This window comes from Mycolicibacterium rhodesiae, assembly GCF_002086695.1.
Taxonomy (GTDB): domain Bacteria; phylum Actinomycetota; class Actinomycetes; order Mycobacteriales; family Mycobacteriaceae; genus Mycobacterium; species Mycobacterium rhodesiae.
Map to the genome: position 1 here is coordinate 226839 of NZ_MVIH01000004.1, position 55269 is coordinate 282107.

Annotated in this window: 61 protein-coding genes, 4 tRNA genes and 1 pseudogene (2 of these 66 running past the window's edge); 32 read left to right on the forward strand and 34 right to left on the reverse strand. The window is 67.2% G+C overall.

Annotated features, from left to right (window positions below; translation table 11 throughout):
* Together BST42_RS10865 and fabG are read right to left on the reverse strand one after the other, a co-directional pair.
* A protein-coding gene (locus tag BST42_RS10865; RefSeq protein ID WP_083118588.1) for an acetyl-CoA C-acetyltransferase crosses the window boundary here: on the reverse strand, positions 1-93 show its 5' end (the start). The gene continues 1128 nt to the left of window position 1, outside the view; only the first 93 of its 1221 coding nucleotides appear in the window; it begins with the start codon at positions 91-93; the stop codon falls past the left edge of the window.
* A complete protein-coding gene (fabG, locus tag BST42_RS10870) occupies positions 90-830 on the reverse strand; it encodes a 3-oxoacyl-ACP reductase FabG (RefSeq protein WP_083118589.1) in 741 nt (246 codons plus the stop codon). Before fabG ends, BST42_RS10865 begins: the two co-directional genes overlap by 4 nt.
* Positions 831-926: 96 nt before the next feature.
* On the opposite strand from fabG, the gene BST42_RS10875 reads away from it, so the two are divergent.
* Both BST42_RS10875 and BST42_RS10880 read left to right on the forward strand, forming a co-directional pair.
* A complete protein-coding gene (locus BST42_RS10875) occupies positions 927-2102 on the forward strand; it encodes an acyl-CoA dehydrogenase family protein (RefSeq protein ID WP_083118590.1) in 1176 nt (391 codons plus the stop codon).
* Positions 2099-2920 (forward strand): mycofactocin-coupled SDR family oxidoreductase, encoded by an 822-nt coding sequence (locus tag BST42_RS10880; RefSeq protein WP_083118591.1) that lies wholly within the window; start codon positions 2099-2101, stop codon positions 2918-2920. Before BST42_RS10875 ends, BST42_RS10880 begins: the two co-directional genes overlap by 4 nt.
* On the opposite strand, the gene BST42_RS10885 is transcribed toward BST42_RS10880, so the two are convergent.
* From BST42_RS10885 to BST42_RS10915, 7 genes and pseudogenes are all read right to left on the reverse strand, one after another.
* The gene (locus tag BST42_RS10885) at positions 2874-3815 is read right to left on the reverse strand and encodes an alpha/beta hydrolase (protein ID WP_083118592.1); all 942 of its coding nucleotides are present in this window, start codon (positions 3813-3815) and stop codon (positions 2874-2876) included. The genes BST42_RS10880 and BST42_RS10885 overlap by 47 nt on opposite strands.
* Positions 3812-5155 (reverse strand): flavin-containing monooxygenase, encoded by a 1344-nt coding sequence (locus tag BST42_RS10890; RefSeq protein WP_110918557.1) that lies wholly within the window; start codon positions 5153-5155, stop codon positions 3812-3814. The genes BST42_RS10885 and BST42_RS10890 overlap by 4 nt, the downstream gene beginning before the upstream one ends.
* Positions 5156-5164: 9 nt before the next feature.
* On the reverse strand, positions 5165-6238 hold the full coding sequence (locus tag BST42_RS10895; RefSeq protein ID WP_083118594.1) for a phosphotransferase family protein: 1074 nt from the start codon (positions 6236-6238) through the stop codon (positions 5165-5167).
* Positions 6235-6974: pseudogene (locus tag BST42_RS10900) on the reverse strand (SDR family NAD(P)-dependent oxidoreductase). Before BST42_RS10900 ends, BST42_RS10895 begins: the two are co-directional and overlap by 4 nt.
* 136 nt (positions 6975-7110) lie before the next feature.
* Positions 7111-7184: transfer RNA gene (locus BST42_RS10905), tRNA-Phe, on the reverse strand.
* 38 nt (positions 7185-7222) lie between these two features.
* Positions 7223-7299: transfer RNA gene (locus tag BST42_RS10910), tRNA-Asp, on the reverse strand.
* Between the two features lie 40 nt (positions 7300-7339).
* A tRNA-Glu gene (locus tag BST42_RS10915) sits at positions 7340-7412 on the reverse strand.
* Between the two features lie 122 nt (positions 7413-7534).
* Between BST42_RS10915 and BST42_RS10920 the strand changes: the two genes are divergently transcribed.
* The 4 genes from BST42_RS10920 (at position 7535) to BST42_RS29605 (ending at position 10221) form a co-directional block, all read left to right on the forward strand.
* Positions 7535-7607 (forward strand) — tRNA-Lys (locus BST42_RS10920).
* Positions 7608-7699: 92 nt separating this feature from the next.
* Positions 7700-8365: a GAF domain-containing protein gene (locus tag BST42_RS10925; protein WP_133057445.1), complete on the forward strand. Its 666-nt coding sequence runs from the start codon at positions 7700-7702 to the stop codon at positions 8363-8365.
* 97 nt (positions 8366-8462) lie between these two features.
* Positions 8463-9947 (forward strand): sugar transferase, encoded by a 1485-nt coding sequence (locus tag BST42_RS10930; protein ID WP_083118596.1) that lies wholly within the window; start codon positions 8463-8465, stop codon positions 9945-9947.
* A gap of 115 nt (positions 9948-10062) precedes the next feature.
* Complete coding sequence (locus BST42_RS29605) at positions 10063-10221, forward strand: hypothetical protein (protein ID WP_165760831.1); 159 nt, start codon at positions 10063-10065, stop codon at positions 10219-10221.
* A 218-nt stretch (positions 10222-10439) separates the two neighbouring features.
* On the opposite strand, the gene BST42_RS10935 is transcribed toward BST42_RS29605, so the two are convergent.
* Positions 10440-11471: an oxygenase MpaB family protein gene (locus BST42_RS10935; RefSeq protein ID WP_083118597.1), complete on the reverse strand. Its 1032-nt coding sequence runs from the start codon at positions 11469-11471 to the stop codon at positions 10440-10442.
* A 68-nt stretch (positions 11472-11539) separates the two neighbouring features.
* Here BST42_RS10935 and BST42_RS10940 point away from each other — a divergent pair, with 68 nt between their 5' ends.
* A complete protein-coding gene (locus tag BST42_RS10940) occupies positions 11540-12136 on the forward strand; it encodes a TetR/AcrR family transcriptional regulator (protein WP_110918558.1) in 597 nt (198 codons plus the stop codon).
* Here the strand turns inward: BST42_RS10940 and BST42_RS10945 are convergent.
* Positions 12118-12579 carry a hypothetical protein gene (locus BST42_RS10945; RefSeq protein WP_083118599.1) on the reverse strand — a complete coding sequence of 154 codons (462 nt, stop codon included), beginning with the start codon at positions 12577-12579 and terminating at the stop codon, positions 12118-12120. The two genes, BST42_RS10940 and BST42_RS10945, sit on opposite strands and share 19 nt — an antisense overlap.
* Positions 12580-12788: 209 nt before the next feature.
* Between BST42_RS10945 and BST42_RS10950 the strand changes: the two genes are divergently transcribed.
* From BST42_RS10950 to phoU, 4 genes are all read left to right on the forward strand, one after another.
* A complete protein-coding gene (locus tag BST42_RS10950; RefSeq protein ID WP_083118600.1) occupies positions 12789-13784 on the forward strand; it encodes an acyl-ACP desaturase in 996 nt (331 codons plus the stop codon).
* A gap of 26 nt (positions 13785-13810) precedes the next feature.
* Positions 13811-14944 (forward strand): tRNA dihydrouridine synthase DusB, encoded by a 1134-nt coding sequence (gene dusB, locus BST42_RS10955; RefSeq protein ID WP_083118872.1) that lies wholly within the window; start codon positions 13811-13813, stop codon positions 14942-14944.
* A gap of 234 nt (positions 14945-15178) precedes the next feature.
* Positions 15179-17167, forward strand: a complete 1989-nt coding sequence (locus BST42_RS10960) for an LCP family protein (protein ID WP_083118601.1) — start codon at positions 15179-15181, stop codon at positions 17165-17167.
* A 95-nt stretch (positions 17168-17262) separates the two neighbouring features.
* Complete coding sequence (gene phoU, locus BST42_RS10965) at positions 17263-17928, forward strand: phosphate signaling complex protein PhoU (RefSeq protein WP_047333790.1); 666 nt, start codon at positions 17263-17265, stop codon at positions 17926-17928.
* Between the two features lie 58 nt (positions 17929-17986).
* Here the strand turns inward: phoU and pstB are convergent, their stop codons facing one another.
* The 6 genes from pstB to BST42_RS10995 form a co-directional block, all read right to left on the reverse strand.
* On the reverse strand, positions 17987-18763 hold the full coding sequence (gene pstB, locus BST42_RS10970) for a phosphate ABC transporter ATP-binding protein PstB (RefSeq protein WP_083118602.1): 777 nt from the start codon (positions 18761-18763) through the stop codon (positions 17987-17989).
* Positions 18764-18786: 23 nt separating this feature from the next.
* Complete coding sequence (gene pstA / locus BST42_RS10975; protein ID WP_083118603.1) at positions 18787-19701, reverse strand: phosphate ABC transporter permease PstA; 915 nt, start codon at positions 19699-19701, stop codon at positions 18787-18789.
* Entirely contained in the window at positions 19698-20723 is a 1026-nt protein-coding gene (gene pstC / locus BST42_RS10980) for a phosphate ABC transporter permease subunit PstC (RefSeq protein WP_110918568.1), read from the reverse strand. The genes pstA and pstC overlap by 4 nt, the downstream gene beginning before the upstream one ends.
* Positions 20724-20798: 75 nt before the next feature.
* On the reverse strand, positions 20799-21926 hold the full coding sequence (gene pstS / locus BST42_RS10985) for a phosphate ABC transporter substrate-binding protein PstS (protein ID WP_083118605.1): 1128 nt from the start codon (positions 21924-21926) through the stop codon (positions 20799-20801).
* A gap of 151 nt (positions 21927-22077) precedes the next feature.
* Positions 22078-23010 carry a mycothiol synthase gene (gene mshD / locus BST42_RS10990; protein ID WP_083118606.1) on the reverse strand — a complete coding sequence of 311 codons (933 nt, stop codon included), beginning with the start codon at positions 23008-23010 and terminating at the stop codon, positions 22078-22080.
* Positions 23007-23804 carry a winged helix-turn-helix transcriptional regulator gene (locus BST42_RS10995; protein WP_083118607.1) on the reverse strand — a complete coding sequence of 266 codons (798 nt, stop codon included), beginning with the start codon at positions 23802-23804 and terminating at the stop codon, positions 23007-23009. The genes mshD and BST42_RS10995 overlap by 4 nt, the downstream gene beginning before the upstream one ends.
* A gap of 138 nt (positions 23805-23942) precedes the next feature.
* On the opposite strand from BST42_RS10995, the gene lmeA reads away from it, so the two are divergent.
* The 9 genes from lmeA to BST42_RS11035 all read left to right on the forward strand — a co-directional run bounded on the left by lmeA (position 23943) and on the right by BST42_RS11035 (position 28516).
* Positions 23943-24806 (forward strand): mannan chain length control protein LmeA, encoded by an 864-nt coding sequence (gene lmeA, locus BST42_RS11000; RefSeq protein ID WP_083118608.1) that lies wholly within the window; start codon positions 23943-23945, stop codon positions 24804-24806.
* Complete coding sequence (locus tag BST42_RS11005; RefSeq protein ID WP_083118609.1) at positions 24806-25225, forward strand: TlpA family protein disulfide reductase; 420 nt, start codon at positions 24806-24808, stop codon at positions 25223-25225. Before lmeA ends, BST42_RS11005 begins: the two co-directional genes overlap by 1 nt.
* 20 nt (positions 25226-25245) lie before the next feature.
* Complete coding sequence (locus tag BST42_RS30440) at positions 25246-25347, forward strand: Ms5788A family Cys-rich leader peptide (RefSeq protein ID WP_353961511.1); 102 nt, start codon at positions 25246-25248, stop codon at positions 25345-25347.
* A gap of 90 nt (positions 25348-25437) precedes the next feature.
* The gene (locus BST42_RS11010) at positions 25438-25908 is read left to right on the forward strand and encodes a DUF4395 domain-containing protein (protein ID WP_083118610.1); all 471 of its coding nucleotides are present in this window, start codon (positions 25438-25440) and stop codon (positions 25906-25908) included.
* Between the two features lie 35 nt (positions 25909-25943).
* Positions 25944-26777: a sulfurtransferase gene (locus BST42_RS11015; protein WP_083118611.1), complete on the forward strand. Its 834-nt coding sequence runs from the start codon at positions 25944-25946 to the stop codon at positions 26775-26777.
* Between the two features lie 2 nt (positions 26778-26779).
* Positions 26780-27082, forward strand: coding sequence for a DUF1416 domain-containing protein (locus BST42_RS11020; RefSeq protein ID WP_083118612.1), 303 nt, complete (start codon positions 26780-26782; stop codon positions 27080-27082).
* A 147-nt stretch (positions 27083-27229) separates the two neighbouring features.
* Positions 27230-27874, forward strand: coding sequence for a heme-binding beta-barrel domain-containing protein (locus BST42_RS11025; RefSeq protein WP_083118613.1), 645 nt, complete (start codon positions 27230-27232; stop codon positions 27872-27874).
* The gene (locus tag BST42_RS11030; protein WP_083118614.1) at positions 27874-28191 is read left to right on the forward strand and encodes a hypothetical protein; all 318 of its coding nucleotides are present in this window, start codon (positions 27874-27876) and stop codon (positions 28189-28191) included. The genes BST42_RS11025 and BST42_RS11030 overlap by 1 nt, the downstream gene beginning before the upstream one ends.
* Positions 28192-28213: 22 nt before the next feature.
* The gene (locus BST42_RS11035; RefSeq protein ID WP_083118615.1) at positions 28214-28516 is read left to right on the forward strand and encodes a hypothetical protein; all 303 of its coding nucleotides are present in this window, start codon (positions 28214-28216) and stop codon (positions 28514-28516) included.
* Between the two features lie 251 nt (positions 28517-28767).
* On the opposite strand, the gene BST42_RS11040 is transcribed toward BST42_RS11035, so the two are convergent.
* Positions 28768-29628, reverse strand: a complete 861-nt coding sequence (locus BST42_RS11040; RefSeq protein WP_083118874.1) for an aminodeoxychorismate lyase — start codon at positions 29626-29628, stop codon at positions 28768-28770.
* A 53-nt stretch (positions 29629-29681) separates the two neighbouring features.
* Between BST42_RS11040 and ygfZ the strand changes: the two genes are divergently transcribed.
* Together ygfZ and BST42_RS11050 are read left to right on the forward strand one after the other, a co-directional pair.
* Positions 29682-30773 (forward strand): CAF17-like 4Fe-4S cluster assembly/insertion protein YgfZ, encoded by a 1092-nt coding sequence (ygfZ, locus tag BST42_RS11045; protein ID WP_083118616.1) that lies wholly within the window; start codon positions 29682-29684, stop codon positions 30771-30773.
* A gap of 137 nt (positions 30774-30910) precedes the next feature.
* Positions 30911-31102: a DUF3073 domain-containing protein gene (locus BST42_RS11050; RefSeq protein WP_083118617.1), complete on the forward strand. Its 192-nt coding sequence runs from the start codon at positions 30911-30913 to the stop codon at positions 31100-31102.
* Between the two features lie 38 nt (positions 31103-31140).
* Here the strand turns inward: BST42_RS11050 and purM are convergent, their stop codons facing one another.
* Both purM and BST42_RS11060 read right to left on the reverse strand, forming a co-directional pair.
* Entirely contained in the window at positions 31141-32211 is a 1071-nt protein-coding gene (gene purM / locus BST42_RS11055; protein WP_083118618.1) for a phosphoribosylformylglycinamidine cyclo-ligase, read from the reverse strand.
* A gap of 48 nt (positions 32212-32259) precedes the next feature.
* Positions 32260-32877 (reverse strand): DUF2461 domain-containing protein, encoded by a 618-nt coding sequence (locus tag BST42_RS11060; protein ID WP_165760832.1) that lies wholly within the window; start codon positions 32875-32877, stop codon positions 32260-32262.
* Between the two features lie 29 nt (positions 32878-32906).
* On the opposite strand from BST42_RS11060, the gene BST42_RS11065 reads away from it, so the two are divergent.
* Entirely contained in the window at positions 32907-33341 is a 435-nt protein-coding gene (locus tag BST42_RS11065) for a cupin domain-containing protein (protein ID WP_083118620.1), read from the forward strand.
* A 56-nt stretch (positions 33342-33397) separates the two neighbouring features.
* A complete protein-coding gene (locus tag BST42_RS11070; protein ID WP_083118621.1) occupies positions 33398-34720 on the forward strand; it encodes a DUF2867 domain-containing protein in 1323 nt (440 codons plus the stop codon).
* Between the two features lie 3 nt (positions 34721-34723).
* Here the strand turns inward: BST42_RS11070 and purF are convergent, their stop codons facing one another.
* Together purF and BST42_RS11080 are read right to left on the reverse strand one after the other, a co-directional pair.
* A complete protein-coding gene (gene purF / locus BST42_RS11075) occupies positions 34724-36256 on the reverse strand; it encodes an amidophosphoribosyltransferase (RefSeq protein ID WP_083118875.1) in 1533 nt (510 codons plus the stop codon).
* A gap of 89 nt (positions 36257-36345) precedes the next feature.
* A complete protein-coding gene (locus tag BST42_RS11080; protein WP_083118622.1) occupies positions 36346-36738 on the reverse strand; it encodes a sterol carrier family protein in 393 nt (130 codons plus the stop codon).
* A gap of 54 nt (positions 36739-36792) precedes the next feature.
* Between BST42_RS11080 and BST42_RS11085 the strand changes: the two genes are divergently transcribed.
* On the forward strand, positions 36793-37218 hold the full coding sequence (locus BST42_RS11085) for a PPOX class F420-dependent oxidoreductase (protein WP_083118623.1): 426 nt from the start codon (positions 36793-36795) through the stop codon (positions 37216-37218).
* Here BST42_RS11085 and BST42_RS11090 read toward each other — a convergent pair.
* Genes BST42_RS11090 through BST42_RS11105 form a run of 4 tightly spaced genes read right to left on the reverse strand, consistent with a single transcriptional unit; the run spans position 37215 to position 43216 of the window.
* Positions 37215-37763, reverse strand: a complete 549-nt coding sequence (locus BST42_RS11090; RefSeq protein WP_083118624.1) for an Rv0804 family intramembrane glutamic endopeptidase — start codon at positions 37761-37763, stop codon at positions 37215-37217. The two genes, BST42_RS11085 and BST42_RS11090, sit on opposite strands and share 4 nt — an antisense overlap.
* Positions 37760-39544, reverse strand: a complete 1785-nt coding sequence (locus tag BST42_RS11095) for an alpha/beta hydrolase (RefSeq protein WP_083118625.1) — start codon at positions 39542-39544, stop codon at positions 37760-37762. The genes BST42_RS11090 and BST42_RS11095 overlap by 4 nt, the downstream gene beginning before the upstream one ends.
* On the reverse strand, positions 39541-41835 hold the full coding sequence (gene purL / locus BST42_RS11100) for a phosphoribosylformylglycinamidine synthase subunit PurL (RefSeq protein WP_083118877.1): 2295 nt from the start codon (positions 41833-41835) through the stop codon (positions 39541-39543). Before purL ends, BST42_RS11095 begins: the two co-directional genes overlap by 4 nt.
* A gap of 10 nt (positions 41836-41845) precedes the next feature.
* Positions 41846-43216: a cation:proton antiporter gene (locus BST42_RS11105; protein ID WP_276010204.1), complete on the reverse strand. Its 1371-nt coding sequence runs from the start codon at positions 43214-43216 to the stop codon at positions 41846-41848.
* On the opposite strand from BST42_RS11105, the gene BST42_RS11110 reads away from it, so the two are divergent.
* Positions 43215-43607, forward strand: a complete 393-nt coding sequence (locus BST42_RS11110) for a nuclear transport factor 2 family protein (protein ID WP_083118626.1) — start codon at positions 43215-43217, stop codon at positions 43605-43607. The two genes, BST42_RS11105 and BST42_RS11110, sit on opposite strands and share 2 nt — an antisense overlap.
* Before the next feature lie 6 nt (positions 43608-43613).
* Here the strand turns inward: BST42_RS11110 and BST42_RS11115 are convergent, their stop codons facing one another.
* On the reverse strand, positions 43614-44885 hold the full coding sequence (locus BST42_RS11115; RefSeq protein WP_083118880.1) for a M18 family aminopeptidase: 1272 nt from the start codon (positions 44883-44885) through the stop codon (positions 43614-43616).
* A 42-nt stretch (positions 44886-44927) separates the two neighbouring features.
* Between BST42_RS11115 and BST42_RS11120 the strand changes: the two genes are divergently transcribed.
* The gene (locus BST42_RS11120; RefSeq protein ID WP_083118627.1) at positions 44928-45950 is read left to right on the forward strand and encodes a Dyp-type peroxidase; all 1023 of its coding nucleotides are present in this window, start codon (positions 44928-44930) and stop codon (positions 45948-45950) included.
* Complete coding sequence (locus BST42_RS11125; RefSeq protein ID WP_083118628.1) at positions 45950-46747, forward strand: family 1 encapsulin nanocompartment shell protein; 798 nt, start codon at positions 45950-45952, stop codon at positions 46745-46747. The genes BST42_RS11120 and BST42_RS11125 overlap by 1 nt, the downstream gene beginning before the upstream one ends.
* A 151-nt stretch (positions 46748-46898) precedes the next feature.
* Here the strand turns inward: BST42_RS11125 and purQ are convergent, their stop codons facing one another.
* The 3 genes from purQ to BST42_RS11140 are packed head-to-tail and all read right to left on the reverse strand — an operon-like array spanning position 46899 to position 48544.
* A complete protein-coding gene (purQ, locus tag BST42_RS11130; protein WP_083118629.1) occupies positions 46899-47576 on the reverse strand; it encodes a phosphoribosylformylglycinamidine synthase subunit PurQ in 678 nt (225 codons plus the stop codon).
* Positions 47573-47812: a phosphoribosylformylglycinamidine synthase subunit PurS gene (gene purS / locus BST42_RS11135; RefSeq protein ID WP_083118630.1), complete on the reverse strand. Its 240-nt coding sequence runs from the start codon at positions 47810-47812 to the stop codon at positions 47573-47575. Before purS ends, purQ begins: the two co-directional genes overlap by 4 nt.
* A 54-nt stretch (positions 47813-47866) precedes the next feature.
* Positions 47867-48544 (reverse strand): ATPase, encoded by a 678-nt coding sequence (locus BST42_RS11140; RefSeq protein ID WP_237159360.1) that lies wholly within the window; start codon positions 48542-48544, stop codon positions 47867-47869.
* A gap of 10 nt (positions 48545-48554) precedes the next feature.
* Here BST42_RS11140 and BST42_RS11145 point away from each other — a divergent pair, with 10 nt between their 5' ends.
* From BST42_RS11145 to BST42_RS11155, 3 genes are read left to right on the forward strand one after another with little or no spacing between them, the layout of a single operon-like run.
* Positions 48555-49193, forward strand: a complete 639-nt coding sequence (locus BST42_RS11145) for an MBL fold metallo-hydrolase (protein WP_083118631.1) — start codon at positions 48555-48557, stop codon at positions 49191-49193.
* Positions 49194-49226: 33 nt separating this feature from the next.
* Positions 49227-49568 carry a hypothetical protein gene (locus tag BST42_RS11150; RefSeq protein ID WP_083118632.1) on the forward strand — a complete coding sequence of 114 codons (342 nt, stop codon included), beginning with the start codon at positions 49227-49229 and terminating at the stop codon, positions 49566-49568.
* An 18-nt stretch (positions 49569-49586) separates the two neighbouring features.
* The gene (locus tag BST42_RS11155; protein WP_083118633.1) at positions 49587-50393 is read left to right on the forward strand and encodes an SDR family oxidoreductase; all 807 of its coding nucleotides are present in this window, start codon (positions 49587-49589) and stop codon (positions 50391-50393) included.
* Here the strand turns inward: BST42_RS11155 and BST42_RS11160 are convergent.
* The 4 genes from BST42_RS11160 to BST42_RS11175 form a co-directional block, all read right to left on the reverse strand.
* Entirely contained in the window at positions 50382-51086 is a 705-nt protein-coding gene (locus tag BST42_RS11160; protein ID WP_083118634.1) for a DUF2334 domain-containing protein, read from the reverse strand. The two genes, BST42_RS11155 and BST42_RS11160, sit on opposite strands and share 12 nt — an antisense overlap.
* A gap of 68 nt (positions 51087-51154) precedes the next feature.
* On the reverse strand, positions 51155-51643 hold the full coding sequence (locus tag BST42_RS11165; protein WP_083118635.1) for a glutathione peroxidase: 489 nt from the start codon (positions 51641-51643) through the stop codon (positions 51155-51157).
* A complete protein-coding gene (locus BST42_RS11170; RefSeq protein WP_083118636.1) occupies positions 51640-53751 on the reverse strand; it encodes a S9 family peptidase in 2112 nt (703 codons plus the stop codon). The genes BST42_RS11165 and BST42_RS11170 overlap by 4 nt, the downstream gene beginning before the upstream one ends.
* Entirely contained in the window at positions 53748-54644 is an 897-nt protein-coding gene (locus BST42_RS11175) for a phosphoribosylaminoimidazolesuccinocarboxamide synthase (protein ID WP_083118637.1), read from the reverse strand. Before BST42_RS11175 ends, BST42_RS11170 begins: the two co-directional genes overlap by 4 nt.
* A 51-nt stretch (positions 54645-54695) precedes the next feature.
* Here BST42_RS11175 and BST42_RS11180 point away from each other — a divergent pair, with 51 nt between their 5' ends.
* Positions 54696-55269: the 5' portion of a hypothetical protein gene (locus BST42_RS11180; RefSeq protein WP_083118638.1), read on the forward strand. The gene runs 65 nt beyond the window's last position; only the first 574 of its 639 coding nucleotides appear in the window; the start codon lies at positions 54696-54698; its stop codon lies beyond the right edge, outside the window.

Genomic DNA, 55269 nt, shown 5'->3' on the forward strand with positions numbered 1-55269 from the left:
CCCGAGATCCACGGCCGTCAGCGACGCGAACATGCCGCCGTAGCGGCCGATCGGCGTGCGGACCGGCTCGCAGATGACGGCCGTGCGTGTCACAGGTGCCGTCCGCCGGTGACCTCGAGGACCGTTCCGGTCATGTACGACGACAGGTCAGATGCCAGGAACAGCGCCACCTTCGCAACCTCGGACGGCTCACCCGCGCGGCCCATCGGCACCTCGGCCACCTTGGAATCCCAAATGCGTTGCGGCATGGCCTCCGTCATCGCCGAACGGATCAATCCCGGCTGGATGGCGTTGACCCGCACCCCGAGATGGGCCAGTTCCTTCGAGGCCGCTTTGGTCATGCCGACGATGCCGGCCTTGGCGGCCGAGTAATTGGTCTGCCCGATCATGCCGACCTTGCCGGAGATCGATGACATGTTCACGATCGCGCCGCTCTTCTGCTCACGCATCACCGCGGACGCCTTCTTCAGTCCGTTCCAGGTGCCCTTCAGATGCACCGCGATGACCTGGTCGAACTCGTCCTCGGTCATCTTGCGCAGCGTCGCGTCGCGGGTGATGCCGGCATTGTTCACCATGATGTCGAAGCGGCCGAACTGTTCGATGGCGGAATCTACGAGTGCGTCGACGTGGGCATAGGAGGTGACGTTGCACTGCACCGCTCTGGCGACGTCGGCACCACCGAGTTTGGTGACCGCCTCCTCGGTGGCGTCGAGATTGAGGTCACCGAGTATGACGCGGGCGCCCTCGGCGATGAACTGCTCCGCAATCGCAAAGCCGAGGCCCTGCGCTCCACCGGTGATGACCGCGGTCTGGCCGGCCAGCAGCGACATGTGAACTCCTATGTTCCTCGAACGGACCCCCGATTGGGCAACATCATATTTCATATATGATCGCGCCTGGCAGCGCCCCCGGACCCAAGGAGCCTGATGACCGGCCCGACGACCGACGTCAGCGACGACGACTTCCGCGAGATCCTGGCTCAGACCCGTCAGTTCGTGCGTACCGCCGTGGTCCCGCGCGAGGCCGAGATCCTCGCCGAGGACAAGGTGCCCGACGATCTGCGCGACCAGGCCAAAGCGATGGGTCTCTTCGGCTACGCCATCCCTCAGGAATGGGGTGGCCTCGGCCTGAACATCGCCCAGGACGTCGAGCTGGCCATGGAACTGGGCTACACCAGCCTGGCGTTGCGGTCGATGTTCGGCACCAACAACGGCATCGCCGGGCAGGTCCTCGTCGGGTTCGGTACCGACGAACAGAAGTCACGCTGGCTGGAGCCGATCGCCTCCGGCGACGTGGTTGCGTCGTTCGCACTGACCGAGCCGGGCGCCGGATCGAATCCGTCCGGCTTGAAGACGAAGGCCGTTCGCGACGGCGACAGCTGGGTGATCAACGGAAGCAAGCAGTACATCACCAACGCCCCGGTGGCGAACCTGTTCATCGTGTTCGCCCGCACCAGGCCCGCCGATGAGAACGGCGCCGGGATCGCGGTCTTCCTGGTGCCCGCCGATACGCCGGGCGTCGAGATCGGGGTCAAGGACGCCAAGATGGGCCAGGAGGGCGCCTGGACCTCGGATGTGAACTTCACCGACGTGCGGGTGGGTGACGACACCCTGATCGGCGGCAGTGAGGACATCGGTTACCGCGCCGCGATGACCTCATTGGCCCGCGGCCGCATCCACATCGCCGCGCTGGCAGTCGGTTCCGCCCAGCGCGCGCTCGACGAGTCCGTCAGCTACGCGGCCACGGCAACCCAGGGCGGCACGCCGATCGGCAGTTTTCAGCTGGTGCAGGCGATGCTGGCCGATCAGCAGACCGGGGTGATGGCCGGACGCGCACTCGTGCGTGACGCAGCACGCAAGTGGTTGGACGACGAAGACCGCCGGATCGCACCGTCGGTGGCCAAGTTGTTCTGCACCGAGATGGCAGGCACCGTAGCCGATCTCGCGGTCCAGGTGCACGGCGGCGCCGGGTACATGCGTGGTGTGCCCGTCGAGCGGATCTACCGGGAGGTCCGGCTGTTACGGTTGTACGAGGGCACCAGCGAGATCCAGCGCCTGATCGTGGGTGGCGGACTGGTCAAGGAAGCGCAGCGCAAAGCATGACGGGAAAGCTCAGCGGCAAGGTCGCATTCATCACCGGAGCCGCCCGCGGGCAGGGCCGCGCACACGCGGTGAAGATGGCCGGCGAGGGTGCCGACATCATCGCCGTCGACATCGCGGGCAAGCTGCCGGACTGCGTCCCGTACAACCCGGCCACCCCGGATGATCTGACCGAGACCGTGCGCCTGGTCGAGGCCACCGGTCGGCGGATCGTGTCGACCGTCGTGGATACCCGCGATCTCGATGGACTCAAAGACGCGGTGCGAGACGGCGTGGCAACGCTGGGCCGCCTCGACATCATCGTCGCCAATGCGGGCATCACCTCGCCTGCCGCCTGGGACCAGATCACCCCGGAAGCCTTCCGGGATGTCATGGACGTCAACGTGACCGGCACGTGGAACACCGTGATGGCTGGTGCGCCCTCGATCGTGGAAGGTGGTGCCGGAGGTTCCATCATTCTGATCAGCTCGGCGGCCGGGATCAAGATGCAGCCGTTCATGGTGCATTACACCGCCAGCAAGCACGCCGTCACCGGGATGGCCAGGGCGTTCGCCGCCGAGCTCGGCAAGCACAACATCAGGGTCAACAGTGTTCACCCGGGACCGGTCAACACCGACATGGGGACCGGCGACATGGTGGCGGAATTGGGCAAGGCGATGGAGACCAACCCGGCGTTGCAGAACATGATGCTGCCGTTCCTGCCGATCTACATCGCCGAGCCGGAGGACATCGCCGATACGGTCTGCTTCCTGGCCAGCGATGACGCGAAACTGATTACTGCTGAGGCAATTTCAGTCGATCAGGGCTCGACGAAGTACTGAGAGTGCGAGTCAGGAAGGCGACCTGGTCCCCGACTGCCTTCTCGAACCAGTCGTGCCCGGGCCACACATCGAAATGATCGCAGGGATAGTGATGCACCTGTCCCCGGCCCAGCACCGCGGTCTTGACCACCGATTCGGCTGGCACATAGCGGTCGAAGTCGGCGATCTGCACCAGCAGCGGGCAGCGTAATCGCTTGGCGGCGTCGGCCGTTCGAATCGATGCGATCTGCAGACCCACCGCGGAGTCGACCTCGTTGCGCCAGGTCGGTCCGGCCATCGCGGTGTAGCTCTCGTAGGCTCCGTCCAGGGCCAGCGCTCCCGGCTCGCCGGGCCGGCCTACCAGGGGCATCAGCGTCGGGCGACGGCCGCGCGATACGTCGATGCGGCTCTTGAGGCCTACCGCCGTCCATTTCAGCGCCTGGCCGACATCGCCGTGTTCGACGGCCGCACGGCTGACGGCCACGCCGCTGGTCAAGGGTGTCATCGCGAGGACACCCGCGACATCGGTGTGGCCGGCCGCCACCCGGATGACATGACCGCCGGACATCGAGGATCCCCACAGCACAACGCGATCCGGGTCGACGCCGGGTAGCCGCTTGGCCGCGGAGATCGCGGCCTCGAAGTCGGCTATCTGCCCGGAAACCGAAACCGTCTGCCGTGGTTCGCCTTCCGACGCCCCGAAGCCCCGGTAGTCGAAGGCTAGTACGTCCACGCCTGCGGCGCTGATCCGCTCGGCGAACGGCTCCAGTCCGGAGTCCTTGGTGCCGCCGAAGCCATGGCCCATCACCACCACCGGGCGCCCGGCCGGGCCCGCCAACGAGTCCCCTTGTCCGGGGAAATGCCATGCACTGCACCGCACGCCGGACGACTCGAAGGTGATGTCGGTGCGGCTCATACGGCGACTCTCCGGCGACGCAGTTCGGCCCGCTTCATACCGGCCGGCAACTCTCGGGTGCGAATGTCGTGGTCGTAGTGGAAGTAGTCGACCTGCTGGGTGTGCCGCGGGCGATCGGTGCAATGCCCCACGTAGAGCTTCTGGTCGGCGTCGATCACCCGTTCCATCTCGGCGGTCGGTGGCAGCGCGTACCGGCCGACAGCGTAGGCCGCCAGCAATTTGGCTTGGCATTCGATGAACGGGAACAGCGTCGGCACCGCCTGGGCGAAGCCGATGAAGACCAGATTGTCCATGCCCGGCTTGAACATTCGCTTGTACAACCGGATGGCGTTGTCCGGCGCATTGATGAACTCCGGATCGAAGAACGGGAACGTGATGTTGTAACCCGTGGCGTAGACGATCACCTCGAACACCCCGCTGGTGCCGTCGTCGAAGTGGACGGTGTCCCCGTCGAGTCGGCTCACGTTGGGCTTGGGGATGACGTCGCCGGATCCCAGCCGCAGCGGAAGTTCCACCGACTGCGTGGGATGCGCCTCGAAGAGCTTGTGGTTCGGCGCGGGCAGGCCGTACAGCTGCGGATTGAGGCCCATGGCGGGCGCCAACAGCTGAACGGCCTTGCGCTGCCAGGACAACGGGATATGCGGCGACGTCTGCCATACGCTGTCACCGGGGCGGCCGGCGATGTATTTGGGCACGATCCAGGCGCTCGAGCGTGTCGAGAGCGTCACCGTGTTCTGCAGGGTACGAGACGACAACTCGACGGTGATATCAGCGGCGCTGTTGCCGATGCCGACCACCAAGATTCGTTTGCCGGTCAGATTCAGCGGAGTTTGCGGGTCGATGTAATGGTGGGAATGGATTGTCTCGCCGGTGAATTCACCTGGGAAGTCCGGATAGCGGGCATCCCAGTGGTGGCCGTTGCCGACGACCAGCAGATCGAACTCCCGCGTCTGACCCTCCTGGTCGATGATGTCCCAGCGGCCGTCACCGTTGAGCGCCGCGTGCGCGACACCATTGTTGAACTCGATGTTCTCCAGCAGACCGAAGGTCTCGGCGTAGGAGTCCAGGTAGGTCTTGATATCGCTGTGGTGCGGGAATGACGGAAAGTGTTCGGGAATCGGAAAGTCCCGGAACGACAAGCGTTGTTTGGACGTGTCGATGTGCAGCGACCGGTAGGCGCTGCTCAATCCGTTGGGGTTGGCGAACGCCCAGTTGCCGCCGATGCGGTCGGACAGTTCGAAGGTGGTGTAGGGCACGCCATAGTCCTTGAGCATTTTGCCCGAGGTCAGCCCGCTGACGCCCGCGCCGATGATGGCGGTGCGCGGCATGGAATCGCCCAACGCGTACTCCTAGCTTGTGATGAGCTCTAGTGTGCCGAGGTCGCGGATGGCCGCGCATCCCCGGCGCAGCATCGTGGCCATCATGTCGTCGCCACGTTCGGTTTCCACCGCGAACGCGCAACCCAGAGCCGAGATCAACGGAACCTGGATCATCCCCAGAAGGTAGTCATGCCAGCAGGTGGCCGCGTCGTAATCGGCAACCCCGGTATCGAGCAGGGCCCGGTGGTACTCCGCGACGAGGTCCCTCTCGGCCTCGGCCCGCAGCGCGGGTTCCAGGCTGGTTCCGGTGAAGTACGCGAGGTCGCGGCCCGCAAGCCCGACACCGAGGGTCTGCCAGTCGACGACGCTGACCCGGTCGCCGTCGAAGAGCAGGTTGTCCAGCCGGTAGTCACCGTGCAGCAGTGCGAACCGGTCTGGCGCGTTCAGCAGCCATGGCGTCACCAGATCCATTGCTGCTACCAGCGTTTCGGCATCCTCAGTGCCGAGCCGAGTCCCGAGCTTCTCGATCGTGATGCCCGCGGCCATCGTCGAGATGTCACCGAGACCGCGGATGGCGTCCTCGCCGACGACCGACATCGCCAGCCCGGGGAAGGTCTGCCACCGCTCGTCGCACCAGGTCGGTCCGTGCAGACCGGCCAGGGCCCGCACCGCCAGGCGGGCCTCGGGCAAGCCACATCCGGCGATCTGATCGCCCTGAACTGCCGGCGCCTGATCGGCCAGCAGCAGCGCGTAACTGGCTCCGTCATCGGCGATCTCGACGTGGTAGCACTCCGGGATCGGGATTGTCACCAGCTCGGCGACGGACTGGTAGAACGCACACTCGCTGCGGTAACCCAGCGTCACCCGGTCTCGCACGGCGTCGTCATTGGCGGGCAGTTTCAGGATGAAGCTGCCCGGCAGACCATCCGGGTTGTCGACATAGGTGGCCGTGACGCGGAACGTCGCGCCCGTCTGGCCGGTGCCCACCGGCGTCACCTCGACGGCGTCGACGTCGGCCGTCGAACCGGACCTGCGCAGGACGCCTGCGAGCCAGTCGCTGGTGACATCGGTCGGGTAGCGAGGGATCGCGGTCGCGGCGCTCATGGTGTGGGCTGCCTTCCGTCGGAGCGTTGTCGGTCGACGAAGCGCACAGCCATCCGGTTGAGCAAGCCGGGTGCCAGACGCGCGAAAAACCATGCCGCGCGGGCCTGACGGGGTGCGACCAGAAGGGCCTTGTTGCGTTCGATTGCCCGCAGCGTATCGGCGGCCAACCGGTCCGGGCTATAGAAAGTCCCAGTGCGCTGGCCCATCCGGTAGAACCCGTGGCCGAGGGCTTCGGTGCGCAGTGCCAGCGACAGGCCGACGACGGCATGCTTTGTCATCACGTAGCTGGTGATCCGGCCGGCTGCCGCGAGACCCGCCATCGATGCGGTGTTGATGATGTGGCCGCTGCGCTAGCGGACCATCTGCGGGTAGGCGGCGTGCACCCGTGCACGACACCGCGGATGTTCACGTCGATGATGTTGTTCCACTGATCCAACGTGAGCAGCTCGGTGTCGCCGCCCCAGGTGATTCCGGCGTTGTTGAACAGCAGGTCGATTCGCCCCGCGCGTTCGACGACACCATCGACCGCCTGCTGGACGGCGGTGGCGTCGGTGACGTCGAGTTGCAGCGCGGTCCCCCGCGTGCTCAACGAGGCGGCGGTGTGTTCGGCGGCGACGCCGTCGATGTCGGTGCACAGCACGTCCGCCCCGGCATCGGCCAGCGCCCGACACAGCGCCGCGCCGATCCCCGAGCCGGCGCCGGTGACGATCGCCCGCTTGCCGACGAACCGCGTCACGCCGACATCCCGCCTCCTGTGGACACTCGCGCGGGTTCGCTCAAGTCGGGTCTACTGTAAGTGATACGGCAAGAGTCGCGGTAGAGCGGCTTCCTGATGCGGTGGAAAAGCCCAGAACGGGCTGAAGAACTTTGAGTGGCCAGGGCCGGGATCGAACCGGCGACCTTCCGCTTTTCAGGCGGACGCTCGTACCAACTGAGCTACCTGGCCGGAAGGCACTGCGTCAATCCAATGCCTCACCACATACATGGCGACCCTGACGGGACTCGAACCCGCGACCTCCGCCGTGACAGGGCGGCGCGCTAACCAACTGCGCCACAGGGCCTTACTTGTACTGCTCGCTCCGGCGTTGCCGCCGTCACGCGTACCCCCAACGGGATTCGAACCCGTGCTACCGCCGTGAAAGGGCGGCGTCCTAGGCCACTAGACGATGGGGGCCAGAACCGAATCACTCCGGGGTACTCACAACGAGTGCACGTTAGAGCGTCGTTAGCTTAGGGCACCACAGGCTCAATCCCAAAACCGAGGGCCAACATCGGAGGCAGTATTGTGTGCGACGCGCCCCTATAGCTCAGTCGGTAGAGCTACGGACTTTTAATCCGCAGGTCCCAGGTTCGAGCCCTGGTGGGGGCACAACAGGGGGATGAACGGGTTCTTCGCAGGACAGGATAGGGACCTTTCTGAGATTGCCCCTGCGCCGTCGGGGGTGACCTATCGTGAACGACATGAGTGAGGGGGCCTCACAGCCCGGGGGTGGCGCTGGGCACGGTGCGCGCCACAGCGTCGACCGTCAGACCGGCCGCCATGTGATCGCGCGTCTGGCCGGCCCTGAACACGACCAGACCGTCCAAGCCGTCGTCGACCAGCTTTCCGGTGAGCAGGGTGCCGTCGACGCGATCGTCGACGACGCCGTGTCGGACCCCGAACGCCTGGAGATGCTGGAGCGGTTGGGCAACCACGACGACTTCCGCAGCACGACGCTGGATCGCGTGGCGGCCCTGACCGCCGAGGCGCTGGGCACTCCGATGGCAGCAGTGTCCATCGTGTACCCCGACCGGCAGGTGCTGGCCGGGAGCACCGCGAGCGACGAAGCGCTTCCGCGAGTGCGGCCGATCGAGATGTCCATCTGCAAGTTCACCGTCGCCAGTCGCGAGCCGCTGGTGGTCGACGACACCCGCGCACATCCCCTGCTTGCCGACCATCCAGCGGTCAAGGAAGGAGTTCTGGCCTACGCCGGAATTCCGTTGATCGACAGCAACGGTCATGTGGCGGGGACGCTCTGCACGTGGGACACTCGCCCGCGGCACTGGTCCAGCGGCCAAGTTCAGATACTCAACGACCTCGCCGCCGTCGCACGCCAACGCCTACTCGCCGAGCCACGCGACGCGTAATCTTTGCCAAAATGCGCCACACGGGGGATATGTGACTCGACGGGTCCTGACATCGGGTAGCGTCCCGCGTGTGGTTCGGTGGGTGAAGTGAGCGGTCATGGCGACACGAACTCTTCACGTCGAGAATCCGCCGGCCGCGCCGGCTCGTAACGGTACGTCGGGGCCGCGGAAGAAAACCTTTGCCGAGCGGGTCCGAACCGATCCGTTGAGCACGATCATCACCGTCGCGATCGACGTTCTGTCGGTATCGACCGCGACCGCCCTCGGCGCGTGGTGGGCGATATCCACCAACGACTATCCCCCGGACCTGTGGCTGGCCATCCTGTTCGTGCCGGTGGTGATCGCCACGCTCGGCGCACGCGGGGTCTACCGGCGTCGCCTGAACCGAGAGTTCCTCGACGAGATCGGGCCCATCGAGGCCACCGTCGCCATTTCGACGATGTTCCTGCTGGCCGGCATGCTCCTGACCCACGAGTCCGGTCGACCGGGGTCGACCGTACTGAAGATCTGGCTTTGCGCCGCGGTACTCATGCCGTTCGGCCGTCTGATCCGGGTGATCATCCAGCGCAGCCTGCGGCGACACCATCACCTCGTGGCGCCGACCCTCATCGTCGGCAACGGCCGCGTAGCCGGTCACATCATCAACCGCCTCGAAGAGTTCCCGGAATACGGTCTCGGGCCGGTCGGGATCATCGACGCCGAACCGTGGTTCGGACAGGCGGGCGACCCGCGGCCCGATATCCCCTACCTGGGTCCACCGGAGGACATCGACAAGGCGATTCAGGAGACCGGTGCCCAGAACGTCGTCATCGCGTTCTCCCGGACTCAGGACCAAGTGCTCACCCATGTGGTCCGCGCCGCCCATCAAAATGGCTTGCGCGTCTGGGTGGTGCCGCGCATGTTCGACACGATCGGCGAGCGGGCCCGGATCGAGCACATCGGCGGCACTCCGCTGCTGGCACTGCCGCATACCAACCCGCGCGGCTGGCAGTTCACCGTCAAACACATCTTCGACCGGGTGGTGTCTTTCCTTCTGCTGCTGTTTATCTCGCCGGTTTTCCTGACCCTGGTGCTACTCGTGAAGTTGAGCTCGCCGGGGCCGATCTTCTTCCGCCAGCCGCGGGTAGGCCGCGACGGACGCGTCTTCGACTGCCTGAAGTTCCGCACCATGCGGGCACCCGACGCCGCCGATGCGGCGTTCCAGCTCAAGACCGGCGCCGCCCCCGGTGGCGTGGAAGGTGCCGACCGCCGCACAAAGATCGGCAAAATTCTGCGCGCCACGTCGCTCGACGAGCTGCCGCAATTCCTCAATGTGCTCAAGGGCGAGATGAGCCTGGTGGGCCCGCGGCCCGAGCGGCCCGAGTTCGTCGAGCTGTTCGAAGCACAGATCCAGCGATACGGCGAGCGTCACCGCGTTCGAGCCGGCGTCACCGGGTGGGCTCAGGTACACGGACTACGTGGGCAGACGTCGATCGCCGATCGCGCCGAGTGGGACAACTACTACATCGAGAACTTCTCGATCGCTCTCGACCTCAAGATCTTGGCGCTGACGATTCCGGCGGTCCTGCGTCGCGCGGAGTAAAGCTTCGATAACGGAGCGGTTAGCTGGTGTGTGAAAGATACCCGGACCGGGTAAGTCCCAGTTAACGCATCGGGGAGCGGGGCAGTCCTGTTTCACGCGCGCCTCAGGAGTTAACATGAGTCACCCTCTGCTCACGTCGACCGATGTAATTCGCCACGCGATCGCCGACCAAGTCCGGCGCCTGGGCGGCAATGACGAGAACATCGACGACATTGCCTTCGCCGCGTCCTATGCCGTGATGTGCTGGGGTTTGGCTGCGGCCGAAAGCAATTGACGGTCGCGTCGTCCCGGGGCACCGCCTGCCGCGAAGGGGCCGTCGTCCCGGCCGCCGATCGACCTGGCGCGGCCGGTGGGTTCTCCGCAGATGCATTTCAGGCTCTGCGCGACGGACCGCGATGTTCGACCCGCAAATTTTGCGCCGGCAACCATCACCGGATGCCCGATCGACGTAGCTGACCGGTAGCTCTCAGTGCCGCTTTCGTCGGCGAACCGTCAGGACGCCACGGTTTTCGTCGGGCATGCGTTGCCCAGGTAATGAATTCCCTTGTCGCGCTCGCCTACCGGCGGCAGATTGCGGGCCGGGGTGTGGATCAGCGGGGCGTCGTGGGGAATCCGGCCGGTGGCGCGATCCCAGCCCGCACGCGCACGCGGGTGCATCCGACGACGCTCGGGCAAGATCTTGAACGCCATATTGACCATGCGGCCGAACAACCTGTGCAGCCGCTCGTCTCGCTTCGACCACCGGTAGCCCATCAGGTCGCGGACCGGCTGATCGTAGAGACCGACGGTGATCCACACCGCGAATGGACCGAGCACCTTGAGGTAGGCCGCCCACAGGAAGTCCGGAACCCATTGCAGTGAAGGATGTTTGGGCATCGTCGACAGATCGAGAACCTCGCGGGTAGCCCAGTTGTTCTCGAGGACGTTGCGGCACATGTGATCCCAGTAGACCTGGAACTCTTCCCAACTTGCCGGCACCGGCCGCATGCTCATGCCGTACATCCGGTACCACGTGACGTGCTCGTCGAAAAGTTGGCGCTTCTGGTCCTCGGTCAGACCGTCACCGAAGTGCTCGGCAGTCAGGACCGTGCCCATGAAAAACGTTGCGTGGGCCCAATAGAAGACGTCGGGGTTGAGTGCGCTGTAGCGGCGCCCCTGGGCGTCCACCCCCTTGATCGGAATGTGGTAGTCACGCACTTCCGCTCCCGTCGCCGGCGACCGATCGCCGTCGAACACCACACCCCCGATGGGATACAGCGATCGCAACAGTCGGGGCAGCCGCTCCATGAAGAAGATCGAATGCTGCTCGACGGCGGCGCCGAGCTGAGGATGCATGTTCTGCATCGAGCCGGCCCATGGCCCCTGGAGCAATCCGCGCCAGTCACCGAAGTATTTCCACGTCAGCGACTCGGGACCAAGAACCGCCGGCGGGCTGTCATATCCTCCGTCGGTCACCGGGCAGCCGGACGCAACGTGCGCGCCCTCGCTGGTGACGGGGCACGATTCGGAAGTATCTTGACTCAACTGGTGACCTTCCCGAGGAAGTCTGTCATTTTGACTACATGCGTTGTCACCAAGAGCTTAGGAGTGATGTGACGCCGGGTCAACGACGGGGCCGCTGGTCCGGCGTCCCGCTGCCGGACCGGCAGGCGCTGCGCCGCGACGAACTGATCGGCGCCGGCGTCACACTGCTCGGCAGCCCCGGGGGGCCGGCGCTGACGGTGCGTGCGGTCTGCCGCGACGCCGGCCTGACCGAGCGGTACTTCTACGAAAGCTTCTCCGACCGGGACGACTTCGTCCGAGCCGTCTACGACGACGTCTGCACTCGCGCCATGAGCGCGCTGATGTCGGCCACCACGCCGCGGGCGGCGGTCGAACAGTTCGTGAGTCTGATGGTGGACGATCCCGTTCGCGGCCGCGTGCTGCTGCTGGCACCGCAGGTCGAGGCCGTGCTGATCCACTCCGGCGCGGAGTGGATGCCCAGCTTCATCGAACTGCTGCAGAGCAAGCTGACCACGATCAGCGATCCGGTACTGCAGAAGATGATGGCCACCGGGCTGATCGGGGCGCTGACTGCGTTGTTCACCGCCTACCTCGACGGCCAGCTACCGGCGTCGCGCGAGCAGTTCATCGACTATTGCGTGGACCTGCTGCTCGCTCCCACGGCGAGTTACCCGCCGGCGACCTGACCCGCCTCACCCGGAACATTGCCGGTTTGATCCAACTCGCTCGACTCGCTCTGCGCCGCTTCAGCCTGGGCCTTGGCGAGCTGCTCCTCGTAGTCGGCGCGAGCCGCACGTCCTTCCGGGCTGCCGATCGAGTTACCCGGCACGCCGGCCGTCGCAAAGGTGTTGTTGCAGTTCAGGTAGAGCAGTACGCGGTTACCGGGGTTGGTGCCGCTGGAGTCGAGGAAGTCGGCGCTGCGCGATCCAGTGACCATGCATTGATCGGTCGGCAGGAAGCTGCCGACCCGGGTGGCGATGGTCGCCGACTGACCGGCGTCGCTGATCGCCTGCGCCGCATCAGCATAAGTCTGACCAGCGTATTCGTTGGTTGCCGACGCGGTGCCGCAGCCGAACATCGCCACCGCTGCACCGAGCGCACCAACGCCGAGGACCAAGTAGTTCTTCATCGCGACCTCCGGGATGTGCGTTGCCTGTGCATTTGCGTACCAAACGCTGGATATTTCTGGTGCGCAAATAATACGCCGAGGGGCCGGAGTCTGCAGTACGGAAATGAGGTGACGAACCGTTACCAACATGCCGCAGGGGGAACTTGAATGTCACCGAGATACACAGATATATTGAGTGCAACCACTAGGAACAGATAACTGGAGGGTTCATGTCGAAAGACCTGACCGACCTCGATCTCCTGCACGAGCTGGAACCGGTGGCGGAGAAACTCATCAACCGCCACATGACGATGATGAAGGACTGGAACCCCCACGACTACATCCCCTGGTCGGACGGCAAGAACTATTACGCCCTCGGCGGCCAGGACTGGGATCCCGAACAGTCCAAGCTCTCCGAAGTCGCCCGCACGGCGATGGTGCAGAACCTCTTGACCGAGGACAACCTGCCCGCATACCACCGCGAGATCGCGATGAACTTCTCGATGGACGGCCCCTGGGGCTACTGGGTCAACCGGTGGACCGCGGAGGAGAACCGGCACGGCATCTCGATCCGCGATTACCTGGTGGTCACCCGCAACTGCGATCCCATCGAGCTCGAAGAGCTGCGGATGGAGCAGATGACCCGCGGCTTCTCCCCGGGCCAGAACCAGCAGGGCGATCTGTTCGCCGAGAGCCTGTTCGACTCGGTCATGTACGTCAGCTTCCAGGAGCTGGCCACCCGGGTGTCGCACCGCAACACCGGCAAGGCCTGCAACGACCCCGTCGCCGAGCAACTGCTGGCCAGGATCTCCAACGACGAGAACCTGCACATGATCTTCTACCGCGACGTCAGTGAGGCCGGTTTCGACGTGGCCCCCAACCAGGCGATGAAGTCGCTGCACCGGGTGCTGCGCAACTTCAAGATGCCCGGGTACACGGTGCCGGACTTCCGGCGCAAGGCCGTCATCATCGCGATGGGTGGCGTCTACGACCTGCGCATCCACCTCGACGACGTCGTGATGCCGGTGCTGAAGAAGTGGCGCATCTTCGAGCGCGACGACTTCACCGGCGAGGCGGCGGCAATGCGCGACGACCTGGCGAACCTGATCACCGAGATCGAAGAGGCCTGCGACAAGTTCGAAGAGTCCAAGGCCCGCAAACTCGAGCGCGACGCGCGTCTCGCCGAGAAGCGCAGCGCCAAGGCATTGGCAGGGGCGGCAACATAGTCGACATCGCACCAGCGGCCACCGGGCTGCGGATTGGGCCCTTCGCCCTCCGCAGCCCGGTTGTCTTGGCGCCCATGGCCGGCGTCACCAACGTCGCATTCCGCACCTTGTGCCGCGAGCTGGAGGAGGCACGGGCCGGAACCGTGTCGGGCCTTTACGTCTGCGAGATGGTGACCGCCCGAGCGCTCGTCGAACGCCACCCGGTCACCATGCACATGACGACGTTCGCTCCGCAGGAGTCACCGCGTTCGTTGCAGCTCTACACGGTTGATCCAGCGACGACCTACGAGGCCGCCCGGATGATCGTCACCGAAGGTCTCGCGGACCACATCGACATGAACTTCGGCTGCCCGGTGCCCAAGGTCACCCGTCGCGGCGGCGGTGCCGCACTGCCCTACAAGCGACGCCTCTTCGGCCAGATCGTGGCCGCCGCCGTCCGCGCCACCGAAGGCACCTCGGTGCCGGTGACCGTGAAATTCCGGATCGGCATCGACGACGATCACCGCACCCACCTCGACGCAGGCCGGATCGCCGAGCAGGAGGGCGCCGCGGCGGTCGCGCTGCATGCGCGCACGGCCGCCCAGCGCTACTCCGGGACCGCCGACTGGGACGAGATCGCCCGACTCAAAGACGCCGTCACGACGATCCCCGTGCTCGGCAACGGCGACATCTTCGAGGCCAACGACGCCCTGGCGATGATGGCCTCGACCGGGTGTGACGGAGTCGTCATCGGCCGCGGTTGCCTGGGGCGGCCCTGGCTGTTCGCCGAACTCTCGGCGGCCTTCACCGGCTCGCCGACGCCGACCCCGCCCACGCTCGGCGAAGTCACCGACATCATCCGCCGCCACGGCGAGTTGCTGGCCGACCACTTCGGCGAGGACAAGGGCATGCGCGACATCCGCAAGCATGTCGCCTGGTATCTGCACGGCTTTCCCGCGGGTGCCGACATCCGGCGAGCGTTGGCGCTGGTCAAGACCCTGGCCGAGTTGGACAGCCTGCTCGACCGGCTCGACCGCGACATCCCGTTCCCGGACGCCGCGACGGGACCGCGGGGACGTCAGGGGTCGGCCTCGTCGGTCACCCTGCCGGAGGGCTGGCTCGACGACCCCGACGACTGCACGGTGCCCGCAGGGGCCGACGTGATGAACTCCGGAGGCTGAACCGAGACGGTCCCGACACCTGTGCGAGCTAGCGGTTCGACAGCTTGTCTCAGTACGATGGTGATCTTGTCTTGTCGCGGGCCGCTGGAGTGGCGGACAGCCACCGACTGCTGCTACAAGACATAGGACAGTTCAGACGGCCGCGCATCGATGCCGGCCGAGGTCTCGGTACAACCAGACCATCATGTGCACGCGCGTCGATGCGCACGACCTAGAGTCGGAGGCGACTGGAACATGAGTGACGGCGGCAACGCCACTCCTGGCCAGCACCGCGCCCCCGACGAGGGCCAGCGAGTGACCAGGACGCCCAGAGCAGCGGCCGGCGCCGCGCCCTGGGAGCGGATGAGCGTGCCCGCTCCCCCGGGCGGCAACCACACCACGGGCGTAACCGTCGCCGACCTGATCGCGAAGGTGTCGGGTTCCCGGGCTGCGATCGAGCCCACCCGGCACCGGGCCGACGACGAGCACGACCCCGTCTCCCCTGATGCCACAGACGTCCCCGACCTGACCGATCTCACCGAACCCATCCCGGTCGTCACCGCCGCCTACGCCGACGAAGTGCCCGACCTGGAGGCGATCGGACGCGCGCGCGGTCCGCTGGCCGCTGACCCCGATCCGGCGCCGTCGAGCACCAAGAAGCCCAAGTCGCGCCGCAAGCCCGTGCTGCTGGCCGGGCGATCCGCGGCGGCGCTGTTCGCGGTGTCGGCCTTGGTGCTGACCGGCGGCGCCTGGCAGTGGCAGTCCACCAAGAACGATCTGCTGCGCAATGTGGCGGCCCTGGACACCAATTCGCGCGACATCATCGACCCCAACGCACAGTTCGGTGACGAGAACTTCCTGATCGTCGGCGTCGACAGCCGCACCGGCGCCAACGGCGAGATCGGGGCAGGTACCACCGAAGACGCAGGCGGCGCCCGGTCGGACACCGTGATGCTGGTCAACGTCCCCGCCGACCGCAAGCGCGTCGTCGTGGTGTCGTTCCCCCGCGACCTGGCCATCACTCCCGCCTACTGCCAAGCCTGGGACCCCGACACCGGCAAGTACGGACCGGTCGCCGATAAGACCACCGGCGAGATGAGCGACGACTACCGCTACACCGAGACGAAGCTGAACTCCGCATACGCCTACGGCGGCCCGAAATGTCTGGTCAAGGTCATCCAGAAGATGTCGGGGCTGTCGATCAACAGGTTCATGGCCGTCGACTTCGCAGGCTTCTCCAAGATGGTCGACGCGGTCGGCGGCGTCGAGGTGTGCAGCACCACCCCGCTGAAGGACTACGAGCTTGGCACCGTGCTGGAGAACGCGGGCCGCCAGGTACTCGACGGGCACACCGCGCTGAACTACGTCCGCGCTCGCCAGGTCACCACCGAGCTCAACGGCGACTACGGCCGGATCAAGCGCCAGCAGCTGTTCCTGTCCTCACTGCTGCGATCGATCATCTCCAAGGACACGTTGTTCAGCCTCACCAAGCTCAACAACGTGGTCAACGAATTCATCGACGACACCTACGTCGACAACGTCCGCACAAAAGACCTGGTCGACCTCGGCCAGTCGCTGCAGGGCGTCAACGCGGGCCGGATCACGTTTGTCACGGTGCCCACCACCGGAATCACCGACGCCGACGGGAACGAACCGCCGCGCACCCAGGACATCCGCGCGTTGTTCGACGCGATCATCAACGACGATCCGCTGCCCGGCGAGAACGACACCAATGCGACGACGAGCCCGATGACGGCCTCGCAGAACGCCATTGCGGCGACCAAGCCCAGCCAGGTCGAGCAGCCGGGACAAACGACGCAGACCGAATTGGTCAACGCCGTGACCACCGACCCGCAGGACATCACGGTGCAGGTGTCGAACTCCACCGGCCAGGACGGGCTGGGCTCCACCGCCGCCACCGCGCTAAAGCAACACGGCTTCCACGTGCTGGCCCCGGACGACTACACCGGCACCGTCACCGCGACCACGGTGATGTTCTCGGCAGGCAACGAGCAAGCCGCCGCCACCGTCGCAGCGGCGTTCCCGGCCGCGCAGATGGAGCGCATGGACGGCCTCGGCGACACCGTCCAGGTGGTGCTCGGGCCCGACTTCAGCAGTGTGGCCGCCCCGCCGCCGAGCGGATCGGCAGTCAGCGTGCAGGTCAGCCACAACTCCAAGAGCACCCCCACCGAGTTGCCCGAGGACCTCACGGTCACCAACGCCGCGGATGTCACCTGCGAATAAGCAGGCTCGAGCAGGACGGGCGTTTGCGTTCATTCACCGTTCGTTCACTCCACCTCGGCATACTGGGTGCACTGGCAGAAAGTAGGGTGGACGCTATGCGGACCGCATACCACGAGCAACTTGATGCGCTGACCAACCAGCTGGCCGAGATGTGCCGGATGGCGGGACTCGCGATGGAACGAGCCACCCAGTCGCTGCTTCAGGCCGACCTGGTGCTGGCCGAACAGGTCATCACCGACCACGAGCAGATCTCGGCGGCCAGTGCGCGCGCCGAGGAAGCTGCCTTTGTGCTGCTGGCATTGCAGGCGCCGGTCGCCGGCGACCTGCGGGCGATCGTCAGCTCCATCCAGATCGTCGCCGACGTCGACCGGATGGGAGCGCTGGCACTGCATGTCGCCAAGATCGCCCGTCGCCGGCATCCGCAGCACACGCTGCCCGAGGAAGTCAACGGGTACTTCGCCGAGATGGGCCGTGTTGCAGTCGATTTGGGCAACAGTGCGCGGGAGGTGCTGCTGTCCCGGGATCCGGAGAAGGCACGTCGCATCCGCGAGGAAGACGACGCGATGGACGACCTGCACCGGCATCTGTTCACCGTGCTGATGGACCGCGAGTGGAAGCACGGCGTGGCTGCCGCCGTCGACGTGACGCTGCTGGGCCGCTTCTACGAGCGGTTCGCCGACCATGCCGTCGAGATCTCCCGACGCGTGATCTTCCAGGTGACCGGACGGCTGCCCGAAGAAGAGGAAATCGCCGCGACCTAGACGCATACGAAAAGGCCGGTATAGCATCCGCGATACCGGCCTTTTCTGTTGTGCAGGCTCAGCCGAATCGGCCGGAGATGTAGTCCTCGGTGGCCTTCTCACGTGGGTTGGAGAAGATCTTCTCGGTGTCGTCGATCTCGACCAGGCGTCCCGGCTTACCGGTTGCCTCCAGGTTGAAGAACGCGGTCTGGTCGCTGACCCGCGCGGCCTGCTGCATGTTGTGCGTGACGATCACGATCGTGAACTCCTGCTTGAGTTCACCGATGAGATCCTCGATGGCCAGCGTCGAGATGGGGTCCAACGCCGAGCACGGCTCGTCCATCAGCAGCACGTCGGGCTGCACAGCGATGGCGCGCGCGATGCACAGCCGCTGCTGCTGACCGCCGGACAGGCCGCCGCCGGGCTTTTCCAGCCGGTCCTTGACCTCGTTCCACAGGTTGGCGCCCTTGAGGGAACGCTCACACGTCTCGTCGAGCACCTTCTTGTTGCGGACACCCTGCAACTTCAGGCCGGCCACCACGTTGTCGCGAATCGACATGGTGGGGAACGGGTTTGGCCGCTGGAAGACCATGCCGATGGTCTTGCGCACACCGACCGGGTCGACACCGGATCCGTAGATGTTCTCACCGTCAAGCAGCACCGAACCCTCGACACGGGCACCGGGGATGACCTCGTGCATGCGGTTGAGCGTGCGGAGCACCGTGGACTTGCCGCAACCCGACGGACCGATGAAGGCGGTCACGTTGCGCGGCGGCACCGCCAGCGACACGTCGGCGACAGCGTGGAATGCGCCGTAATAGATGTTGACGTCTTTGAGATCAAGCCGCTTGGCCATGGTCAGTAGTCTCCTAAACCTGCTCAGACCTTTTTAGGGGCAAAGAATTTGGCGATGAAGCGGGCGCCGACGTTGAGGATCGCGATCAGCACGATCAGCGTCAGTGCGGCGCCCCACAGTCGGTCGGTGGGAACGGGGTTGGCACCCGCACCGGCCGATGTCTGGTCGTACATCATGCCGGGCAGCGAACCCATGAACCCATTGAACATGTCGAAGTTCATCGCCTGCGAGTAGCCGACCAGGATCAGCAGCGGCGCGGTCTCGCCCATGACGCGGGCCAGCGCCAGCATCACACCGGTGACGATGCCCGAGAGTGCGGTCGGAATGACAATGCGCGCAATGGTTTTCCACTTCGGCACACCGAGCGCATAACTGGCCTCGCGCAGGTCCATCGGAACGATCCGCAGCATCTCCTCGGTGGAGCGCACGATCACCGGGATCATCAGCAACACCAGCGCCAGCGACACCGCGAAGCCGGAACGCTGAAAGCCCAGCGTCGCCACCCACAGTGCGTAGATGAACAGCGCGGCGACGATCGACGGCACGCCGGTGAGAATGTCCACCATGAACGTGGTGAGCTTGCCCAGCCGGGTCCCGCCGCCGTACTCCACCAGATAGATGCCGACGAACACACCGACCGGAATCGAGATCACCGCGCAGAACAAGCCTTGCAGCAGCGTTCCCACCAACGCGTGGTAGACGCCACCGCCGGCCATGAACGCGGTCATACCGGACTGTGAATGCGTCCACCAGCCACTGTCGAGAACAATCTTCAGGCCCTTGGTGATCACTGAGTACAGCACCCAGATCAGCGGCACCACAGCTATGACAACCGACAGCGTCACCAGCACGGTGGCGGTGTTGTTGGTCAGCTTGCGCCGCAGGCTGACCGCCTGGAAGGTCGGCGCCTTGACCGGCTTGTCGAGGGTCGAGGTCATCGGGCACCCCTTCCGGCCACCGCGGCGCGGGCCGCCGAGTTGACCACGAACGTCAGGATGAACAGCACCAGACCGGCGGCGATGTAGGCCCCCGCTTTGTACTGGTCATTGAATTCCGAAGCGGCCGAGGCGATCTTGCTGGCGAAGGTGTACCCGGCGTCGAACAACGACCAACCGAACGCCTTCTGCGTGCCGCGCAGGATAATCAGCAGCGCGATCGTCTCACCCAGGGCACGACCCAGGCCGAGCATCGCGCCGCTGATGTACCCGGACAGACCGAACGGCAACACGGTGGTTTTGACCACTTCCCAGCGGGTCGCGCCGAGCGCCAGCGCGGCCTCGATCTGTCCGCGTGGGGTCTGCACAAACACCTCACGGCTGACGGCGGTGATGATCGGCAGGATCATCACGGCCAGCACGATCCCGGCGGTGAAGATGGTGCCACCGCCTGCCACCGAGGCATTGCCGGTGTCGAACAAGAACAGCCAGCTGAGGTTGCCGTTGAGCCACATGGCGAGCGGCTTGAGCACCGGAGCCAGCACGTAGAGGCCCCAGACGCCGTAGATGATCGACGGCACGGCGGCCAGCAGATCCACCATGTAGCCCAGCGGCCCGGACACCCTGCGCGGGGCGTACTGCGTCAGGAAGATCGCGATACCGAGCGCGACGGGCATCGCCAGGACCAGGGCGAACAGTGAGACGAACACCGTCACCTGCAGCAGGTCCAGGATGCCGAACTTCATGTGGGCGGTGTCGGTGGTGAGCCAGGTGCCGCCGTAGGTGAAGAAGTTGGCGTCGTTTCGGCCCAGCGCCGGTACCGCACGCCAGACGAGGAACAGGCCGATCGCGGCGATCAGCGCGATGACGAGAATGCCGGAACCTTCGGACAACCCGCGGAAGATCCGATCGCCGAGGCGCACCTTGGCTGTTCCGGACGGGTTCGTCGGGATCGAGGGCTTCTCGGGAAAGGGCTCAGCCACGACCTCACCGGCTCCAGCCTCCGCTGGATTAGGCCCGGGCATGTCTTGGGTCACATCCACCCCATCGCTCACTGATCTCTCCATCGTCACCGCTATCGACCTGCCTCGCCAGCGCTCTTACTGAATTGCTTTGACGGCGGTCAGCAACCGCTGCTTGAACGCGTCCGGCAGCGGGACGTACCCGGCCGCCGGGAGCCCTGCCTGGCCGTCATTGGCCGACACGGTCAGGAAGGACTTCACCGCCGCGGAGGTTTCCGCGTCGTAACCCTTCGAGCACACGATCTCGTAGGTCGCCAGCATCAGCGGGTAGGCGCCCGGAGCTTTGGTGGAGTACAGCGACTTCAGGTCCAGCTTCAGATCGTTGCCCTCACCGGCGAACTTCGCGGAGTCGATGGCGGCCTTGGCGGAATCGTCGCTCAGCGCCACCGGGCCGCTGCCGGTGTCGATCTGAGCCATGCTCAGCTTGGCCTGGTCGGCGAAGCCCTTCTCGATGTAGCCGATCGCACCCGGGGTGGCCTGCACGGCCTGCACGACGCCGGCAGTCTTCTGCGCGCCTTCACCCGCACCGCCCTGGAACTCCTTGCCCGCACCCTTGGTCCACGTCTCCGGAGCTGCAGCGCCCAGGTACGTCTGGAAGTTGTCGGTGGTGCCCGAGGAATCCGAACGGTAGATCGGGGTGATCTTCTGGTCGGGCAGCGACACACCGCTGTTCAGCGCGGCGATCGCCGGATCGTTCCAGTTGGTGATGGCACCGGTGAAGATCTTGGCCAGCACGTCGGCATTGACGACGAGCTTGTCGACACCCGGGAGGTTGTAGCCCATGGCGACCGGACCGAAGACCATCGGCAGGTTCCAGGCCGGGTTCCCGCCGCAACGCTTGGCGGCGGCGTCCGGCTGATCCTTGGACAGCGCGGAATCCGATCCGGCGAAGTCCACCTGGCCGGCGATGAACTGGGTGACGCCGGCGCCGGAACCGGTTGGGTTGTACGACAGGTTCTTCCCCGGGCACTTCTGGCCCCACACCTGGTTGAACACCGCGATGGCGTTCTGCTGCGCGGTCGAGCCCTCGGCGGTCAGCGCGTTCTTGCCACCGCAGTCGGCCGAAGCGCTGGACGAACCGGACGCGTTGGTCGAGGACGACGTTCCGGCGTTGTTGTCGCTTCCGCAGGCGGTGAGCGTCAGGCCGGTGATGGCCGTTGCTGACGCGGTCACGAAGAACGCCTTGCCAAACCTGTTCAGATTCACCTATCCCACTTTCTCCAGTGTTGCCCTGTTCGCCCCGGTAGGAGCACATGCACCACCCGGGAAGTTAGGCGTTGGTAGTGGACGGAACCCACCCGGAATATGAACGGAAGGTGAACAGGTTGATGAACGACGCATTGCGGGCAGCCGCTAACTAGCTGTGACTACCGCCACGGTCAATATTTGCTGTTCCAGCGGCTTGGTACGCGGTGTCGACGTTGGAGACAGCAAATCCGAGCCGCTCGTAGGTCTTGACCGCGGCGGTGTTGTCCGCTTCGACGTAGAGCATGACTTTCGGCTCCTGGTGTGGCCCCAGCACCCGCGCCAGATGCTCGATACCCACCAGGGTGAGCAGACGGCCCAGCCCGCGGCCCTGCGCGGCGGGGTCCACCCCGACCACGTAGACCTCGCCCAGCCCGGGATGGTCGTCGTGCACTTTGGTCCAGTGGAAACCGAGTAGCCGGCCGGTGTCGTCGTCGACGGCGAGGAACAGACCCGCGGGATCGAACCACGATTCACGACGCCGTTCGTCGAGGTCGGATGGACCCCAGCCGCCTTGCTCGGGGTGCCAGGAGAAGGCGGCGTTGTTCACCCGCAGCAGCTCGGCGTCATCAGCCGGGCCGGCGTAGGTTCGAATCCGAATACCTTCGGGCACAACGACTTCGGGGATGTCGCGCAGCGTGCGGCGCATCTGCATGAGTTCCCGGACCACGGTCATGTCGAGCGCGTCGGCCACCGCTCTGGCCGCGGGCAGGGTGCCGTGGGCCCAGAACCGGACCGCACCGCCTGCGGCGTCGCCGGCGGCCTGCAGCAGCGCCGAGCCGATTCCGCGCCGTCGGGCCTGCGGTGCGACGACGAGCTCGCCCATCGCCTCGGCGTCGTCGCGTCCGGCCGTCAGATTGAGGTAGCCGACCACGTCATCGCCGTCGGTGGCGATCAGGTGCCGGGTGCGGGTCTGCGGCAGCTCGCGCAGAACCTGCTCACCCACCGGCGCAACCCCGTCGGTTCGGGTGGCGGCCTCGATCACGGCGCGCACCTGCTCCTGTTCGGCCTGGGTCAGGGCGGTGCGCCAGAGCGGGGCGCTCACTGACTGCGCAGCGGCTGCGAGACCGGGCCTGACCGCACACTCATCGAGTCCGAGATGTCCTCGCCGTCGTCAAACGCGTCCTCGTCGTCGTCGGTGAAGTCCGACTCGACGGGCGCCGGACGGCCCCGGGCCGGTCGGACCGCTTTGTAGCCCACGTTGCGGACCGTTCCGATCAGCGATTCGTATTCCGGGCCGAGCTTGGCGCGCAGACGCCGCACGTGGACGTCCACGGTGCGGGTGCCGCCGAAGAAGTCGTAGCCCCACACCTCCTGGAGCAGCTGCGCGCGAGTGAACACCCGGCCGGCGTGCTGAGCCAGGTATTTCAGGAGTTCGAATTCCTTGTAGGTCAGATCCAGCGGGCGGCCGCGCAACCGGGCCGTGTAGGTGCCTTCGTCGATGACGAGCTCCCCGAGGCTGACCTTGCCCGCGCTCTCCTGGGTGGCCACGCCGCCGCGCCGGCCGACCAGCAGGCGCAACCGGGCGTCGATCTCGGCGGGGCCGGTGCTGGGCAGCAGGATCTCGTCCAGACCCCAGTCCATGTTGACCGCGACCAGGCCGCCCTCGTTGACGACGGCGACCACCGGAACCGACGTGCCGGTGGTACCGAGCAGGCGACACAGGCCACGGGCGGCAGCGAGGTCGGTGCGGGCGTCCACGATCGCGATGTCCGCCGAGCCCGCCTCCAGCAGCGACGAGACTTCGGTGGGCGCCGACCGCACATTGTGCGCGAGCAATGCCAGCGACGGCAGCACCGATTCTGGGTGCGGGTCGACGGTGAGAAGTAGCAGGTCCAACAAACTCTCCAATGCCCCGGATACTCATCGTCGACAGCGCCGTCGCGGTGACCCACCAGACTCATGGGCGACATATGGCCGTTACCCGGCCATGGGTCATCTAACTTTAACCCGCTACCTGCTATTTAGCTGATTTGAATGAGTCCACCTGCCGTCGAGGGGGTGCGCGACGGTGGTTGCGCGCCGGTTGTAGGCCAGAATGTGCAGGTGCGAAAGCTGCTGATCACCCTCGGTGCCACGCTGCTCGCCGTGGTCGTCGGGGCGGTCGGAGTCGATTTCGGGACGACGATCTACGCCGAGTACCGGCTGGCACGCACCGTGCGCAGCGCCGCCGGCCTGTCGTTCGACCCGTCGGTGGCGATCCTGGGCTTTCCGTTCATTCGCCAGGCGATGCGGCACCACTTCAACGAGATCGAGATCAAGGCCAACGGGGTGGGACATCCCGTGGTCGGCAAAGCCTCCCTGGAGGCCACGTTGCACAACATCGACCTCACCCAGGCATCGTGGCTGATCAGACCCGATGCGACCCTGCCCGTCGGCAAGCTCGAGAGCCGCATCATCATCGACTCGCTGCACCTCGGCCGGTTCGTCGGGATCACCGACCTGATGGTGGAGGCCCCGTCGAAGGAGACGAACGACGCCACCGGCGGCACCACCGAGTCGGGCATCTCGGGTAGCAAGGGGCTGGTCTTCACCGGGACGCCGAAGAAAGCCGACTTCGACAAGCCGGTCAGCGTCGCCGTCGACCTGTCGGTGGCAGGCCCGGAGCAGACCACGCTGGTTTTCACCGCGACGGATGTGCAGACCGGTCCCGGCACCGCTGACCAGCCGGTACCCGACGACAGAAAGGCGGCGGTGCTGGCGGCGTTCAGCGGCAGCCTGCCCGGCCAGAAGCTGCCGTTCGGGGTGCGCCCGACCACCGAGGGTGCTCGCGGCTCGGACATCATCATCGAAGGCATCGCCGAGGGAGTAACCATCCGGCTCGACGGGTTCACACAGTGATGAGCCCCGCCTTGATCACCGCGTTCGTCGCCATCGCCGCCGCGCTGAGCGTTGCGATCGTCGCAGGCGTGCTGCACAACCGCCGATCCGGAGTGGTGCGGCAGGCCGAACCGCAGGACGTCGACGTCAGCGACCTGGGTTTGTCCCGGACCGGTCCGACTGTCGTGCATTTCAGCGCGGTCTGGTGCGGACCCTGTGCAGGGGTCCGGCGCGTGGTCGACCAGGTCTGTGCTGACCTTCGTGATGTCGCCCACGTCGAGATCGACATGGATGCCGATCCGGCTGCCGCGCGCAAGCTTTCGGTGCTGTCGCTGCCAACGACGTTCATCTTCGACGCCGACGGCCGGCAGCGGTACCGCACGGCGGGGGTCCCCAAGGCCGCTGACCTGCGCGCAGCCCTCGAGCCTCTGTTGGCCTGAGACCCCGGTCATTGGGTAGCATGACTCGCGTGTTGACCCGCCTCGAGCTCGCGCTCACCAAGCGCCGCGCAGTCGATCTGTGCCGCGTTGCGGGTTGTTGCTGTTGTTGCTGTAGCTGCTGAGTCGCCGCGCCCTTCTTTCGCGCCGCCACTCTGGAGCGGCCGTTTGCGGCGCGTCTCCGTCCAGCCCGATCAGCAACAGGAGAAAAGATTATGTCGACAAGCATCGCCAACACCCCCGCCGTCGCCCAAGTGGATGTCCGCGGCCCCCGATTTGCGGCCTGGGTCACCACCGCCGTCCTGGTCGCGGTTCTCGTCGTCTCGGGATTCAGCACCATTGCGGCGGCCGTGCTCCTGGGGATGCAGGCCGTCGTGTTCGCGATCGGAGCGCTGCGCGGGCCGCGTCAGCACCCCTACGGATTGATCTTCGCCAACGTCGTCGCGCCGCGGCTGAGCCCCGTCTCCGAGCGTGAGCCGGTGCCGCCGTTGAAGTTCGCCCAGTTGGTGGGTTTTGTGTTCGCCGTCGCCGGCACCGCCGGATTCGCTTTGGGCGCACCGCTGCTCGGCACCGTCGCCACCGCATTCGCACTGTTCGCCGCTTTCCTCAACGCGGCCTTCGGCATCTGCCTGGGCTGCCAGATCTACCCCCTGGTGGCCAGGCTGCGCACGCCGGCCACCACCTGAGCTTCTCCAGACACGCAACCGAAAGGAACTACTTCATGGCACGCTCCGACGTCCTGGTCTCCACCGACTGGGCCGAGAGCAATCTCGACGCGCCGAACGTCGTCTTCGTCGAGGTCGATGAGGACACCTCGGCTTACGAAGACGGCCACATCGCCGGCGCCGTCCGGCTGGACTGGAAGACCGAACTGCAGGACCCGGTCAAGCGTGACTTCGTCGATCAGCAACAGTTCTCGAAGTTGTTGTCCGACAAGGGAATCAGCAACGACGACACCGTGATCCTGTACGGCGGCAACAACAACTGGTTCGCCGCGTACGCGTACTGGTACTTCAAGCTGTACGGCCACGAGAACGTCAAGCTGCTCGACGGCGGCCGCAAGAAGTGGGAACTCGACGGACGCCCCCTGGTGACCGAGGTGCCCGACCGGCCCGCGACGTCATACGCGGCGAAGGCCCCCGACAACACCATCCGCGCGTTCCGCGACGAGGTGATCGCCGCGATCAACGCCAAGAACCTGGTGGACGTGCGGTCCCCCGACGAGTTCTCCGGCAAGATCCTCGCGCCGGCTCACCTGCCGCAGGAGCAGAGCCAGCGCCCCGGGCATATCCCCGGCGCCATCAACGTTCCGTGGAGCAGAGCTGCGAACGAGGACGGCACCTTCAAGTCCGACGAGGAACTGGCCAAGCTCTACGCCGCGGCCGGCCTGGACGGCGAGAAGGAGACGATCGCGTACTGCCGAATCGGCGAGCGGTCGTCGCACACCTGGTTCGTGCTGCAGGAACTGTTGGGGCACAAGAACGTCAAGAACTACGACGGTAGTTGGACCGAATATGGCTCCCTGGTGGGGGCCCCGATCGAGTTGGGAAGTTGATCATGTGCTCTGCACCTAAACAAGGACAGACTCTGCCCGCCGGTGTCGACCTCGAGAAGGAGACCGTGATCACGGGCCGCGTGGTGGACGACTCGGGTCAAACGGTGGGCGGTGCTTTCGTGCGGCTGCTGGACTCGAGCGACGAGTTCACCGCCGAGGTGGTGGCCTCGGCGACCGGTGACTTCCGGTTCTTCGCGGCACCGGGCACCTGGACGGTGCGCGCGCTGTCCAAGGTCGGCAACGGCGACGCCACCGTCGCGCCGACCGGCGCCGGGATCCACGAAGTCGACATCAAGGTCGCTTGATCGAGGGCGGCTCGGGCGGCACCTCCGCCCGAGCCCCAGATAGACTGTCACCGTGGTTCTTCTCTACGAGATCCTGCTGGTTGCGACGGTCGTGTTGATCACCTGGTTCGCGTTGTACGCGCTCTATCGACTGATCACCGACGAGTCGTGAGTTCCCCAGACATCTCCGGTAGCGGCGATCGCGCCGTAGCGGCTGCGGCCGAGCGGGCGAAGGAGACAGCCGGCCGCAACATTCCGGTTTTCGACGACCTGCCGGTGCCCGCCGACACCGCCAATCTGCGCCTGGGCGCCAACCTCAACGACGCACTGCTGGCCTTGCTGCCGCTGGTCGGGGTGTGGCGCGGCGAAGGCGAAGGTCGCGGCGCCCACGGCGACTACCACTTCGGACAGCAGATCATCGTCTCGCACGACGGCGGTGAGTATCTGAACTGGGAGTCCCGATCCTGGCGTCTCGACGAGGCCGGCGAGTACGCCTCCCCCGGGCTGCGCGAGTCCGGCTTCTGGCGGTTCGTCACCGACCCTGCGGACCCGGGTGAATCGCAGGCGATCGAGTTGATGCTGGCGCATTCCGCCGGCTACGTCGAACTGTTCTACGGGCGCCCCCGCAATCAGTCGTCGTGGGAGCTGGTGACCGATGCGTTGGCGCGCAGCAAGTCCGGTGTGCTGGTCGGCGGCGCGAAACGGCTGTACGGAATCGTCGAGGGCGACCTGGCTTACGTCGAGGAGCGGGTCGACGCCGACGGCGGACTGGTTCCGCACCTGTCCGCGCGGCTGACGCGCTACGTCGGCTGATGCGCCGCGTTGCCCTCGGGGTCGCCACGGCGGCCACCGCGCTCCTCGCCGGGTGTGTCCCGGCCCCGTCTCCGTCACAGCCGACGGCGATCAGCCCGGCGCCGAGCACCACCAGTCCCGTGCCTGACACCGCGCCTCCCGCCACCACGACTCCTGGTTCCGCCGAGCATGGCTCGCTGGCTCGCTGCCTGCACGAGCACGGCGTCCCCGACTCGGCAGGCACCGCGGTCCTCGGTCCGCCGTCGGGAGTCGACCCCGGCGTCTGGGATCGGGCCATGAAAGCGTGCTCGCCGCTGGAGCCGGGACCCGCCGGCTAGTTTCCGCTCGTACCCTCGAGTCATGACGGCGTTGTGGGCGATCGGCCTCATCGCATCCGCGACCGCAACCCTTGTCACCGCCGTTCCGGCGGTGGCCGACCCGATCTGGCCGGTGGCCGGTGCGGAGTCCGCCGCCGACACGATCCGGGATCTTCAGAGTCAGGGTTACCGCGTCGGCATCAACTGGGTGTTCGGATACACCCATACGTCACTGGATAGGTGTGCAGTGACCGCGATCCACAACCCGGGCGGACCTCCCGTTGAGTCCGGCCCACCCGCAACGGTTTTCATCGATGTGTCGTGCCCCGATCACGACGACTGGTGATTCGTACCCGGAAAAGGGGGCGGCCCCCGAGCCGTTGTTCCCTGGTCGGACTAACCAAGAGCTCGGGGGCCGGGTAGCTGCCTGGAATTCGCCAGCGCGCTCAGAGCGCAGGTGAAATCCCGGCACCTGGTGCTGCTAGCGGGCAGCCACCTCACATGTCCTAGAAGCTATCAATTTTCCGGACCACCTCCCTTCTTGTGTACCGACGAAAGTACCCGCGTCAGAAAGGTTGTGCCAACAGATTTTCGCGATCAGCGATCACAGACGATCGCGGCATCGACCAGCGCGGCCACCTCGGCGGCCAACCGAGTGGGCGGCAACGCCTGACCGTCGAGCGTGTGCACCCGCGCTGCGAGCGTCATGCTGGACACCAGCCAAACCCCCTGTGCGGCATACAAGTCGGACGGTCGCAGCGCACGGAAGTCGCAGTCGTAGCCTTTCTCCCGGGCTACCTCGAACAGCGCCTGCTGCGTGGTGCCACGCAGGATCGGGTACCACGGCGGCGGGGTGAGCAACATCGTGCCCGAGCCCTCGTCGGTGGCGATCACCACCGTCGAGCGCGGACCCTCGAGCAGGTACCCGTCGGAGCTGACGAAGATCACGTCTCCGGCGCCCCTGTCGGCGGCATGCCGCAGCGCGGCCATGTTCACCGCGTACGACAGCGTCTTGGCGCCGGCCACCAGCCACGGCATGGCATCCACTCCGCTGGACGGCAACCCGCGATCGAGCAGCACTGCGGCGATACCGTCGCGGCGGGTGGCCACCACCCGGTCCGGCACGGGATTGACCGTGAGGTAGGCGGTCGGATCCGAGCCGCTCTCCCGACCGCGGCTGTACACCAGCCGCAGCGCGCCCTCGGACGCCGTTGACGACGTCCACTGCCCGACCGCAATGCCGATGGCCCGCCGCCAGGCCGACAGGTCCGGTTCCGGAAGGTCCATCGTCTTGGCCGACTGGGTGAGCCGGCGCAGATGCGCGTCCACCAAGCACGCGCGGCCGTCGCGGACCAACAGGGTTTCGAACACGCCGTCACCCCGCACAGCAGCGAGGTCGTCGGCGAACAGCAGCGGCTGCGCCGGGTCGCGCACCGCGCCGTCGAGAGTGACGAGCACCGACGGTCCGGACATGAGGTCACAGCGTAGTGGCAGCCCCGTAGAGTTGATGTGTGTCAGCAGTCCCCGCACCTGACAACTCCCCCGATGCCGGCGCGATCTGGCACTACGGCGACCCGTTCGGTGAGCAACGCAGCGCCGAGCACGACGCCGTCGTCATCGATCGCTCGCACCGCGCGGTCGTCACACTCACCGGATCCGACCGGCGCAGCTGGTTGCACTCGATCTCCTCGCAGCACGTCAGCGAGTTGCCCGACGGCGCCTCCACCGAGAACCTGAGCCTCGACGGGCAGGGCCGTGTCGAAGACCACTGGGTGCAGACCGAGTTGGGCGGCGTCACCTATCTCGACACAGAGCGCGGCCGCGGCGAACCGCTGCTCGCCTTCCTGCGCAAGATGGTGTTCTGGGCCGACGTCGCCCCCGAGGCCGCCGACCTGGCCGTGCTCTCGCTGCTCGGCCCTCGCCTCGCCGACGCCACGGTCCTGGGCGCGCTGGGTGTCGACGCGTTGCCTGCGGAGTCGACGGCCGTTCCCGTCTCCGGCGGCGGTTTCCTGCGCCGGGTGCCCGCCGAGGCCGGTCAGATCGAACTCGACCTGGTGGTCCCCCGCGCCGAGGTGACGACCTGGTTGGGCAGGCTGGACGCGGCCGGGGTGCGCCGCGCCGGGGTGTGGGCGTACGAGGCGCACCGGGTCGCGGCACAGCGCCCACGTCTGGGCGTGGACACCGACGAGCGGACGATCCCGCACGAGGCAGGGTGGATCGGCGGCCCCGGACAAGGAGCCGTGCACCTCGACAAGGGTTGCTATCGCGGCCAGGAGACTGTCGCGCGGGTGCACAACCTGGGAAAGCCGCCCCGGATGCTGGTGCTGGTGCACCTCGACGGATCCGGTGAGCGCCCGGTCACCGGCGATCCGCTGCTGGCCGGTGGGCGTGTCGTGGGCCGGCTCGGCACCGTCGTCGACCATGTCGATCTAGGACCGATCGCCTTGGCTCTGGTGAAGCGGGGTATTCCGGCCGATACGGCTCTGACCACGGGCGGAGAGCACGAGGTGGCCGCCGAGATCGACCCGGAATCGCTGCCGCCGACCGACGCCGTGGGGGCTGGGCGGCTCGCGGTCGAGCGTTTGCGTCGCGGCGCGAACTGACGTTCTCCCACGGCCGAACGGGCCTGCCAGCACATCGCAGCGGGGCACGGTAAGGTATGGACAGGACAATAACGAACACACAGATCGGAGCCGCCTGCATCCCGGGCCGCTCCGTTATTGCGCGAGGGGGTTCCCCCATGGGCCGCGGCCGGGCAAAGGCAAAGCAGACCAAGGTTGCTCGGGAGCTGAAATATAGCTCCCCACAGACTGATTTCAGTCGGCTCCAACAGGAGCTGTCCGGGTCGGAGTCTGAGTCGGATGAGCCTGACACCGTAGACAACGGGTTCGGCGATGACCCGTGGGCCGACGAGGGTAGCTGGCGGCGCTGAGCCGCCGCCCCCTCCTCACAAGCGCTGGGCCTGCTCCGCTAGAAGCGGGGATGTAGTCCTACCAGCTTCGCTCTCGGGCCGTCCTTGCCCTTGGTGACAGTGCCCAGCGTCCAGCAGTTCAGGTGGCGTGCAGTCAGAATCGCCAGCGCGCGGTCGGTGTCCTCCGGCGCGACGACGGCGACCATCCCGACGCCCATGTTGAACGTCTTCTCCATCTCCGGACGATCGATGCGGCCGCGCTGCGCGATCATCGCGAACACCGGCGCGGGAGTCCACGTTCCGCGATCCAGTTCGGCGACCAGACCGTGCGGGATGACGCGTTCCAGATTGGCGGCAAGGCCGCCGCCGGTGACGTGGCAGAACGTGCGCACCTGCGTCTCGGCGGCCAGCGCCAGGCAGTCCTTCGCGTAGATCCGGGTGGGCTCGAGCAGTTCCTCGCCGAGCGTGCGGCCGAACTCCTCGACGTGGCCGGCGAGGTTCATCCGGTCGATCTCGAGCAGGACCTTGCGGGCCAGCGAGTAGCCGTTGGAGTGCAGGCCGGACGATCCCATCGCGATGATCACGTCACCGGGGCGCACGCGGTCGGGCCCCAGCACGTCATCGGCCTCGACGACGCCAACACCGGTGGCGGAGATGTCGTAATGGTCGGGTTCCATCAGCCCGGGATGTTCAGCTGTCTCCCCACCCAGCAACGCACAGCCGGCGATCACACAGCCCTCGGCAATACCCGAGACGATCGCGGCGACGCGTTCCGGAACGGTACGACCGACGGCGATGTAGTCCTGCAGGAACAGCGGTTCGGCGCCGCAGACCACGAGGTCGTCGACCACCATCGCGACCAGGTCCAGGCCGACGGTGTCGTGCTTGTCCATCGCCTGCGCCACGGCGAGCTTCGTGCCGACCCCGTCGGTCGACGCGGCCAGCAGCGGTTCCCGGTAGTCCCCACGCAGTGCGAACAGCCCGGCGAAGCCGCCCAGTCCGCCCCGCACCTCGGGCCTGGTGGCCCGCTTCGCAAGCGGCTTGAACAGCTCGACCGCGCGGTCACCGGCCTCGATGTCCACCCCGGCCGATGCGTAGGAGATCAGGTTGTCTTCCTCGCGATCCGTCATCGGGCATAAGGCTACCGGTCGGCGTCCGCCGCCGAAACGGGCCAGCCGTCAGCCGACGTGCCGGGCCAGCCAGTCGCGCAGCGGCGCCCCGGCGCGCAGGGTGGTCACCACCCGGTCCTTGGCCTTCGCCGTGCCCAGCCAGGCGCCCACCGGCCAGGTCTTCATCATCGCGATGCCCTTGTGGCGCAGCAGGTCGATACGCGGATGATCCTTCGGATAGCCCCGCGGCGCGGTCTTGAGCACATCGTGGGCCATCGTCTCGTAGCCGCCCGTGCGCAACGTATCGACGATCCCGGCCAGCTCGGCGCCGGACTTCTCGGCGTCGACCGCCGCCCGGTACCGAGCCAGGGCCGCGGCATCGGGCATGTACAGACCGCTGCCCACCGACAGCCCGTCGGCCGAGAACGACACGTAGCCGGAGCCGAGTCTGGCCGCGCAGTTGGTTTTGTACGGGGATTTGTCGGCGCTGAAGCGCACGTCGCGGTGCGGCCGGAACAGCGTGCCCTCGCCGAACTCACCGGCCAACTCGGCGAGCAGCTCCTCCATCGGGGCCTTCACCTGACGGTCGTAGACGGCGCGATGCCGGGTCCAGTAGACCTTGGAGTTGTCGGCCTCAAGGCCCTCGTAAAACTCCACGGCCTCGATCGGCCAGCCCCGAAACGCCATTCCCACATTGTGTGACACCCTGGTGCCCGATGAAACCAGTGCGGTGTTTCCCTGCGGCGTTGACCATCGCGATAGCCGGTACGGTGTTGTTCCCCGCGTCGGCTGCGTCGACGCCCAGCTCGGGCATCGAGGCGGACACCCTGGTTCAGTCCACCCTCGACGGCAGGGACTTCGTCACTCGGGAGCTCACCATCGCCCCCGGCGGAACCACCGGCTGGCACTACCACCCGGGCCAGGTGTTCGGCGTGATCAAGCAGGGCACCTTGACCCATTACAAGGGCGACTGTTCGGTCGACGGCGTGTACAACGCGGGCGACTCGATCAGCGAGGGCAGCGGCACCGGCTACATCCACGAGGGCCGCAATGAGGGGCCCGTCCCGGTGGTCATGTGGGTGCTCTACATCAAGCCCGCGGGCAGCGCGCTGGCAGTTGATGCGCCGAATCCGGGTTGTCCGTTCGAATAAGTGGCAATCCAACCGGTCCTCGGCTCCGAATTACGGAGGCGACGAACGGAGGATCCATGTCGGCGAAGCAGATCCGATGCTTGGTGACCGGTGCCACCGGTTACATCGGCGGCCGTCTGGTGCCGCGACTGCTGGAGGACGGCTTCACGGTGCGCGCGCTGGCGCGAAATCCGGACAAGCTCGCGAACGTGCCGTGGCGCGACCAGATCGAGATCGCCCGCGGTGACCTCACCGACGCCGACTCGCTCGCCGAGGCGTTCACCGACGTCGACGTCGTCTACTACCTGGTGCACTCCATGGGCACGTCGGCCGATTTCGCCGCCGACGAGCGGCGTGCGGCCCAGAACGTCGTCACCGCCGCCCGCAGCGCAGGCGTGAAGCGGATCGTCTACCTCAGCGGCCTGCACCCCGAGGGTGCCGAGCTGTCCACGCATCTCGCGTCGCGCACCACGGTCGGCGAGATCCTCATCGCCTCAGGCATCGAGACGGTGGTGCTGCAGGCCGGGGTCGTGGTGGGCTCGGGATCGGCGTCGTTCGAGATGATCCGTCACCTCACCGACCGGTTGCCGGTGATGACGACGCCGAAATGGGTGCACAACAAGATCCAGCCGATCGCGATCCGCGACGTGCTGCACTACCTGGCGGCCGCGGCCACCGCCGACGTGCCGAAGTCGCGGGCCTGGGACATCGGCGGGCCGGACGTCCTCGAGTACGGCGACATGATGCAGATCTACGCCGAGGTGGCGGGACTGAGTCGACGACACATGGTGGTGCTGCCGGTGCTGACCCCGCGGATCGCCGCACTGTGGGTGGGGTTCGTGACACCCATCCCGTCCGGTCTGGCCCGTCCGCTGGTCGAATCCCTGCACTGCGATGCGGTGATGGCCAACCACGACATCGACACCGTCATCGACCGGCCGGCGGCCGGCCTCACCCCCTACCGGCGGGCGGTCTCACTCGCCCTGGCCCGGATCGCCCGCGGCGAGGTGGAGACGACGTGGGACACCGGCACCGCCGCGCCGCTGCCGAGCGACCCGGACTGGGCCGGCGCCATCGTCTACACCGACACCCGGTCGTGGCGCACGACGGCCAGCCCGGAGCGGCTGTGGGACGCGGTCGAGCACAATGTTCCGCAGCGCTGGCATGTGGAGAGCCGCGACGAGGGCGCGCTGCTGCGGCTGCGGTCGGACGACCGGAGCCCGGGCGTCCGGTGGCTGGAGATGCGGGTCGCACCCGAGCAGGGCGGCAGCCGCTACGAGCAGCGGGCGATCTTCTATCCGCGCGGGCTGCTCGGCCGGTTGTACTGGCTGGCCGGACGTCCGCTGCATTCGGCGACGCTGGGCGCGCAGATGCGCAAGGTCAGCGAGGCTGCCGGCTGAGCGTCAGGGCCTGCTGAGCGCCGAAACGTTGTCGTTGTCGACGGACACCGGCTGGATCGGCAGGCCGGTTCGGGCCGCCGTGGCCAGCATGTGCTCGACGACGTTCTTGCCGAGCGCGGTCTCACCGGGCAGTTCGATCGGGTAGCTGCCGTCAAAGCAGGCGCAGCACAGCCGCGTGGCGGGCTGTTCGGTCGCCGCGATCATGCCCTGCTTGGAGATGTAACCCAGCGTGTCGGCACCGATCGCGTGGCGAACGGCTTCGAGCATCTCGCCCTCTTTGTCCACCGCGTTCGCGATCAACTCGGCCGGGGTGGCGAAGTCGATGCCGTAGAAGCACGGCCACTTCACCGGGGGCGAAGCGATCCGCACGTGCACCTCGACGGCGCCGGCTTCACGCAGCATGCGCACCAGCGCGCGCTGGGTGTTGCCGCGCACGATCGAGTCGTCGACGACGATGAGCCGCTTGCCGCGGATCACTTCCTTGAGCGGGTTGAGCTTGAGCCGGATACCGAGCTGACGGATGGTCTGCGATGGCTGGATGAACGTACGCCCGACGTAGGCGTTCTTCATCAGCCCCTGGCCGAACGGGATGCCGGACCCCTGGGCGTATCCGACCGCGGCCGGCGTCCCGGATTCCGGAACGCCGATGACCAGGTCGGCGTCGACGGGCTGCTCAGCGGCGAGCCGGCGGCCGATGTCGACGCGGGTGGCGTGCACCGACCGGCCGCCGATGACACTGTCGGGCCGCGCGAGGTAGACGTACTCGAACACGCAACCCTTGGGGGTCGGGTTGGCGAACCGGGTGGACCGCACGCCGTCGGCGTCGATGGCCAGCAGCTCACCGGGCTCGATGTCCCGCACGAACGAGGCGCCGACGATGTCGAGGGCGGCGGTTTCGGAGGCGACCACCCAGCCGCGGTCGAGCCGACCCAGCGACAGCGGGCGCACACCGTGCGGGTCCCGCGCGGCGTAGAGCGTGTTCTCGTCCATGAAGGTCAGGCAGAACGCCCCGCGCACACTGGGCAGCAGTGCCAGGGCGGCCTGCTCGATGCTGGAGTCCGCCGCGCCGTGGGCCAGCAGGGCGCCGAGGATGTCGGAGTCGGTGGTGGCCGCGCCCGGCATGTTCGGGTTGATCAGGCCGGCGTCGCGGGCGCGGGCGGCCAGATCGGTGGTGTTGACCAGGTTTCCGTTGTGGCCCAACGCGATTCCGGTGCCCGCTGCGGTGTTACGGAACACCGGCTGGGCGTTTTCCCAGGTCGTGGACCCGGTGGTGGAGTACCGGCAGTGGCCGATGGCGACGTGTCCCGGCATGGCGGCCAGCGTCTGCTCGTCGAACACCTGGCTGACCAGACCCAGATCCTTGAACACCAGAACCTGCGATCCGTCGGCGACGGCGATGCCCGCGGCTTCCTGGCCCCTGTGCTGCAGGGCATAGAGACCGTAATAAGTGAGCTTGGCTACATCCTCGCCTGGAGCCCATACGCCGAAGACGCCGCACTCTTCCCGAGGGTCGTTCTCCACTTGTTCGGTCACGATATGGGCTGCTCCCTGGCGCAGGTTGGTGACGTAAGCCAGTTTACGGGCAACAGCGGCAAACACGGAACTGAACGCCGGGTGTCGGGGCCTCAGTCGGTGAGTGTCACGACCGGAAGCCAGGACGCCACCTCGCCGGCCCGGGATCCCGACAGCCGCAGCGCGCCGAGTCGGGACGCCTCGTCGACGCCGAGCAGACCCGTCGCCAGCCGCAACCAGGTCCGCGGGTCGGCCTCCACCACGTTGGGGGGTGTACCGCGGGTGTGGCGGGGCCCGGAAATGCATTGCACCGCAACAAAAGGTGGCACCCGCACCTCGACACTCGCGCCCGGTGCGAGCGCGGCCAGAGTGCGGGCGGTCAGCCGGACCGCCGCGGCGATCGCCGGGCGGTCTGGGGCGGGCGCGGTGTCGTCACGCAGCCAGCCGGATACGGCGCGCACCGCGGCGACGGTGGCTTCGGGGTCGGCGCTGCTGCGGGCGGGCACCAGTCGAGTATGCGGTATTGACGTCAACCGAAGTTGAGGTCCTACGTTGGGGTGATGGCGTTCAAACCACACGAAATCGAGTACCTGAGGTCGACGGATCTCGGCAGGCTGGCCACCATCGCACCGGACGGCACGTTGCAGAACAGTCCGGTCGGCTTCTCCTACAACGACGCGCTCGGCACCCTTGACATCGTGGGCTACAACATGGCCAGGAGCCGCAAGTACCGCAACCTGGCCACCAACAACACCGTCGCGTTCGTCGTCGACGACATCGCGTCGCGCAGTCCCTGGCGGGTGCGGTGTCTGGAGATCCGCGGCACCGCGGAACAGGCCGAGACCGACTCCCCCGGCGACGGCATCGACACTGCGATCATCCGGATCACACCCAAACGGATCATCAGCTTCGGCATCGACGACACCGAGACCGAACCGCACGACTTGGTTCCGGACAGCCGGGACGTGCCGACGACCGGCGACTAGCGCCGCTGCAGCACGATCGCGGCCACCGCGGCGGACTCGTTGAACGCCGTGTGCGCGAGCACCGGCGCCAGCACGCTCCCCGACCGTCTGGCAAGCCAGCCGAACACCCATCCGGCCACGCCGGTCACCACCACGGTGCCCAGCACCGGGTCGCCGACGCGGCGCGCGTCGGGGATGTGCCAGAGCCCGAAGGCAACCGCTTGCGCCAGCGGGCCGAACGTCGGCCCCAGCACCCGCATGGCGACGGTCTGAAGCAGGCCCCGAAACAGCATCTCTTCGGTCCAGGCCGTGGCGACCGGAATGTCCAGCGACAACCAGCGGACCGGATTCGGCGGCACCGTTCGGTCGACCATCCCCTGGTGCACCCGGGGCACTCTCGTCAGCGCCCCGACGGTCAGGATCACCAGCCCGGCCGTGACCCCGCCGGTCCGCAGCCCCGACCACACCTGGGGCGGGCGCAACCCCAACGGCGCACCGACGGCCGCCGCCAACCCGGTGCTGACGATCGCGCGCACAGCCGGTGCGCCGGAATCCTTGGTGATCATTGGAATTCGGGCCCGCCTGCCGCAATGAGCTTGTCGAGGGAACGCCGCACACGGTCGGTGTCGGCATGTGTCCAGCCGTCGGGTGCGGCGACCGCGACCCAGCCGTCGAGCGGGCTGTCACCGTAATTGTGGCCGTGCCCGTTCGGTGCCGCCTGCGAGCTGGTGACATTGCCGGCCATGTCGGCGCTCACCTGCCAGAACGTGACGATCGGGTACCACTGCATGGCGGGGCTGCGGTCGAAGCCCGGCGGCTCCCGCAGCCAGTCCGGCCGGGTGAACAGCAGCCGCGGTGACCACCACACCACCGGGTCGGACGGGTGCTGCAGGTACAGCACCCGGGTGCCCTTCCACGGTGGGGACGCCGCGACCCCGGCGATCTGCTCTGGTCCTGCCGCTTGCGCGAACCGCACGGTGCGCCCGCCGTCATAGCGCGGTTGGTACTCCGGGCTGCCCGGGTCGCGCCGCGCGGTCAGCGCTTTCCACAAGACGCTGGCGTTGGGCGGCCCCACCCACAGCACCGACGAGAAGCCTTTGTCGACGACGTCGGGCAGGTATCCGAACGCGCCCTGACCGGCCAGCGAACCCAGGCTCTCGCCGTAGAGCATCAGCTTGGGCCTGGCGGCCTCCGGCCACTTCAGCCATCGGCGTTGGATTCCGTTGATCATCGCCCGGCCGGCCTCGACCGACTTGTCGCGGTCGGCCAGGAACGAGATCCAGCTCGGCAGGTACGAGTACTGCATGGCCACCAGCGCGGTGTCGCCGTTGTACATCGACTCGATGGCGCGGGCTGCCACCGGGTCGACCCAGCCGGTGCCGGTGGTGGGGATGATGACCAGGATCTTGCGCTCAAAAGCTTTGGTGCGCTGCAACTCCGAGAGCAGCACCGCCACCCGGCCCTCGGTGGTGTCCGCCGTTTCCAGGCCTGCGTAGATCCGGATCGGCTCCTTGGCGGGCCGCCCGTTGAGATCGGTGAGCTCGGCGGCATTCGGCCCGGTGCCGACGAAGTTGCGGCCCTGGAATCCCAGGGTGTCCCACGAGGCGAATGATGCTGAGCTGCCTGATCTTTCGGGTTGTACGGGTTGTTCGACGCCCGCGCGGGTGGTGTCGTTCTGTGGTTGGAACACCGCGCTGGCACCGGCGATGAAGCCGCGGTAGAGCACACCGTTGACGAGGGTGATGATCAGCACCACGACGATCGCGGTGCCGATGAACATCGCGACCTCGTCATTGATGTGCCAGCGCCGGATCATCAACCGCGCCAGAAACTTGATGGCGTCCTTGATCACTCGCGCGACACTGACGAACAGTGCCCCGGCGACCAATGCGACGGCCAATGTGCGCAGGTAGATCAGCGTGGACGGACCTTCGATGCCCATCACGGCCGCGATCTGGCGCTGCCAGGCGGCGGCAGGCACGAGCATCAGCACGCTGGCACCGATCGACAGCACCACGGTCACGGCCTTGAGGCGCGCCGAGACCCGCGCACTCGGCGGCCACCACGGCTGGTGACCGAGGAAGAGCCGGCGAACCACCTTACCGGCGAGCACCCCGATGCCGTAGCCGATGGCGGCGTTGATCCCGCCGATAACGCCGGCCAGCACCCAGTCGCGCGGCACCAGCGACGGAGTCAGGGACAGACAGAAGAACAGCGCGCCGACGGCCACCCCGACGAAGTCCAGCCGGATCAGGCTCCACGCCCATTCGATCAGCGACTCGCGGCGGGGCTGCGTCCCGGTCGGGGACTGCGCCTCACCGGTGACGTCGCCGACCGCACTGGTCATCCGAACAGCCCGGGCAGCACTTTCTCGGAGGTGGCCCGCAGCTCGGCCAGCGTCACGGTGAACAAGCCTTGCACGTCAACGGAATCCGACCCGGGGTCCGACACCCCGATCCGGGTGACCGGAAGTCCGCGGGCCTCGCACATCGACACGAAGCGGCTCTCCTCGGTGCGCGGCACAGCGACCAGGGCACGGCCCGCGGACTCGGAGAACAACGCGACGAAGGGGTCAGCGTGTTCGGGAAGCACGATGCGGCAACCGGTTTCACCGGCCAGCGCCGCTTCGACGACCGCCTGGATGAGCCCGCCTTCACTCAGGTCGTGGGCTGCCGAGGCCAGGCCGTCGCGGGACGCGGCCGCCAGCACCTCGGCGAGCAGCTTCTCCCGATCCAGGTCCACCTGGGGCGGTACGCCACCGAGATGGTCACCGGTGACCTGTGCCCAGATCGAGCCGTCGAACTCGTCGCGGGTGTCGCCGAGCAGGAGCAGAGTTTCCCCCGGCTCGTTGCCGAGTCCGGTGGGCAGCCGGCGCGTGACGTCGTCGAGGACGCCCAGCACACCCACCACCGGGGTCGGCAGGATGGGCGTCGCCCCGGTCTGGTTGTAGAAGCTGACGTTGCCGCCGGTGACCGGAATACCAAGGGCTGCACAGCCATCCGCCAAGCCGCGGACGGCTTGCGAGAACTGCCACATCACCCCGGGGTCTTCGGGTGATCCGAAGTTGAGGCAGTTGGTCACCGCGACCGGCGTCGCCCCGGTGACCGCGACGTTGCGGTAGGCCTCGGCCAGCGCCAGCTGTGCGCCGGTGTACGGGTCGAGCTGGGTGTAGCGCCCCGACGCGTCGGTGGACAGCGCGATGCCGCGGCCGGTGGCTTCGTCGATGCGCAGCACGCCGCCGTCGGCGTGCTCGGCCAGCACGGTGTTGCCGCGCACGTAGCGGTCGTACTGCTCGGTGATGAACGCTCGGCTGCACAGATGCGGACTGCCAACCAGCGCAAGCACAGTCGCGCGAAGCTCCTCGCCGGTCTGCGGCCGGGTGAGCTTGGCCGACGTGTCGGCGATCAGCGCATCCTGGGTGTCGGGCCGTACGACCGGGCGCTCGTAGACCGGGCCCTCGTGGGCCACGGTCCGCGGCGGCACGTCGACGACGGTCTCGCCCTGCCAGGTGATCTGCAGACGGTCGCCGTCGGTGACCTCACCGATGACGGTGGCCAGCACATCCCATTTGCGGCACACCGCCAGGAACGCGTCGACGTTCTCCGGGGTGACCACCGCGCACATCCGTTCCTGCGACTCGCTGGAGAGCACCTCGGCCGGGGTCATGTCCTTGGCCCGCAGCGGCACCCGGTCCAGCTCGATGCGCATTCCGCCATCACCGGCGGAGGCCAGTTCGGATGTCGCACAGGACAATCCGGCTCCGCCGAGGTCCTGGATCCCGACCACCAGGCCGGCGGCGTACAGCTCCAGGCAGCATTCGATGAGCACCTTCTCGGTGAAGGGGTCGCCGACCTGGACGCTCGGCAGCTTCTTGCGGCCCGCGCCGGACTCGTCGCCGGAGAAGGTGTCCGACGCCAGCACCGACACGCCGCCGATGCCGTCGAGGCCGGTGCGCGCGCCGAACAGGATGATTTTGTTGCCCGTTCCGGACGCGAACGCCAGGTGCAGATCCTCCTTGCGCAGCACACCCACGCAGAGCGCGTTGACCAGAGGGTTGCCGGCATAGGAGGCGTCGAACACCGTCTCGCCGCCGATGTTCGGCAAGCCGAGGGAGTTGCCGTAGCCGCCGATGCCGCGAACCACGCCGTCGAGCACCCGGCGGGTGTCGGGGGCGTCGGCCGCACCGAACCGCAGCTGGTCCATGACCGCCACCGGGCGCGCACCCATGGCCATGATGTCGCGCACGATGCCGCCGACACCGGTGGCCGCACCCTGATAGGGCTCGACGTAGGACGGGTGGTTGTGTGACTCGACCTTGAACGTCACCGCCCAGCCGTCGCCGATGTCCACCACGCCGGCGTTCTCGCCGATACCGGCCAGCATCGAGGACCGCATGGCCTCCGTCGTGGTCTCACCGAAGTAGCGAAGGTGGACTTTGGAGGACTTGTACGAGCAGTGTTCGCTCCACATCACCGAGTACATGGCGAGCTCGGCGTCGGTGGGCCTGCGGCCGAGGATGTCCCGGATCCGCTGATATTCGTCGTCTTTGAGGCCGAGTTCGCGATACGGCTGCGGGTGCTCGGGGGTGGTTGACGCGTGGTCGACGGTGTCGACTGCTCCAGAGAGCCCAGATGTCACGCCAGACAGTCTAGTGGCGCAGCTGCGCAGCGCCGTGCCGTCGCGCTTGGCTCCGAGCGAACGCATGCGCGACGCCCCCGGCGGACAGGCCGTGGACGACCACGCTGCTCAGCACCACCAGCACCATGATCAACAGCACTTGCTTCTCGATGCCGCCTTCGAGCACGTTGAACGCCAGCAGACCGAACACGATCGAGGTCGTCCCCCGGGGTCCCAGCCAGCCGACCAGCAGCCGTTCGCGCCAGTCCATCCTCGATCCGAGCAGCGCGAACATCACCGGGATGAGCCGCACGACGGTCACCGCGACGACCGTGTAGCCGACGATGCCCCACGTGACACCGCCCGACATCAGCGCGATCACGCCGATGCCGGCCACCACGAACCACATGAACGCGGTGAGCAGCACGGCCACGTCGTCGATGAGCTCGAGTTCCCGGCGTTTGTCTTGGGCCTTACGCACATAGTTCAGCGCCATCCCGCACAGGAACGCCGACACGAACCCGTTGCCGCCCAGGCCCACGCTCAGCGAGTAGGACAGCAGCGGCGCGGCCACGTAGATGATCCGCTTGGACTGGTCGGTCATCAGGTTGCGGCGGTCGGCGGCGTTGGCCAGCCTGCCGAGTAGCCACCCGACCGCCGGGCCGACGACCAGTGCGATGCCGATCTCGGGAAGCGCCTCGGCGAGCGCCTCCATCGGCGGCTCTTCGTCGTTGGGACCCGATGCCAGTGCCAGCGCGAAGACCAGCACCGGCGCGATGATTCCGTCTTTGTAGCCCGCCTCGACGTTGAGCAGGTCGCGCACCCGCTCGGGAATCCGGGCGTCGCGCAGGATCCGGGACGCGGGCGCGAAATCGGTCGGCACCACGATGCAGGCCAGCACGAGCAGCACCGGCCAGGTGACACCGGGCAGCAGCAACCAGCCAAGGGCGAAGGCCAGCCCGATGCTCAGCGGCAGTGCGACACCCAGCAACCGCAACGCCGAGCGCGGGTCGCGGCCCAACAGCCCGCCGCGCACGTCGGTGGAGTCGACGAACACCAGCACCGCCAGGATCAGCTCCGCCAGATGCTGGGCGACCTGGGAGTTCAGCGTGTCGGCAACCGCGTGGTAGGTGCCGTATTCGATACCCGCCCCGACGACGACCAGCAGGATCGGCGCGGTGATCCGGCCCCGCTGCATCGGCCGGGCCAGCAGCGCCCAGACCGCCAACACCACCGAGAGCGCGATCAGCGACTGCACCACAGCAACGCATCTTTCCGCAGACACCCGGCCTGCGCGCGCTGACCCGCCATGACCTCGCGGGTAATTGAGCGGCCGCGCCGACGGCGACAAGCTGGCGATGACGCGCTCGACACCGAGCGCCCGATGCAGGAGGCCGACCATGACCGATATCCGAACCACGCACAAGTTCAACGCGCAGATGTGGGCCGCCTTTTGGGCCGCGCCCGAATTGTCGCAGGGCCAGGACATCCTCGCCGACGACATCGTCGGCTACTGGCCCGGACAGCAAGAACCGGTTCGGGGTCTCGACGGCTACACGCAGAAGATCGCCGATCTGCTGACGGCCTACCCCGACCTGCAGCTCGAATTGATCGACAGCGCAACGGTTCCCGGGGAATCGGCGAATGAGGAGCTGGTGTTCCTGCATTACGTCGGGACGGGAACAGGTCCACGCGGGCCGTTCCACATCCGCGGGATCGACCGCGTTCGCACCCGCGACGGCATCGTGGTGGAGAACGTCATCCGCTACGACCCGGCGGAGTTCCCCGGCTGAGCGCAGCTACTGCGGCGCCAGAAATGCTTGCAGCGCAGCGGCATACGCGATGATGTCGGCCGCACCCATCAGTTCGCGGGCCGAGTGCATGGCCAGCTGGGCCGCTCCGACGTCCACGGTGGGAATGCCGGTACGCGCCGACGTCATGGGCCCGATCGTCGAGCCGCACGGCAGGTCGGCACGGTGCTCATAGCGCTGCAGCGGGACGCCGGCCTGCCGGCAGGCCAGTTCGAAGGCGGCCGCGGTCCGGCCGTCGGTGGCATAGCGCAGGTTCGGTTGCACCTTGAGCACCGGGCCACCATCGACGGCGATCAGGTGCCCGGGTTCGTGGCGGTCCGGGTAGTTGGGATGCGTCGCATGCGCCATGTCGCCGGAGGCCACCATCGACGCGGTGAGCCGTCGCAGGAAGTCCTCGCGGTCGCCGCCGGCCGCCAGCACGATGCGTTCCAGCGTGGTCAGCAGCAAATCCGATTGGGCGCCGTGATCCGACGTCGAGCCGACCTCCTCGTGGTCGAACAGTGCCAGCACCGGCAGGTAGCCGCCCGGCTCGGCGGCCAGGAACGCTTCCAGCCCGGCGTAGCAGGTGCCCTGGTTGTCCAGCCTGGGCGCGCTGACGAACTCGCCGGCCACACCGGTCAGCGCCGACGGGGTCAGGTCGTGGGTCATGAGATCGGCCGACAGCAGGTCGGCCGGGCTCACGCCGGCATGCTCGGCGACGTAGGACAGGAACGAGCGGGGCGTGTCCCCCAGCCCCCACACCGCGTTCACATGGCGTTGCGGATCGAGCTTCACCGCCGCGCGGTCTTCGGCGAGATGGATGGCCAGCTGCGGCACCCGCAGGATCGGGGCGTCGATGCGGACCAGCCGGTGCGACACCCCGCCGTCGGTGCCGCGGTCCCGCACCGAGAGCCGACCGCTGATCCCGAGGTCGCGATCGAGCCAGGAGTTCAGCCACGCCCCGCCGTACGGCTCGAGGGCCACCACCTGCCAGCCGGCCACCACCCGGTCCGGATGTTGTTTGACGCGCAGGTTGGGGCTGTCGGTGTGGCCGCCGACGATGCGGAACGGCCTGCCGGGGTCGGTACTGTCCCACGCCACCAGCGAGCCGGCCCGGACCGTGAAGTACCGGCCGCCCCGGTCTGGCCACCGGTCGGTCTCGGCCAGTTCGGTGTAGCCGGCGTCGCGTAGCCGCTGCGCCGCCGTCTGGCAGACGTGGAACGGCGACGGCGACGCGTCGATGAACTCGCACAATCCCCGCGCGCTGGCAGCTGTGGACATGATCACCATCATCGCCGACGTCGTTTTCGTTAGGGTCAGACGGTGCCCACCCCGCTACCGCAACCGGTACTGGCTCCCCTGACACCCGCCGCCATCTTCTTGGTGGCCACGATCAACGACGGCGGCGAGGCCGCGGTGCATGATGCGCTGCCCGACCTGGCCGGGCTGGTCCGCGCGATCGGCTTCCGTGACCCGTCCAAGCACCTGTCGATGGTGACGTCGATCGGATCGGACGCGTGGGATCGCCTGTTCTCCGGGCCGCGCCCGAAGGATCTGCATCCGTTCGTCGAGTTGCACGGCGCCCGCCACCACGCCCCGTCCACTCCGGGTGACTTGTTGTTCCACATTCGGGCCGAGGTGCTCGACGTCTGCTTCGAGCTGGCCGGCCGGGTCGCCAAGGCGATGGCGGGTGCGATCACGATCGTCGACGAGGTGCACGGTTTCAAGTTCTTCGACAACCGCGATCTGCTCGGCTTCGTCGACGGCACCGAGAACCCGGACGGCCCACTTGCGGTGAGCGCCAGCCAAATCGGGGACGAGGATCCGGATTTCGCCGGCGGCTGCTACGTACATGTGCAGAAGTACCTGCATGACATGGCGTCGTGGGAGTCGCTGTCGGTGACCGAACAGGAACGCGTAATCGGCCGTACGAAACTCGAGGACATCGAGATGGCCGACGACGTGAAGCCGTCCAATTCCCACATCGCGCTCAACGTCATCGAGGACGCCGACGGCAACGAACTCAAGATCCTGCGGCACAACATGCCGTTCGGGGAGATCGGCAAGGACGAATTCGGCACGTATTACATCGGCTACTCGCGCTCACCGGCCGTCACCGAGAAGATGCTGGAGAACATGTTCATCGGCGACCCGCCGGGGAACACCGACCGGATCCTGGATTTCTCCACCGCCGTCACCGGCACCCTGTTCTTCACTCCCATCACCGATTTCCTCAACGATCCGCCGCCGAGGCCGGGCTTCGGCGGCGTCGACGCAGCTCCCCCGGCACCCGCCCCCACCTCCGACGGCTCATTGGCGATCGGCAGCCTGAAAGGACAGTCCTGATGAACAACCTCTACCGCGAGCTCGCTCCGATCACCGAATCGGCTTGGAGTGAAATCGAATTGGAGGCTTCGCGCACATTCAAGCGGCATATCGCCGGCCGTCGCGTCGTCGACGTCAGCGAGCCGGGCGGTCCGGTGACGGCCGGGGTCAGCACCGGTCATCTGCGCGATGTGGCGGCGCCGGCCGACGGCGTGGTGGCGCACCTTCGGGAGTCCAAGCCACTGGTCCGGCTGCGGGTGCCGTTCACGGTGTCGCGCACCGCGATCGACGACGTGGAGCGCGGCGCGCAGGACTCGGACTGGGATCCGGTCAAGGCCGCGGCCAAGAAGCTGGCGTTCATCGAGGATCGCGCGATCTTCGAGGGCTACGCCGACGCGTCGATCGACGGCATCCGGATGTGCAGCTCCAACCCGGCGCTGGCGCTGCCGGAGGACGCCCGCGAATACCCGGACGTCTTCGCCCAGGCACTCTCCGAGCTGCGGCTGGCCGGTGTGGACGGTCCCTACTCGGTGCTGCTGTCCGCCGACGCCTACACCAAGGTCAGTGAGACCACCGAGCACGGCTATCCGATCCGCGAGCACCTCAACCGGCTGGTGGACGGCGAGATCATCTGGGCGCCCGCGATCGACGGCGCGTTCCTGCTGAGCACCCGCGGCGGCGACTTCGACCTGCAGCTGGGCACCGACGTCGCGATCGGCTACCTGAGCCATGACGCGGAGACGGTACAGCTGTACCTGGAGGAGACGCTGACGTTCCTGTGCTACACCGCTGAGGCCTCGGTCGCGCTGACCGCCTGAGTTCTCCTTCGCGCCTTCGGCGAGATCGACGCCAGCGAGGAAAAGTACGAGATGGGTCCGCGCCCGCGTCAATCTCGGCGCGGGTCCTCTCGCGCGCAGGTGCTTACCCCTGCCTGAAGTTCACACTCAGTGATGGTGCGCCCGAACTCGCCTAGGTGGCGGCGAGCACCGCGTCCAGCGCGGAGTAGAAGATGCCGAGCCCGTCGTCGGACGGGCCGGTCAGCGCTTCGGTGGCGTGTTCGGGGTGCGGCATCAGCCCGACCACCCGCCCGTTGGCGGAACTGATCCCGGCGATGTCGCGCATCGAGCCGTTGAGGTTCTCGGCGTAGCGGAACACCACCCGGCCTTCGCCTTCGAGTTCGTCGAGCACGGCCTCGCCGGCCACGTAGCGGCCCTCGCCGGACTTCAGCGGCACCAGCAGTTCGGCACCGGATTCGTACCGCGACGTCCATGCGCTGGTGATCGAATCCACCCGCAACCAGACGTCGCGGCAGATGAAGTGCAGCCCGGCGTTGCGGGTCAGCGCACCGGGCAGCAGTCCGGCCTCGCAGAGCACCTGGAAGCCGTTGCAGATGCCGAGCACCGGCATCCCGCCCTTGGCGGCGGTGATCACCTCACCCATCACCGGCGCGAACTTCGCGATCGCACCACAGCGCAGGTAGTCGCCGTAGGAGAAACCGCCCGGGACCACCACGGCGTCGACGCCCTTGAGGTCGGCGTCGCCGTGCCAGAGATTGACCGCCTCGGCGCCGGCGAGCCGTACCGCGCGGGCGGCGTCGACGTCATCGAGCGTGCCGGGGAAGGTGATGACCCCGATCCGGGCGCTCACTGCTGCTCCCGGACGACCGACCAGTCCTCGATCACGGTGTTCGCCAGAAGCGATTCGGCGATCTCCGCGAGCGCCGAGTCGCTGATCGAATCGTCGACCTCGAGCTCGAATCGCTTGCCCTGCCGGACATCCGAGATGCCGGTGTGTCCCAGACGGCCCAGTGCACCGACGATCGCCTGACCTTGCGGGTCGAGGATCTCGGCTTTGGGCATCACGTTGACCACTACTCGGGCCACAGGCACTCCTGCTGACGTCGGGGAATGTTGCGGTGTAACTCTACCGGCGGCTCATCAGCAGGACCCGATGTAGGCGGTGCACAGCGGCGCGCCGAGGGCGTCGAGCAGGTTGTCGTCGCTGGCCATCGGCCATGGCGTCTGCGGCGGTGCGGTTGACCACATCGCCAGCTCCGTCACCGTGCTGTTGGCCGTGTTGACCACCACGTACTGGCGCAGGATCACCGGACCGCTGATCACCGCGGCCATCCGGTCGGGCTCGTTGACGGTCAGCGACGGCGAGGCTGTCGGATTGGTGCGCTGGCAGGACCGCAACGCGGCGACCGCGGTGTGGAAGACGTCCTGCGCCAGCTGACCGCCGCGCCACGTCTCTCCTCGCCAGTGCATCACCTGCGCGTGCAGCTGCCACTGGCCGTCGGGGTTGGCGACGGTCGCGCGTTCGGCGACGGCGTAGGCGCGCGGATCCTGCGCCACCGGCGGGGTGCCGCACAGCTCCTCGAACCGGAACCGGGGCGCGACGGCGGTAACCGCCACCCCGGCCAGCCGGGGCCAGGCGTAGCGGGCGTTCAGCGGTATCGCCCACGGGGCCACCCACGCCGCGTCGGGAATGCGGTCGCAGTTGGGCGGGCAGGTGTCCGGGTCGGCGGCAGCGTGCGGCGGTAGGGCGAGCCCGCAGGCCACCAGCATCACCGCGATGACCAACCGCATGTATTCGACGCCTTCCAGTGCGCGCACAATCGTAAGCATGGAGCTGACGCATTTCGGGCATTCATGTCTTCTCGCCGAGTTTGACGGCGCCACCTTGCTGTTCGACCCGGGTAATTTCTCGCACGGCTTCGAGGGCGTGACCGGCCTCTCGGCGATCCTGATCACCCACCAGCACCCCGACCACGCCGACCGCGAACGGCTGCCGGCGCTGGTGGAGGCCAACCCGAACGCGGTGCTCTACGCCGATCCGGCCACCGCGGCCGAGCTGGGCGAACCCTGGCGTGCCGTCCAGGTCGGCGACGAACTGAGCGTGGCGGGTCTGACCATCCGCGGGGTGGGCGGGCGCCACGCCGTCATCCATCCGGAGATTCCGGTCATCGACAACATCTCGTATCTGGTCGGCGACGCCGAACACCCGGCCCGGCTCATGCACCCCGGTGACGCGCTGTTCGTGCCCGGCGAGCCGGTGGATGTGCTGGCGACTCCCGCGGCCGCCCCGTGGATGAAGATCTCCGAGGCGGTGGACTATCTGCGGGCGGTCGCGCCGGAGCACGCGGTCCCGATCCATCAGGGGGTGGTGGCCCCGGAGGCGCGCGGCATCTATTACGGTCGGCTCACCGAGATGACCGACACGGACTTCCGGGTGCTGCCGGAAGAGAGTTCGTTCCGGTTTTGAGTCCACAAGGCGGACAGGCGAATTGACCAACTGATGTTCGACAACTGGCGGGTGCGTCGACGCGGACAACACTGTCAGGCGACCGTCGTGCACGCGCAGCAGGCCGCCAAGATCGCGACCAACGACTACCGCAAGTACCAATTCGTCGTCGATGTTCACCCACCGGGTGCCGAACCCGTCCGCCTCGAGATCACCGAGACGTTCACCGTCGGCGGATTGAAACCGGCGGTGGGCGACATCGTGGGAGTGCGGTGGGATGCCACCTCGAACCGAGCCGTCTTCGATCTGGACGGTGACCCCCGCTACGACATCAAGGCGCTTCGCGCACAGCAGGACGCGCGGCGCAAAGACCTGCTCGACCAGCCGCCGGACTAGAGACACAGGGAGATATTGATGAGCACAGCCGACCTGACCAGACTGTTCGGCCTGTCCGGGAAGACCGCGTTGGTCACCGGCGGCAGCAGCGGCATCGGGGTGATGATCGCCCGCGGGCTGCTGCAGGCCGGCGCCGAGGTGATCATCAGTTCCCGCAAGGCCGACAAGTGCGAGCAGGTCGTCGCCGAGTTGTCGGAATTCGGGACGATCCGCGCGATCCCGGCCGATCTATCTCGACAGGAGGAGTGCAAGCGGCTGGCGGCCGAGGTCCTGGCCGGCACCGACAAGCTCGACATCCTGGTCAACAACGCCGGGGCGACGTGGGGCGAGCCGCTGGAGTCGTTTCCGACCTCGGCCTGGGACAAGGTGCTCGACCTCAATGTGAAGTCGCCGTTCTGGCTGGTGCAGGAACTGGTCGGCGCGCTGCGCAAGGCCGCGACCGCCGACGACCCCGCACGGGTGATCAACATCGGCAGCATCGACGGGATCCACGTGCCGGTGATGAACACCTACTCGTACTCGGCCAGCAAGGCGGCCGTGCATCAGTTGACTCGGGTACTCGCCAAAGAGCTTGGCCCCCAACACATCACGGTGAACGCGGTGGCACCCGGGCCGTTCCGGTCGAAGATGATGGCCGCCACCCTGGATGCGTTCGGGGACGCGATCGCGGCCTCGTCGCCGCTGGGGCGGATCGGCCGCGACGATGACATGGCCGGTATCGCGATTTTCCTGGCCGGCCGGGCCGGGTCCTACGTGAACGGGGCGATCATCCCGGTCGACGGCGGCATGGCGACGACGGCGAGCGGGTCCGGCTCACGCGGCTGATATTGCGGGGATCTGCGGGTCCCACCGGTACACCGTGGGCGTGCAACCGTGCAGCAGAGCGAGATCGATCGCGTCGAGCATGGCCTGACGGGGCCCGACCTTACGCAATTGCTTTGCGGTGACGGCCAATCGGACGTTCCCGCCACGGCGCGCGGTGCGTTCCGCCGACAGGACCAGTGTGCGGCACCACCAGGGTTCGGTGACGAATCCTTCGCCGATTCCGACCACCCGGGAGCGTGTCGTGGTGCCGGTGACCAGGTCCGTGATGCCGTGCAGATCGACGAGCAGTCGGAAGCCGTTGCGCGGCAACGCCAGTGCCGTCCCGGCGGACACGGTCCAGCCGGGGGCGGCGAACAGCCGACTCCGCAGACCGACGTGTTCGAGCACCCGATCGGCGCCCATCAGCCGCAGGTTCGCCTCGTGCGCGGGCAGCGCACCGAACTCGCCGCGGCGCTTCTTGGTGGCGGCGGCGTCGAAACCGTGCAGCACCACCGCATCACCGCCGGACCGTCGGCTCGTCAGCCAGCTGATGGTGCGAGCGTCGGATTCCAGTCGGTAGCCGTCCTTGAGCCGGGGGGCGACGAGCAGCGACAGCGGAACCGCGCGACTGTCGAGCGCCGCGCAGAACTCTTCGACGTCGCTGCGCGTCCGATCACTGATCCCGGACACCGACACGATGAGTTGTCCAGCCACACTCGTAGTCTGGCAACTCCAGGTGTCCACACGGTGTCTGCCACCTTGAAGTCAGGCGACCATTGGGATCAGCCCGGCAGAACCGCCTCGATCGCGGCGATCACTTCGGGGGCGTCGGGCTCGGTCTGCGGCCGGAACCGGTTGACCACCGTCCCGCCCGGCGCGATCACGAACTTCTCGAAGTTCCACGCGATGTCGCCGGCCTTGCCGTCACCGTCGGCGACGCCTGCGAGCTCGGCGTACAGCGGGTGCCGGTCGTCGCCGTTGACGTCGGTCTTGGCCAACAGCGGGAACGTCACGCCGTAGGTGGTGGAGCAGAACGTCTGGATCTCCTCCGCGGTCCCCGGCTCCTGACCCATGAACTGGTTGCAGGGCACCCCGATCACGGTCAGGCCGCGGTCACCGTAATCGCGGGCCAGCTGCTCCAGCGCCCCGTACTGAGGGGTGAGGCCGCATTTTGACGCGACGTTGACCAGCAGGATCGCCCGGTCGGCGTAGTCGGCCAGCGAGGTCGCTTGACCGTCGAGGGTGGTGAGCGGGATGTCGGTCAGACTCATGCCGGTGAGGTTACCTCGTGCTGTTCGGCGCCGGCGGTGGCCAGCAGCCAGGCGTACTGGAACGCCGCTTCCTTCCAGCGCTCGTAGCGGCCACTGATGCCGCCATGTCCTGCGGCCATCTGTGTTTTCAGCAGCACGGGATGCTCGTCGGTCTTGGTGTGCCGAAGCGCGGCAACCCACTTCGCCGGTTCGACGTAGAGAACGCGGGTGTCGTTGAGCGATGTCATCGCCAGGATCGCCGGGTATTCCTTGGCTTCGACGTTCTCGTACGGCGAGTAGGACTTCATGTAGAAGTAGACGTCCTTGTTCTCCAACGGGTTTCCCCACTCGTCCCATTCGGTCACCGTCAGCGGCAGCGAAGGGTCGAGGATCGAGGTGAGCGGGTCCACGAACGGCACCTGGGCGAGGATGCCGGCGAACAGGTGCGGCGCCAGGTTCGCCACCGCACCCATCAGCAGACCGCCCGCACTTCCGCCGAGTGCCACCAGATTCTGCGGCCGGGTCAGCCCGGTGTCGACCAGATGCTGTGCGACCGCGATGAAGTCGGTGAAGGTGTTGCGCTTCTGGAGCAGCTTGCCGTTCTCGTACCAGAGCCGTCCCATCTCACCACCACCCCGAATGTGGGCGACCGCGAAGACCATCCCGCGGTCGAGCAGCGAAAGGCGCGCCACCGAGAATCGCGGATCCTCCGAGGACTCGTACGCACCGTACCCGTACAACACTGTGGGAGCAGGGAATTCGATGCCCGCTTTGTGGACGATCGAGATCGGCACCCGGGTGCCGTCCTCGGCGGTCGCCCAGTCGCGGCGCTCGACGTAGTCCTCGCTGCGGTAACCGCCCAGCACCGGTTGCTCGCGCAGCAGGGTGCGCTCGCCGGTGGCGAGATCGAGATCGTAGATGCGCAGCGGAGTCACGAACGAGGTGGTGCCGACCCGCAATTTGGCTGTCGACCAGTTGGGGTTGCCTGCCAGACCCGCTGAGGCCAGTTCGGAGTCGAACGCGATCTCCTCCGGCGCGCCGTAGCCGTCGGCGCCGATGGGCCACAACTGAATCCGCGGCAACGCCTCCCGCCGGTAGCTGACCACCAGGTGATCGGCGAAAGCGTCGACCCCGTCCAGGCGGACGTCGTCGCGTGCGGCGATCAGGGTGCGCTGGTCGGTCGGGTCACTGACCGGCGCCTCCACCAGGGTGAAGTTGACCGCACCGTCGTTGTGCAGGATCAGGAAGCGGTCCTCGCCCCCGATCACCGCGTGCTCCACCGAGTACTCGATACCGTCGCGGCGCGGCAGCACCGAGGTGAACTCCGCGTTCGGGTCGGCGGCGTCACCCACCCACACCTGCGAGGTGATCGCCGATCCGGCCGCGATGATCACGTACTTGTTGCTGCGGGTGCGGCCCATGCCGACCCAGAACCGTTCGTCCGGTTCGTGGAACACCTGCTCGTCGGGCTGGCCTGAGCCGAGCCGGTGCCGCCAGACGGTGTCGGGCCGCCACGCCTCGTCGACGGTGGTGTAGTAGACGCATCCGTTGTCGGCCGCCCACGTCACCCCGGACGAGATCCCGGCGATCTGGTCGGCGTACAGCTCACCGGTGCGTAAGTCCTTGAACCGCAGCGTGTATCGCTCGTCGCCGACGGTATCGACCGAATAGGCCAAGAGGTGGCCGTCGAGGCTCACACTGCTGGCGCCGAGCGAGAAGAACTCGTGCCCCTCGGCCAACGCATTCTCGTCGAGCAGTACCTGCTCACCCGGGACGTCGGTGTCCTCGTCGAACACCGGCGGATCCCAGTCGTCGGGACCGGCGACCGGGCAGCGGCAGTGTGCGCCGTACTGCTTGCCTTCGAAGCTGCGGCCGTAGTACCACCAGTCACCGCGTCGCGTCGGAATCGACATGTCGGTTTCCTTGGTCCGCGCCTTGATCTCGTCGAAGATCTTCTGCCGCAGCGGTTCCAGATGTGCGGTGGCCTCGTCGGCGTAGGCGTTCTCCGCTTCGAGGTGGGCGATGACCTCCGGATCGGTCTTCTCACGCAACCATTCGTAGGGGTCCATGAAGACGTCGTCGTGGAAGACGCGCCGGGTGTCGACCCGCTTCGCGACGGGTGGGTTCATGCGCCTGCTCCGATCCAGTCGTCGAACGACAGTCCCGAAATGCGTTCGTATGCCTCAATGTATCGCGCGCGGGTGGCCTCGACGATCTCGTCCGGAAGAGGCGGCGGGGGCGCCGAACCGTAGCGGTCCCAACCCGATTCCGGCCCGGTGAGCCAGTTGCGGACGAACTGCTTGTCGAAGCTGGGCTGCACCACACCGGCCTGGTAGCTGTCGGCCGGCCAGTAGCGCGACGAGTCCGGGGTGAAGACCTCGTCGGCCAGCACCACCCGGTCGTCGGCGTCCACACCGAATTCGAACTTGGTGTCGGCGATGATGATGCCCTTGGTCAACGCGTGGTCGGCGGCCTGGAGGTAGATCTGCAGCGTGCGCTCGCGAAGCTGGTTGGCGCGCACCGGGCCGACCAGTTCGATGGCCCGGTCGAACGAGATGTTCTCGTCATGCTCGCCGAGTTCGGCCTTGGTCGCCGGGGTGAACAGCGGCTCGTCGAACCGGCTCGCCTCGACCAGGCCCGGCGGCAATGCGATGCCGCACACCGTGCCGTCGCGCTGGTAGTCCAGCAGGCCTGAGCCGGTCAGGTAGCCGCGGGCAACGCATTCGATCGGCACCATCTCCAGCTGCCGCACCACGAGCGCGCGACCCAGCACGTCGGCGGGGATCCGCGGGTCGTCGGGCGGGCCGGCCAGATGGTTGGGCGCGTCGATGAAATCGAAGAAGAACACGCTCATCGCGGTGAGGATGCGGCCCTTGTCGGGAATCAGGCTGTCCAGGATGTGGTCGTAGGCCGAGATCCGGTCGCTGGCGACGAACAACAGGTGTTCATCGTCGATCCGGTAGATCTCGCGGACCTTGCCGCTGGCCAGGTGCTGATAGTCGCTCAGAGCGGGGCGGGACATCGCGTCAGCCTAACGGCCGCTGACTTGGCGCGACTGTGCTGGGATCGAGCCATGAGATCGCGGTTCCTGCCCTACGCCACCACCCCGGGCCGGCTGCTGGCGCAGTTGGTCAGCGACGTGGCAGTCGCCTCGTGGATCACCGTGTGGGTCATGGTCGGGCTGGCGGTGCACACCGCGGTCACCACGATCGCCGACGTCGGCCGCCAGGTCAAAGACGGCGCCACCGGGATCTCGGACAATCTGCATTCCGCCGGCGACAGCGCGCACAAGATCCCGTTGGTCGGCGACACCGTCGCCAAGCCGCTGCGGGCCGCCAGCGAGGCCGCCCTTGATGTCGCGGGCGCGGGCCACAACCTGGACACCACGGCCAGCTGGCTGGCGGTGGTGCTGGCGCTCGCGGTGGCCGCACCGCCGATCCTGGCCGTCGGCATGCCGTGGCTGTTCCTGCGGATCCGGTTCTTCCGCCGCAAGTGGACGGTCATCGCGCTGACCCGGACCCCCGCCGGTGAACAGCTGCTGGCGCTGCGCGCCCTGGCCAACCGGCCGCTGCGCAAGCTCGCCGAGGTGACCGTCGACCCGGTCGGCGCCTGGCGGCGCGAGGACCCGTATGCGATCCGCGGCCTGG

Coding starts and splice junctions, on each gene's coding strand:
- BST42_RS11020 (WP_083118612.1), top strand. CDS start 26,780: ATGTGCTCTGCACCTAAACAAGGACAGACTCTGCCCGCCGGTGTCGAC.
- BST42_RS29605 (WP_165760831.1), top strand. CDS start 10,063: ATGAGTCACCCTCTGCTCACGTCGACCGATGTAATTCGCCACGCGATC.
- pstB (WP_083118602.1), bottom strand. CDS start 18,763: ATGGCCAAGCGGCTTGATCTCAAAGACGTCAACATCTATTACGGCGCA.
- BST42_RS10875 (WP_083118590.1), top strand. CDS start 927: ATGACCGGCCCGACGACCGACGTCAGCGACGACGACTTCCGCGAGATC.
- BST42_RS11060 (WP_165760832.1), bottom strand. CDS start 32,877: ATGGCGTTTCGGGGCTGGCCGATCGAGGCCGTGGAGTTTTACGAGGGC.
- pstC (WP_110918568.1), bottom strand. CDS start 20,723: ATGCCCGGGCCTAATCCAGCGGAGGCTGGAGCCGGTGAGGTCGTGGCT.
- BST42_RS10945 (WP_083118599.1), bottom strand. CDS start 12,579: ATGAAGAACTACTTGGTCCTCGGCGTTGGTGCGCTCGGTGCAGCGGTG.
- BST42_RS10950 (WP_083118600.1), top strand. CDS start 12,789: ATGTCGAAAGACCTGACCGACCTCGATCTCCTGCACGAGCTGGAACCG.
- BST42_RS11115 (WP_083118880.1), bottom strand. CDS start 44,885: ATGTCCACAGCTGCCAGCGCGCGGGGATTGTGCGAGTTCATCGACGCG.
- BST42_RS10895 (WP_083118594.1), bottom strand. CDS start 6,238: ATGAGCGCCGCGACCGCGATCCCTCGCTACCCGACCGATGTCACCAGC.
- BST42_RS11090 (WP_083118624.1), bottom strand. CDS start 37,763: ATGATCACCAAGGATTCCGGCGCACCGGCTGTGCGCGCGATCGTCAGC.
- BST42_RS11105 (WP_276010204.1), bottom strand. CDS start 43,216: ATGGTCGGCCTCCTGCATCGGGCGCTCGGTGTCGAGCGCGTCATCGCC.
- BST42_RS11110 (WP_083118626.1), top strand. CDS start 43,215: ATGACCGATATCCGAACCACGCACAAGTTCAACGCGCAGATGTGGGCC.
- BST42_RS10960 (WP_083118601.1), top strand. CDS start 15,179: ATGAGTGACGGCGGCAACGCCACTCCTGGCCAGCACCGCGCCCCCGAC.
- BST42_RS11010 (WP_083118610.1), top strand. CDS start 25,438: ATGTCGACAAGCATCGCCAACACCCCCGCCGTCGCCCAAGTGGATGTC.
- BST42_RS11065 (WP_083118620.1), top strand. CDS start 32,907: ATGAAACCAGTGCGGTGTTTCCCTGCGGCGTTGACCATCGCGATAGCC.
- BST42_RS11175 (WP_083118637.1), bottom strand. CDS start 54,644: ATGTCCCGCCCCGCTCTGAGCGACTATCAGCACCTGGCCAGCGGCAAG.
- BST42_RS11170 (WP_083118636.1), bottom strand. CDS start 53,751: ATGAACCCACCCGTCGCGAAGCGGGTCGACACCCGGCGCGTCTTCCAC.
- BST42_RS11095 (WP_083118625.1), bottom strand. CDS start 39,544: ATGACCAGTGCGGTCGGCGACGTCACCGGTGAGGCGCAGTCCCCGACC.
- phoU (WP_047333790.1), top strand. CDS start 17,263: ATGCGGACCGCATACCACGAGCAACTTGATGCGCTGACCAACCAGCTG.
- BST42_RS10880 (WP_083118591.1), top strand. CDS start 2,099: ATGACGGGAAAGCTCAGCGGCAAGGTCGCATTCATCACCGGAGCCGCC.
- BST42_RS11145 (WP_083118631.1), top strand. CDS start 48,555: ATGGAGCTGACGCATTTCGGGCATTCATGTCTTCTCGCCGAGTTTGAC.
- BST42_RS10925 (WP_133057445.1), top strand. CDS start 7,700: ATGAGTGAGGGGGCCTCACAGCCCGGGGGTGGCGCTGGGCACGGTGCG.
- BST42_RS11035 (WP_083118615.1), top strand. CDS start 28,214: ATGACGGCGTTGTGGGCGATCGGCCTCATCGCATCCGCGACCGCAACC.
- BST42_RS10930 (WP_083118596.1), top strand. CDS start 8,463: ATGGCGACACGAACTCTTCACGTCGAGAATCCGCCGGCCGCGCCGGCT.
- BST42_RS11125 (WP_083118628.1), top strand. CDS start 45,950: ATGAACAACCTCTACCGCGAGCTCGCTCCGATCACCGAATCGGCTTGG.
- BST42_RS11155 (WP_083118633.1), top strand. CDS start 49,587: ATGAGCACAGCCGACCTGACCAGACTGTTCGGCCTGTCCGGGAAGACC.
- BST42_RS11050 (WP_083118617.1), top strand. CDS start 30,911: ATGGGCCGCGGCCGGGCAAAGGCAAAGCAGACCAAGGTTGCTCGGGAG.
- BST42_RS11015 (WP_083118611.1), top strand. CDS start 25,944: ATGGCACGCTCCGACGTCCTGGTCTCCACCGACTGGGCCGAGAGCAAT.
- BST42_RS11165 (WP_083118635.1), bottom strand. CDS start 51,643: ATGAGTCTGACCGACATCCCGCTCACCACCCTCGACGGTCAAGCGACC.
- BST42_RS11005 (WP_083118609.1), top strand. CDS start 24,806: ATGAGCCCCGCCTTGATCACCGCGTTCGTCGCCATCGCCGCCGCGCTG.
- purM (WP_083118618.1), bottom strand. CDS start 32,211: ATGACGGATCGCGAGGAAGACAACCTGATCTCCTACGCATCGGCCGGG.
- BST42_RS30440 (WP_353961511.1), top strand. CDS start 25,246: ATGACTCGCGTGTTGACCCGCCTCGAGCTCGCGCTCACCAAGCGCCGC.
- BST42_RS11085 (WP_083118623.1), top strand. CDS start 36,793: ATGGCGTTCAAACCACACGAAATCGAGTACCTGAGGTCGACGGATCTC.
- lmeA (WP_083118608.1), top strand. CDS start 23,943: ATGAGTCCACCTGCCGTCGAGGGGGTGCGCGACGGTGGTTGCGCGCCG.
- BST42_RS11150 (WP_083118632.1), top strand. CDS start 49,227: ATGTTCGACAACTGGCGGGTGCGTCGACGCGGACAACACTGTCAGGCG.
- BST42_RS11030 (WP_083118614.1), top strand. CDS start 27,874: ATGCGCCGCGTTGCCCTCGGGGTCGCCACGGCGGCCACCGCGCTCCTC.
- pstA (WP_083118603.1), bottom strand. CDS start 19,701: ATGACCTCGACCCTCGACAAGCCGGTCAAGGCGCCGACCTTCCAGGCG.
- BST42_RS11070 (WP_083118621.1), top strand. CDS start 33,398: ATGTCGGCGAAGCAGATCCGATGCTTGGTGACCGGTGCCACCGGTTAC.
- BST42_RS10885 (WP_083118592.1), bottom strand. CDS start 3,815: ATGAGCCGCACCGACATCACCTTCGAGTCGTCCGGCGTGCGGTGCAGT.
- fabG (WP_083118589.1), bottom strand. CDS start 830: ATGTCGCTGCTGGCCGGCCAGACCGCGGTCATCACCGGTGGAGCGCAG.